At 44.1% G+C, this 56,672-nt stretch carries 60 protein-coding genes, 1 pseudogene and 3 riboswitches (2 of these 64 cut by a window edge); of the genes and pseudogenes, 41 read left to right on the plus strand and 20 right to left on the minus strand.

All coding sequences use genetic code 11. The features are described from left to right. The 4 genes from PO771_RS03020 to PO771_RS03035 all read left to right on the plus strand — a co-directional run. Nucleotides 1-338: the final stretch of a DUF2935 domain-containing protein gene (locus PO771_RS03020; RefSeq protein ID WP_272561805.1), read on the plus strand. Its footprint begins 469 nt before the window's first position; 338 of the gene's 807 nt are visible here — the last part of the coding sequence; its start codon lies beyond the left edge, outside the window; its stop codon occupies nt 336-338. A 161-nt stretch (nt 339-499) separates the two neighbouring features. Continuing rightward, nucleotides 500-1,087, plus strand: a complete 588-nt coding sequence (locus tag PO771_RS03025; RefSeq protein WP_272561806.1) for a TetR/AcrR family transcriptional regulator — start codon at nt 500-502, stop codon at nt 1,085-1,087. 23 nt (nt 1,088-1,110) lie between these two features. Further along, nucleotides 1,111-1,437 carry an EthD family reductase gene (locus PO771_RS03030; protein ID WP_272561807.1) on the plus strand — a complete coding sequence of 109 codons (327 nt, stop codon included), beginning with the start codon at nt 1,111-1,113 and terminating at the stop codon, nt 1,435-1,437. Nucleotides 1,438-1,578: 141 nt separating this feature from the next. Beyond that, entirely contained in the window at nt 1,579-2,034 is a 456-nt protein-coding gene (locus PO771_RS03035; protein WP_272561808.1) for a GNAT family N-acetyltransferase, read from the plus strand. A gap of 168 nt (nt 2,035-2,202) precedes the next feature. Here PO771_RS03035 and PO771_RS03040 read toward each other — a convergent pair whose 3' ends face one another. The 3 genes from PO771_RS03040 to PO771_RS03050 form a co-directional block, all read right to left on the minus strand. Then, nucleotides 2,203-2,940 (minus strand): hypothetical protein, encoded by a 738-nt coding sequence (locus tag PO771_RS03040; RefSeq protein WP_272561809.1) that lies wholly within the window; start codon nt 2,938-2,940, stop codon nt 2,203-2,205. 145 nt (nt 2,941-3,085) lie between these two features. Next, nucleotides 3,086-3,595 (minus strand): DUF3993 domain-containing protein, encoded by a 510-nt coding sequence (locus PO771_RS03045; protein ID WP_272561810.1) that lies wholly within the window; start codon nt 3,593-3,595, stop codon nt 3,086-3,088. Between the two features lie 658 nt (nt 3,596-4,253). Then, complete coding sequence (locus PO771_RS03050) at nt 4,254-4,910, minus strand: hypothetical protein (protein ID WP_272561811.1); 657 nt, start codon at nt 4,908-4,910, stop codon at nt 4,254-4,256. Between the two features lie 250 nt (nt 4,911-5,160). Between PO771_RS03050 and PO771_RS03055 the strand changes: the two genes are divergently transcribed. Further along, the gene (locus tag PO771_RS03055) at nt 5,161-5,874 is read left to right on the plus strand and encodes an HAD family hydrolase (protein ID WP_272561812.1); all 714 of its coding nucleotides are present in this window, start codon (nt 5,161-5,163) and stop codon (nt 5,872-5,874) included. Between the two features lie 41 nt (nt 5,875-5,915). Here the strand turns inward: PO771_RS03055 and PO771_RS03060 are convergent, their stop codons facing one another. Together PO771_RS03060 and PO771_RS03065 are read right to left on the minus strand one after the other, a co-directional pair. After that, nucleotides 5,916-6,389: a L,D-transpeptidase gene (locus PO771_RS03060; protein WP_272561813.1), complete on the minus strand. Its 474-nt coding sequence runs from the start codon at nt 6,387-6,389 to the stop codon at nt 5,916-5,918. Between the two features lie 4 nt (nt 6,390-6,393). Then, nucleotides 6,394-7,419, minus strand: a complete 1,026-nt coding sequence (locus PO771_RS03065; protein ID WP_272561814.1) for a M23 family metallopeptidase — start codon at nt 7,417-7,419, stop codon at nt 6,394-6,396. Between the two features lie 123 nt (nt 7,420-7,542). Here PO771_RS03065 and lipA point away from each other — a divergent pair, with 123 nt between their 5' ends. After that, nucleotides 7,543-8,424, plus strand: coding sequence for a lipoyl synthase (gene lipA, locus PO771_RS03070; protein ID WP_272561815.1), 882 nt, complete (start codon nt 7,543-7,545; stop codon nt 8,422-8,424). Between the two features lie 58 nt (nt 8,425-8,482). Here the strand turns inward: lipA and PO771_RS03075 are convergent, their stop codons facing one another. Next, nucleotides 8,483-9,364, minus strand: a complete 882-nt coding sequence (locus PO771_RS03075; RefSeq protein WP_272561816.1) for a YhcN/YlaJ family sporulation lipoprotein — start codon at nt 9,362-9,364, stop codon at nt 8,483-8,485. Between the two features lie 146 nt (nt 9,365-9,510). Here PO771_RS03075 and PO771_RS03080 point away from each other — a divergent pair, with 146 nt between their 5' ends. Then, on the plus strand, nt 9,511-9,975 hold the full coding sequence (locus PO771_RS03080) for a YutD family protein (protein ID WP_272561817.1): 465 nt from the start codon (nt 9,511-9,513) through the stop codon (nt 9,973-9,975). 44 nt (nt 9,976-10,019) lie between these two features. On the opposite strand, the gene PO771_RS03085 is transcribed toward PO771_RS03080, so the two are convergent. Both PO771_RS03085 and PO771_RS03090 read right to left on the minus strand, forming a co-directional pair. Continuing rightward, nucleotides 10,020-10,298 carry a cytosolic protein gene (locus PO771_RS03085; protein ID WP_272561818.1) on the minus strand — a complete coding sequence of 93 codons (279 nt, stop codon included), beginning with the start codon at nt 10,296-10,298 and terminating at the stop codon, nt 10,020-10,022. Between the two features lie 78 nt (nt 10,299-10,376). Next, nucleotides 10,377-10,652 carry a DUF3055 domain-containing protein gene (locus tag PO771_RS03090; RefSeq protein ID WP_272561819.1) on the minus strand — a complete coding sequence of 92 codons (276 nt, stop codon included), beginning with the start codon at nt 10,650-10,652 and terminating at the stop codon, nt 10,377-10,379. A 163-nt stretch (nt 10,653-10,815) separates the two neighbouring features. Between PO771_RS03090 and PO771_RS03095 the strand changes: the two genes are divergently transcribed. From PO771_RS03095 to PO771_RS03120, 6 genes are all read left to right on the plus strand, one after another. Further along, the gene (locus PO771_RS03095) at nt 10,816-11,241 is read left to right on the plus strand and encodes a DUF86 domain-containing protein (RefSeq protein WP_272561820.1); all 426 of its coding nucleotides are present in this window, start codon (nt 10,816-10,818) and stop codon (nt 11,239-11,241) included. Between the two features lie 104 nt (nt 11,242-11,345). Beyond that, nucleotides 11,346-12,008 (plus strand): helix-turn-helix transcriptional regulator, encoded by a 663-nt coding sequence (locus PO771_RS03100; RefSeq protein WP_272561821.1) that lies wholly within the window; start codon nt 11,346-11,348, stop codon nt 12,006-12,008. A 103-nt stretch (nt 12,009-12,111) separates the two neighbouring features. Continuing rightward, complete coding sequence (locus PO771_RS03105; protein WP_272561822.1) at nt 12,112-13,218, plus strand: stalk domain-containing protein; 1,107 nt, start codon at nt 12,112-12,114, stop codon at nt 13,216-13,218. 5 nt (nt 13,219-13,223) lie between these two features. Further along, nucleotides 13,224-13,700: a YbaK/EbsC family protein gene (locus PO771_RS03110; RefSeq protein WP_272561823.1), complete on the plus strand. Its 477-nt coding sequence runs from the start codon at nt 13,224-13,226 to the stop codon at nt 13,698-13,700. A 201-nt stretch (nt 13,701-13,901) separates the two neighbouring features. Continuing rightward, nucleotides 13,902-14,306, plus strand: coding sequence for a MerR family transcriptional regulator (locus PO771_RS03115; RefSeq protein ID WP_272561824.1), 405 nt, complete (start codon nt 13,902-13,904; stop codon nt 14,304-14,306). Then, nucleotides 14,303-15,235: a DMT family transporter gene (locus PO771_RS03120; protein WP_272561825.1), complete on the plus strand. Its 933-nt coding sequence runs from the start codon at nt 14,303-14,305 to the stop codon at nt 15,233-15,235. The genes PO771_RS03115 and PO771_RS03120 overlap by 4 nt, the downstream gene beginning before the upstream one ends. 18 nt (nt 15,236-15,253) lie before the next feature. On the opposite strand, the gene mtnK is transcribed toward PO771_RS03120, so the two are convergent. Further along, the gene (mtnK, locus tag PO771_RS03125; RefSeq protein WP_272561826.1) at nt 15,254-16,471 is read right to left on the minus strand and encodes an S-methyl-5-thioribose kinase; all 1,218 of its coding nucleotides are present in this window, start codon (nt 16,469-16,471) and stop codon (nt 15,254-15,256) included. Between the two features lie 71 nt (nt 16,472-16,542). After that, nucleotides 16,543-16,649, minus strand: a riboswitch (SAM riboswitch). A 507-nt stretch (nt 16,650-17,156) separates the two neighbouring features. Next, a riboswitch (SAM riboswitch) is annotated at nt 17,157-17,265 on the plus strand. Nucleotides 17,266-17,354: 89 nt separating this feature from the next. Here mtnK and PO771_RS03130 point away from each other — a divergent pair. From PO771_RS03130 to PO771_RS03140, 3 genes are all read left to right on the plus strand, one after another. Next, on the plus strand, nt 17,355-18,416 hold the full coding sequence (locus tag PO771_RS03130) for a sugar ABC transporter substrate-binding protein (RefSeq protein WP_272561827.1): 1,062 nt from the start codon (nt 17,355-17,357) through the stop codon (nt 18,414-18,416). Nucleotides 18,417-18,494: 78 nt separating this feature from the next. Next, entirely contained in the window at nt 18,495-20,003 is a 1,509-nt protein-coding gene (locus tag PO771_RS03135; protein ID WP_272561828.1) for a sugar ABC transporter ATP-binding protein, read from the plus strand. After that, a complete protein-coding gene (locus PO771_RS03140; protein WP_272563089.1) occupies nt 20,000-20,986 on the plus strand; it encodes an ABC transporter permease in 987 nt (328 codons plus the stop codon). The genes PO771_RS03135 and PO771_RS03140 overlap by 4 nt, the downstream gene beginning before the upstream one ends. Nucleotides 20,987-21,056: 70 nt before the next feature. On the opposite strand, the gene PO771_RS03145 is transcribed toward PO771_RS03140, so the two are convergent. Then, complete coding sequence (locus PO771_RS03145; RefSeq protein WP_272561829.1) at nt 21,057-22,778, minus strand: methyl-accepting chemotaxis protein; 1,722 nt, start codon at nt 22,776-22,778, stop codon at nt 21,057-21,059. A gap of 227 nt (nt 22,779-23,005) precedes the next feature. Here PO771_RS03145 and PO771_RS03150 point away from each other — a divergent pair, with 227 nt between their 5' ends. Both PO771_RS03150 and PO771_RS03155 read left to right on the plus strand, forming a co-directional pair. Then, entirely contained in the window at nt 23,006-23,797 is a 792-nt protein-coding gene (locus tag PO771_RS03150) for a TIGR01457 family HAD-type hydrolase (RefSeq protein ID WP_272561830.1), read from the plus strand. A 616-nt stretch (nt 23,798-24,413) separates the two neighbouring features. Beyond that, nucleotides 24,414-25,061 (plus strand): S-layer homology domain-containing protein, encoded by a 648-nt coding sequence (locus PO771_RS03155; protein ID WP_272561831.1) that lies wholly within the window; start codon nt 24,414-24,416, stop codon nt 25,059-25,061. 7 nt (nt 25,062-25,068) lie between these two features. Here the strand turns inward: PO771_RS03155 and PO771_RS03160 are convergent, their stop codons facing one another. Next, nucleotides 25,069-25,578: a phosphatidylglycerophosphatase A family protein gene (locus tag PO771_RS03160; protein ID WP_422664976.1), complete on the minus strand. Its 510-nt coding sequence runs from the start codon at nt 25,576-25,578 to the stop codon at nt 25,069-25,071. Nucleotides 25,579-25,628: 50 nt separating this feature from the next. Further along, nucleotides 25,629-26,414 (minus strand): SDR family oxidoreductase, encoded by a 786-nt coding sequence (locus tag PO771_RS03165; RefSeq protein WP_272561832.1) that lies wholly within the window; start codon nt 26,412-26,414, stop codon nt 25,629-25,631. 102 nt (nt 26,415-26,516) lie between these two features. Here PO771_RS03165 and PO771_RS03170 point away from each other — a divergent pair, with 102 nt between their 5' ends. After that, nucleotides 26,517-26,993 (plus strand): NUDIX domain-containing protein, encoded by a 477-nt coding sequence (locus PO771_RS03170; RefSeq protein WP_272561833.1) that lies wholly within the window; start codon nt 26,517-26,519, stop codon nt 26,991-26,993. Nucleotides 26,994-27,130: 137 nt separating this feature from the next. Here PO771_RS03170 and PO771_RS03175 read toward each other — a convergent pair whose 3' ends face one another. Then, nucleotides 27,131-27,958 carry a methyl-accepting chemotaxis protein gene (locus PO771_RS03175; protein WP_272561834.1) on the minus strand — a complete coding sequence of 276 codons (828 nt, stop codon included), beginning with the start codon at nt 27,956-27,958 and terminating at the stop codon, nt 27,131-27,133. A 336-nt stretch (nt 27,959-28,294) separates the two neighbouring features. On the opposite strand from PO771_RS03175, the gene PO771_RS03180 reads away from it, so the two are divergent. The 16 genes from PO771_RS03180 to PO771_RS03255 all read left to right on the plus strand — a co-directional run bounded on the left by PO771_RS03180 (nt 28,295) and on the right by PO771_RS03255 (nt 43,219). Then, a complete protein-coding gene (locus PO771_RS03180; protein ID WP_272561835.1) occupies nt 28,295-28,750 on the plus strand; it encodes a PaaI family thioesterase in 456 nt (151 codons plus the stop codon). 23 nt (nt 28,751-28,773) lie between these two features. Beyond that, nucleotides 28,774-30,099 (plus strand): phenylacetate--CoA ligase family protein, encoded by a 1,326-nt coding sequence (locus tag PO771_RS03185; RefSeq protein ID WP_272561836.1) that lies wholly within the window; start codon nt 28,774-28,776, stop codon nt 30,097-30,099. A gap of 12 nt (nt 30,100-30,111) precedes the next feature. Beyond that, entirely contained in the window at nt 30,112-30,969 is an 858-nt protein-coding gene (locus tag PO771_RS03190; RefSeq protein WP_272561837.1) for a 3-hydroxyacyl-CoA dehydrogenase family protein, read from the plus strand. Beyond that, nucleotides 30,953-31,708, plus strand: a complete 756-nt coding sequence (locus PO771_RS03195; RefSeq protein ID WP_272561838.1) for a 3-hydroxyacyl-CoA dehydrogenase family protein — start codon at nt 30,953-30,955, stop codon at nt 31,706-31,708. The genes PO771_RS03190 and PO771_RS03195 overlap by 17 nt, the downstream gene beginning before the upstream one ends. Beyond that, nucleotides 31,705-32,904, plus strand: coding sequence for a thiolase family protein (locus PO771_RS03200; RefSeq protein ID WP_272561839.1), 1,200 nt, complete (start codon nt 31,705-31,707; stop codon nt 32,902-32,904). Before PO771_RS03195 ends, PO771_RS03200 begins: the two co-directional genes overlap by 4 nt. 18 nt (nt 32,905-32,922) lie before the next feature. Further along, on the plus strand, nt 32,923-34,122 hold the full coding sequence (locus PO771_RS03205; RefSeq protein WP_272561840.1) for a thiolase family protein: 1,200 nt from the start codon (nt 32,923-32,925) through the stop codon (nt 34,120-34,122). 109 nt (nt 34,123-34,231) lie between these two features. Then, a complete protein-coding gene (locus PO771_RS03210; protein ID WP_272561841.1) occupies nt 34,232-35,110 on the plus strand; it encodes a branched-chain amino acid ABC transporter permease in 879 nt (292 codons plus the stop codon). Continuing rightward, nucleotides 35,110-36,117, plus strand: a complete 1,008-nt coding sequence (locus PO771_RS03215) for a branched-chain amino acid ABC transporter permease (protein ID WP_272561842.1) — start codon at nt 35,110-35,112, stop codon at nt 36,115-36,117. The genes PO771_RS03210 and PO771_RS03215 overlap by 1 nt, the downstream gene beginning before the upstream one ends. Further along, nucleotides 36,114-36,917 (plus strand): ABC transporter ATP-binding protein, encoded by an 804-nt coding sequence (locus PO771_RS03220; RefSeq protein WP_272561843.1) that lies wholly within the window; start codon nt 36,114-36,116, stop codon nt 36,915-36,917. The genes PO771_RS03215 and PO771_RS03220 overlap by 4 nt, the downstream gene beginning before the upstream one ends. Then, nucleotides 36,918-37,655, plus strand: coding sequence for an ABC transporter ATP-binding protein (locus PO771_RS03225; protein ID WP_272561844.1), 738 nt, complete (start codon nt 36,918-36,920; stop codon nt 37,653-37,655). Between the two features lie 49 nt (nt 37,656-37,704). Then, nucleotides 37,705-38,895: an ABC transporter substrate-binding protein gene (locus tag PO771_RS03230; RefSeq protein WP_272561845.1), complete on the plus strand. Its 1,191-nt coding sequence runs from the start codon at nt 37,705-37,707 to the stop codon at nt 38,893-38,895. A 175-nt stretch (nt 38,896-39,070) separates the two neighbouring features. Further along, a complete protein-coding gene (gene paaA, locus PO771_RS03235; RefSeq protein WP_272561846.1) occupies nt 39,071-40,069 on the plus strand; it encodes a 1,2-phenylacetyl-CoA epoxidase subunit PaaA in 999 nt (332 codons plus the stop codon). Between the two features lie 3 nt (nt 40,070-40,072). Then, nucleotides 40,073-40,405, plus strand: a complete 333-nt coding sequence (locus tag PO771_RS03240) for a 1,2-phenylacetyl-CoA epoxidase subunit B (protein ID WP_272561847.1) — start codon at nt 40,073-40,075, stop codon at nt 40,403-40,405. Between the two features lie 19 nt (nt 40,406-40,424). After that, complete coding sequence (gene paaC, locus PO771_RS03245) at nt 40,425-41,252, plus strand: 1,2-phenylacetyl-CoA epoxidase subunit PaaC (protein WP_272561848.1); 828 nt, start codon at nt 40,425-40,427, stop codon at nt 41,250-41,252. A 16-nt stretch (nt 41,253-41,268) separates the two neighbouring features. Further along, nucleotides 41,269-41,757, plus strand: coding sequence for a 1,2-phenylacetyl-CoA epoxidase subunit PaaD (gene paaD, locus PO771_RS03250; protein WP_272561849.1), 489 nt, complete (start codon nt 41,269-41,271; stop codon nt 41,755-41,757). Nucleotides 41,758-41,776: 19 nt separating this feature from the next. Next, nucleotides 41,777-43,219: an NAD-dependent succinate-semialdehyde dehydrogenase gene (locus PO771_RS03255; RefSeq protein WP_272561850.1), complete on the plus strand. Its 1,443-nt coding sequence runs from the start codon at nt 41,777-41,779 to the stop codon at nt 43,217-43,219. A 56-nt stretch (nt 43,220-43,275) separates the two neighbouring features. Here PO771_RS03255 and PO771_RS03260 read toward each other — a convergent pair whose 3' ends face one another. Further along, on the minus strand, nt 43,276-44,994 hold the full coding sequence (locus PO771_RS03260; RefSeq protein ID WP_272561851.1) for a YcdB/YcdC domain-containing protein: 1,719 nt from the start codon (nt 44,992-44,994) through the stop codon (nt 43,276-43,278). A gap of 85 nt (nt 44,995-45,079) precedes the next feature. Further along, nucleotides 45,080-46,297, minus strand: coding sequence for an MFS transporter (locus tag PO771_RS03265; protein ID WP_272561852.1), 1,218 nt, complete (start codon nt 46,295-46,297; stop codon nt 45,080-45,082). Nucleotides 46,298-46,420: 123 nt separating this feature from the next. Between PO771_RS03265 and PO771_RS03270 the strand changes: the two genes are divergently transcribed. Next, nucleotides 46,421-47,299: a LysR family transcriptional regulator gene (locus tag PO771_RS03270; RefSeq protein ID WP_272561853.1), complete on the plus strand. Its 879-nt coding sequence runs from the start codon at nt 46,421-46,423 to the stop codon at nt 47,297-47,299. Between the two features lie 44 nt (nt 47,300-47,343). Here PO771_RS03270 and PO771_RS03275 read toward each other — a convergent pair. Further along, a pseudogene (locus PO771_RS03275) lies at nt 47,344-47,559 on the minus strand (NifU family protein); the annotation flags it as partial. A gap of 217 nt (nt 47,560-47,776) precedes the next feature. Here PO771_RS03275 and cysK point away from each other — a divergent pair. Genes cysK through PO771_RS03290 form a run of 3 tightly spaced genes read left to right on the plus strand, consistent with a single transcriptional unit; the run spans nt 47,777 to nt 50,149 of the window. Then, nucleotides 47,777-48,700, plus strand: a complete 924-nt coding sequence (cysK, locus tag PO771_RS03280; protein WP_272561855.1) for a cysteine synthase A — start codon at nt 47,777-47,779, stop codon at nt 48,698-48,700. Nucleotides 48,701-48,703: 3 nt separating this feature from the next. Continuing rightward, nucleotides 48,704-49,837 (plus strand): bifunctional cystathionine gamma-lyase/homocysteine desulfhydrase, encoded by a 1,134-nt coding sequence (locus PO771_RS03285; protein ID WP_272561856.1) that lies wholly within the window; start codon nt 48,704-48,706, stop codon nt 49,835-49,837. Nucleotides 49,838-49,885: 48 nt separating this feature from the next. Continuing rightward, nucleotides 49,886-50,149 carry a YuzB family protein gene (locus PO771_RS03290; RefSeq protein WP_272561857.1) on the plus strand — a complete coding sequence of 88 codons (264 nt, stop codon included), beginning with the start codon at nt 49,886-49,888 and terminating at the stop codon, nt 50,147-50,149. A 75-nt stretch (nt 50,150-50,224) separates the two neighbouring features. On the opposite strand, the gene PO771_RS03295 is transcribed toward PO771_RS03290, so the two are convergent. Beyond that, nucleotides 50,225-50,545 carry a hypothetical protein gene (locus tag PO771_RS03295; RefSeq protein ID WP_272561858.1) on the minus strand — a complete coding sequence of 107 codons (321 nt, stop codon included), beginning with the start codon at nt 50,543-50,545 and terminating at the stop codon, nt 50,225-50,227. Between the two features lie 95 nt (nt 50,546-50,640). Further along, the gene (gene mqnE / locus PO771_RS03300; protein WP_272561859.1) at nt 50,641-51,747 is read right to left on the minus strand and encodes an aminofutalosine synthase MqnE; all 1,107 of its coding nucleotides are present in this window, start codon (nt 51,745-51,747) and stop codon (nt 50,641-50,643) included. A gap of 239 nt (nt 51,748-51,986) precedes the next feature. On the opposite strand from mqnE, the gene erpA reads away from it, so the two are divergent. Continuing rightward, nucleotides 51,987-52,340: an iron-sulfur cluster insertion protein ErpA gene (gene erpA, locus PO771_RS03305; protein WP_272561860.1), complete on the plus strand. Its 354-nt coding sequence runs from the start codon at nt 51,987-51,989 to the stop codon at nt 52,338-52,340. A 541-nt stretch (nt 52,341-52,881) separates the two neighbouring features. Here erpA and PO771_RS03310 read toward each other — a convergent pair. Both PO771_RS03310 and PO771_RS03315 read right to left on the minus strand, forming a co-directional pair. Beyond that, a complete protein-coding gene (locus PO771_RS03310) occupies nt 52,882-53,049 on the minus strand; it encodes a XapX domain-containing protein (RefSeq protein WP_272561861.1) in 168 nt (55 codons plus the stop codon). A gap of 302 nt (nt 53,050-53,351) precedes the next feature. Beyond that, nucleotides 53,352-55,793 carry a sensor domain-containing diguanylate cyclase gene (locus PO771_RS03315; RefSeq protein ID WP_272561862.1) on the minus strand — a complete coding sequence of 814 codons (2,442 nt, stop codon included), beginning with the start codon at nt 55,791-55,793 and terminating at the stop codon, nt 53,352-53,354. Nucleotides 55,794-55,831: 38 nt separating this feature from the next. Next, a riboswitch (cyclic di-GMP riboswitch) is annotated at nt 55,832-55,915 on the minus strand. Between the two features lie 268 nt (nt 55,916-56,183). Between PO771_RS03315 and PO771_RS03320 the strand changes: the two genes are divergently transcribed. Then, on the plus strand, nt 56,184-56,672 hold the 5' portion of the coding sequence (locus tag PO771_RS03320) for a sensor domain-containing diguanylate cyclase (protein ID WP_272561863.1). Its footprint extends 1,095 nt past the window's final position; only the first 489 of its 1,584 coding nucleotides appear in the window; its start codon is at nt 56,184-56,186; its stop codon lies off the right edge, out of view.

The following is a 56,672-nucleotide window of genomic DNA, read 5'->3' on the forward strand; positions in this document are numbered from 1 at the left end:
AAAGGGATGTTCAAGCCAAGAGTAAAAAGTTCAATAAAAATTTTGAGAATCTCTATATGAAGGCTGTAGAATTTGCAGGATATTTACGAACTCATCTAGAGAAGTTCCCTGCTCTTGACCGATTTAATCATCAAATTGAGCTAGAAATGTTTGTGTTTTTGCAATTTCTTAAAGAAATAGAGGAAATGTCTCTTGATGATCAGTTGTTAGGTACACTTTCTCCCCTGATACCTGATCATATGTCTAGAGAAGAATGTTATTATTTAACAAAGTTAGCTAGTGTTACAGAAATAAAAAAACCTGAGTGTAGTGCTGATAAACCAAGAATAGAATTTTAACCTGTAAAAGATGAAAGCCTGACATAGGGTGGTATGTCAGGCTTTTCTAGTTGGACATTCTATATTTCGAAATTGTGCGAATTCATCTTTACATATTAAAGTGAATCAATTACAATACGAATCGTATCGTATTATAACTAATTTCGTTAAAGGAGTCTCTTATGATGTCGGAAAAAATTGATAGTAAAAAAGGAGGGGCTGGTCGTCCACGCAGCATACAGGTTACGGAAACGATTCTTTCTACCACCCTGTTTTTATTAGAAAGAGAAGGCTATAAAAAACTGTCCATGGAATTGATTGCGAAAACTGCAGGGGCAGGGAAACAAACGCTCTATCGTTGGTGGCCAAATAAAGCATCGATTGTACTGGAGGCTGTGAGGGAACGGTGTCAATTAGAAATTCCAGTTCCTGAACTTGGTTCCGTTAAGCAGGATTTGTCGGAGTACATCGGAAATACTTGTAGGCTGCTCAACGGATCAACAGGGAAAATTATTGCGGCCCTTATAGCTGAGGCACAATTTGATGACGAGTTCTCCTTATTGCTTGATAAAGAATTCATCTCTACACGTAGAGAGGCACTCATCTCGATACTTAAAAGAGGAATAGAGCAAGGGGAGATAAACGACTGCAAAAACCTAAATGTTCTATCTGATTTTTGTTATGGTGCTATTTGGTATCGACTTTTAAACCGTCACGCACCATTGGATGATGAGTTTGTTCAGCATATCGTAGAAACTTTGATTTCATAATAAATGAAGGGGAGATGTGTAAAATGATCGTATTATCGTTTTATTACAAACAGAATGTTTCGTTTAACGAAGAGTATTATTATAAGCAGCATATTCCTCTGGTTAAAAATGAAGTTTTTAAGATGGGTGCATGTAAGTATGAAGTGAAGAAGTTTGTAACAGCCGCAGATGGATCAGCTCCACCCTATCAGTTTTCATTCAGCTTACACTTCCCTTCGCAGAAGCAATTGGATGAATTCTTTTCTAATCCAAAGCTTAAAGATTTACAAAATGATGTTGCAAACTACTATGATGGTAATCCAGACGTCTTTATTGAGGAAATAACGATCCAGGAAGATAGCTCTATGTAAAACGAATAAAAGTAACGTAATAAAAAACCTGGCATATTTCCTTATGGAAGGAGTATGTCAGGTTTTTTGTATAGGTCTTGGTATAGATATTGCTGTTGTTTTTATGGTGATGGAAAATTATTGATAGGGGGGAGCAATACCATGAAAACTGTAAATATTAGACGTGCTACAAAAGAAGACATCCCACAACTTATGGATTTGATGTACCAATATATTGTTGATTTTTACAAATGTCCTCGTCCAAGTGAAGATGATCTTAAAGGATTGATTATTCATTTACTTGACCATCCATATGAGGGGATTCAATTTGTAGCGGAGGAGGATCCGAATAAATTAGTGGGGTTTGCCACATTATATTTCACCTTTAACACACTAGAAGTAAAACGAATGGCTTTTCTTTACGATTTATTTGTACGACCAGATACGAGAGGACAAAAAGTTGGCGAAACCCTTTTTCAAACGTGCCTCTCTTATATCAGAGATCATAATTATTCGCATATGCTTTGGGAAACGGCTCATGATAACGTAACGGCCCAGGCCTTATATGATAAAATGGGTGCTCAAAAAGCGGCTTGGTTAAATTATGAGATTAAGTAAGGTTATGAATTATTGAATGTGGTATTCATAATTAACTAATGCTGGGTAGCGTTCAGAATACAACCGCGAGGAAAAGTCTGACATATTCCCTTATAGGGTAGCATGTCAGGCTTCTTTATGGTTATGGACTGTATATACTCCCTAGTATGTACTAGGGAGTATATACAACTATTCAGGATTAATACGCAAGGCAACCCCATCCATACTAGTAAGTGATACTCTTTCAATTACTAGTCCTTTGTAAACTACAGAATCTGTTTCTTTTTCTGCGTTAGAGTTTACAAGCGGGGCAATAATATTGTCTGATTCGTTTTCCGTAAAACCAAGAGATTGAAAAGCAGCTACAAAAGCGCCGATAGCATTAATCATACTTTGTTTATCAGTATCAAGTTGAGCTAGAACATAAAGGGATTTTGTATTTTCGCCATCAGTTGTGATTTCGTAGAAGATAGGTCTGGATAAATCCGTGTTATAAGTAGTTAAACCGTTCTTTAATTTCCAGTGGTCCCAAGTTCCTGCGGCTATAACAGGGAATTTATCAAAGACTGGATCGATCGTACCCGGATTAGATAAAGCATTCATAATGTATTCTGGAGACTTCGGAAGATTATGTGATGATTTTTCGACCTCAGATGCTGCTTGGAGTTCAGCTTTTTTGGTAGCTTCCATGTCTTTTTCAGGCTCTTTTGTTACTTCTGTTTGAACAGGAGCACTGGTGGAGGCCCGTTCAAACATACCTTTTAAATCGGCTCCATTTTCTACTACAGTACCGATCAGAACAAGTGTACAAACAAATGCAAAACCTATGTATTTACCAGGTCCTTTATTTTTTACCGTGGCGTAGACAGCTAATCCTAAAAAGATAAGCGCCCACAGAAAACTGGCTAACCCAATGATGAACCACATGATGAGTCCTCCTTGTTTAGTAAAAATACTTATTTAATTGTAATTTATATAGTCCTACGGAACTAGACACTGATGTTAGACATATTTCGACATAGAAAAGAACCTGACATATCCCTTATAGGGTAGTATGTCTGGCTCTTTTGTTTTACATAAAATATCTGGCATCATCATCATATTGATCGATTCTCCAGCCGGCTTTTGTTTTTATTAAGATTAATTTCTGTGTTACATATCCACCTTCTCCTTCCTCGTAATTCTTTTCGGATACATAAGACTTACTTTTATCTTTTGAGTATGTAACTTTAAAATTTGAATTATAGTAGAATGCGTATACATAGACGGCTCCTCCTCTTGTTGACTTCCATTTATCACCTACTGGTTCTAAGTCACATTTTATAAAGTTCTCGATGTACTTTGGCGTAAAATACGGCTGCATGATGTCGTAGATTTGTTTTTGTGTAAGTGGAGTAGTATAACTTTTTTCGAAAACATTATCCATGGCTTTTCGCCCGTTTTTTAATAACGAGATCGTTTGGCTCTTTGATAATGTTTTAGTTGATGTTGCAGCGTGAACATACGTCTCTGATGTGTTAGTTAAGCTGGCTGTGAGTATCAGTACTCCCAGGTACAGCATAGTCTTTCGTAGTAAGGTCATATAGTTCCCTCCTATATTTTATTCCTACATATTCCATTTTAGGATACATGCTATTACAGGACCAGACATTACTATTAGACATTTTTCGACACAACAAAAAGCCTGGATAGTATGTCTGGCTGTTTTAGTTCCGTTAATAGGCATGTAGTATGGCTCTAATTATGAGTATTAACCAATTTTGCGAGCGTAAAAATAGATAAAAAGAGAGAAAACAGATGATAAACAGATTAATAAGATGATATGCGGAGATATAAGGAGATAAACAATCTATTCCGTTGTTTTAATTATTTAGAATATTTGTTATATTTATTTTACAACAACAACAGTTGGACAACCTTCTACTCAACCCACTACACCTGAATGGATGTGATGACGATGATTGCAGAGGGTAAAATTCAATGGATGCTTGCTCCAGGTAAATAGGGAAAGGCGATGTACACAGTAGTCGAATAACGAAAGAAGGAAGGTGTGACACTTCCCGAGATCGTTAGGGGTGTACAGGTGTATAAACTAAAGCAGGAAAGGAGAACGAAAAATTGAATAGTGAGGAAATACAAACGTAGCCCTGTGCTCTCAATGACCGAGAACACAGGGCTACGTTATTTTTATTACTCCCTAGTATGTACTAAGGAGTGAAATATTATAGTAATTTGTTTTGTTATTTTTCTGTTTTATCCATATCGACATTATATTTCTTTGCTATATCCTGTCTCTCGTAAACGGATTGTCTCTCTAATTCTCGTGCTTCTGAAAGTAATTTATTAGCAGAAGTAAACTTTGATGCATCTTTTGTACCAAGGGCTGAAATAATCTCGGTTATAGCCTGCATGTGCTTATCTGACATTTTGATCATTTTTTCGTGCGCATCACGGAATTCTTTTTCGGGCATGATGGCTGCGAGTTTTTCTTGCATTTCTCTTGCTATCGGTAAAATTTCATTCGTTATTTTGTCAGCAAATTGCGCATCTGTTAATCGAGAGTCATTTTTAAGAGCTTCGAACCGGCTTGCTAGTTTCTTTTTTTCGTCAATGATAGGCTGTAACTCCCCGAGATACTTAATGAACGCTTTTTTTCCTATATCCTTTGCGGCTTCTTCGGCTTTCTTCTTAGACTCTTCAAGCTTTGTAGCAGCCTCTTGCTCTTTAGGCTCCTCTTTTACAGCAGCCGAAAACGCTGTTACAGCTTGATCGTATTTACCTTCTTGTAAGGCTTTGTTTCCAGACTCCATGTTCTTTTTGTATTCAGGTGAAGGTCCACACCCGGATAAAGATAAAGAAGCAACGAGTAAACTGGAAAATAACAATCTTTTCTTCATGATGATTTCTCCCCTTATTATGTATTTACCTTAATCTTTTTATTGTAATTTACATAGTTATACAAAACTAGATATGAATGTTAGGCAATTTTCGACATTAAACTACAAAAGCCTGACATATTCCCTTATAGGGCAGTATGTCAGGCTTTTCCTTATGGTTGTATATACTCCCTAGTATGCACTACTAGAGAGTATGAGGTTGCTTATGATATTCTATAAAACTAGGAAATGATGTAGATGGAGGACAAATATGAACAAGTACAAAGTTTTACTTTTTGATTTAGACGGAACAATATCAGACTCCAAAGAAGGAATTACAAAATCTGTACAATATGCATTAAAAAAATTAGGTATTGAAGAAGACGATCTCAATAATCTCGAACCTTTTATTGGTCCTCCATTACAAGAATCTTTTCGAGCTTTTTATTCGTTTACCGAGGAAAGAGTCAACCTAGCAATTGAATATTATCGGGAGCGTTTTAAAATAAAAGGAATGTTTGAAAACAAATTATATCCCGATATTGTTGAACTTTTACATAAACTACGAACAGAAGGGTATATCCTGGTAGTTGCCACATCTAAACCTACTGAGTTTGCGGAAAAGATTTTGCTACACTTTAACATCTCTCAGTATTTTAATGTAATAGTCGGTAGTAATCTTGATGGCACAAGGATAAATAAAACCGAAATTATCGAACATATACTAAACCAATTTAATGAATTTGATAAAAGTTGTTTTCTTATGATTGGCGATCGCAAACATGATATTATTGGTGCTCGTAATACGGGCATTGATTCGCTTGGGGTTACATATGGTTATGGTTCACATATGGAACTTCAGCAAGAGAATGCAACCTATATCGTTCATAGTGTTGAGGAGATTAAAGAAATCTTAAATCGCATAGGTGAAAACGACGGATTTTTTTGTTTAAGTGATAAGCATTCGGAAGAAAAAACAAGATAGTAAAAAACCGCACGCCAATATCTGTTCGGGTGCGGGAAGATTTATGAGACGATAAGAACCGTTGTGCCGAGTGGAATGTTGCGGAACAGCCATTCCACGTCTTTGTTCTGCATGCGGATGCAGCCCTGGCTTACATGATAACCGATGCTATATGGATTATTCGTGCCGTGGATGCCGTATTTATAGCCGCCAGTGTTTGAGACATTTAATCCAAGCCAGCGCGTTCCCAGTGGATTCTGTTCGCTGCCTCCGGGAATGTTTTTCGGCACGTACCAAGGGTTTTTGACTTTAGTAATGATACGGAATTCACCCTCTGGTGTTAATGTTCTATTCTTGCCGGTAGCGACCGGGAAATAATAAATCGGATGATCATTTAGAAAAACGGTAAGTCGATTTGTCGTTTTGTTGATCTCGATGTGTACATCATCTTCTACCGCAAATGCTGTACCAGATCCGGGGAAGAGGAGAGAGAGGCACAGAAGAAAGACAGAAAAATGTCTGAGCAATCGTGCCATATCTTCACCGCTTTTTCTTCTTCGCCATTTTTTTTTGTTCCTCATTTTCCCAGCGTTTTAAGGACGGATAGGGGTCAAAGGAATATTCGCCGTTTCCTCTATCTTTATAGATGCCATAATGCAGGTGCGGTGGGAATTTGCCGGATGTTCCCGGCTTTCCATAGCCAGAGCTGCCCACATAGCCAATAACATCACCTGGTGCTACGATATCCCCTACTTTGAACTTTTTATTAAAGCCGTTCAAGTGTGCGTAGTAGTGATAAATCGTATCGATATCCCGTACGCCGATGCGCCAGCCGCCGTACGGATTCCAGCCCATGGATTCAATCACTCCGTGCCTTGTAGCACGGACAGGTGTACCGTATCCAGCAAAAATATCTGTTCCTTCATGAATCCGTCGTCCGCCCCAGCCACGAGGATCACCCCATGTACTTCTGTAGCTGTAGTCGTAGTGGAGCGGCACAGGAAAAGCACTACCGACCAGATGAAGAGTGTTATGATGGCGGTACAGCTTTACAAGACCGGAGATGGTTCGCACGCTGCGATCATACGTGTAATACTGCCATAGACCGATGCGTAAATCATTATCCGTAAATCCGAACTGTCCGAGGTAACAAGCTATCGTGTAGACCACATCAAGGTCATTGTGTGGATCGGCTTTGCCATCGCCATCCCCATCTTTTCCAATCCCGCCAAAGAATGCAATCGAGCGTGGATTTACATCCGTATCAAGTGGATTCAGGACTCCACTCCATGTCGCGGGTGGCACACTAATCCCGGTCAATCTAGTCTGTGAGGGAGAAGGGCTCTCAGCTTTTTTACTCGGCTTGCGAACCGAACGTTCGTATTGATCGACAGCGGCGAGATATTGCCAGGGTACGCCGGTAATGGTCTGCATATGTTCAAATAAAACTTTACGTTCGCGAGACATCTGCTCACTATTGGTATCTGCCCGAGCAATAGATACCGGAAGAGAGACAGCGCATAGAAAGACGATGAGACTGGAAGCTAGAAATCGCTTGTACCACATGTTGTCCTCCCGTAATCATAAATATGTCCGACTTAGTGTGTGCAATCTGAATTGCTTTCATAAGAGGAAATTGATTAGAATGAAGAGATACCAGTACCAACAAGATAGGGGTTGATCCGCTGCATGGCAGGACGTAAACCGGAATGGCTAAAAATTAAACTGGATACAGGAAAGAACTTCAAAGAACTTAAAAATATGATGCGGGGCCAGACACTGCATACCGTATGTGAGGAAGCACGTTGTCCGAACTTATATGAATGCTGGGCGAACCGTACAGCGACGTTTATGATATTAGGAGATACGTGTACGCGGGCATGCCGCTTCTGTGCGGTTAAAACTGGGCTGCCAACGGAACTTGATCTCGCTGAGCCAGAACGTGTGGCAGAAGCGACTGAGCAAATGGGGTTGCGCCATGTGGTAGTCACATCGGTAGCGCGTGACGATTTACGTGATGGTGGCGCAAGTGTTTTTGCGGAAACGATTCGGGCGATCCGCAGACGGACTCCGTTGTGCAGTGTAGAAGTACTCATTCCAGATTTTCTTGGAGACTGGGAAGCGTTACGTGTCGTGATGGATGCTAAGCCAGATATTCTTAATCATAATGTGGAGACGGTTGAACGGCTGTCTGACCGGGTGCGTTCGAAGGCAAAGTACGATCGGACGATGGCACTTCTGGCAGAATCGAAGCGTTTGGCACCCTCGATCCCGACGAAGTCAAGCATCATGATTGGTGTGGGAGAGACTGTGGATGAAATTATCGCGACGATGGACGATCTGCGCCGTGTAGATGTGGATATTTTGACAATTGGACAGTATTTGCAGCCGACGACGAAGCATTTAAAAGTTGAGAAGTATTACCATCCGGATGAGTTTGCAGAGCTAAAAGAAGCAGGACTTGCGCGTGGATTTAAGCATGTAGAATCAGGGCCGCTTGTGCGCAGTTCATATCATGCCCATGAACAGGTTGAATCAGCGGCGGAATCGCAGATGAAGGCACAGAGTTAGAAAATGGTGGAAAGGGTCTTTCTTGTATAGACAAGAAAGACCCTTTTAGGTAAGGCGACTATTTTCCGCTTATACTGGAGAGGTGGAACGGTGATCCAGTACGATGACCGCATGCTTGTTCGAACTGTTTGTCTGTTTTATTTTCCATTTGATTCGGGTTGGCAAATACTTTATTGATTGTGTTTTGATCGTTTGTCGTATACACCTTGCAGTAGCGAGGTGATACATTTTCACAGCTCTTCTGCACTTTTTTCAGTGTCATTGCTGCTTGAGCAGGTGTCTGACCGGACGTATCACAACCGACAAAAATATGGTTGTCTGTGGTCAAAACATTTGCTTGTCTAATGCCCGGAATTTGGTTGGCTGCGTTCGCACAGGAAGAAGCAAGCATTTGACGATCAACATATACATTTGGTGTTGCTGCGGTACCATAACTTTTTACACCCATACCAGTGTGTGTGCTTCCAGTTCCAGTCTTATGCCCAGCATGTGCAATACCGATTTTTGGCGGGGTTGTGTGCCCTGTTGTTGACTTTGCTTGGTAGACTGAATTTTGGTGCGTAGTTCCATAAGTAGTTCCGTATGTGGTTCCAGGTGTTGTCCCATACGTTGTCCCTTTGTTTATGCCATCAGGACTTAAACCATACATTTGCTGGCCACTGTTTGTTACGCCGTAGCGTGTCATACCTTGATTGCCGAACATATACTGACGCGTATCCACCGTGCCTTTTGTACGGTAGTTCGATTGATCAGTAATGACGCCATTATGGTATGTGGTGTAGCGGCCATCCCCTTTTGGTTGTACTGCATAGCCAGTTGTTGATCCTTGATTTCCTTGCAGCGGACGATATTCCGTTGTTTTGGTGGTATTGCCTGGAGTACAGGCGGCCAGCGAGAGCGCAAGACCAACAGTGGAGAGAACAGAAACGATTTTTTTCATTTTCACACCTCCGTGAGTTTAGAGTGCCCGTACAAAGCCGGAGCTTTCGTGGCAATTTTGTGTGTATTGGTTGAATTTGTGGTAAAATAGGAGGCGTACGCCACACGTAAAAGAAGTGCGGTGTATGTGTATGAGGGGGTGCAGGTGTGATACGTGTCCAGGATCACGTATATGAGCTGGTAGAAGAGCATAAAGATGGATTCAAGCCAGACATATTCAAAGAACGATACAGCGACATTTTAAGTAAATTTGATTACATTTTGGGAGACTGGGGATACGGTCAGTTGCGGCTAAAAGGCTTTTTTGAGGATACAAATCGGAAAGCGCCGTATGATGCCCGCCTCAGTTTTCTTGATGAGTATATTTTGGAGTACTGTAACTTCGGTTGTTCGTATTTTCTATTAAAAAAGGTTAAGTCAGGCAGCGCACAGCCGATCGAGGGTGAGGTTGTGGAAGTAGAGGGTGAGACAGTGGATGGTCAGGAAGAGCGGTCGCCACGCAGCGGACGCGAAGGGGGCAGACGCCGTGATTCCCGTCGTCGCTCCCGCCCTCGCCGCAAGCCAAAAGATGGACAGGCTCGAGAGTCAAGATCAGACGTGTCGAATGAGTAGCATACCGAGAAAAACAGGCGAGGAAATTTTTTCCTCGCCTGTTTTTACTGTAGTGGTGGCTCGTAGTTTTCATTTGGGTTATCGTGGGTCGGATGTGATGCTGGGTCTCGGCGTACAATGCCTTCGTGGAAGTTCCGGTATTCGTAGGCGAACGCAGACTGGGGTACCTCACCTGTATCCCACGACTCTTTTCCAAGGAATGGATGGGAGGTAGCGATAGTGCCGTACGGTCCTTCTGGAAATTCCTCCGGATAGCGAGTATGAATCGCGCTATACTCGGTTGAGATTGGCATATATACTGGATCGGTTTTCTTCTTAGCCATAAATAAAACCCCTTTCCTTACTGTATAAGGATAGGGGTAGTATAGGCGGTTGTCCGTTTGTTTATACGAAATGACCGACTAGATGCTTAGATAGAGAAATTCACGTAATTCGTTCGCATCTGCTTCTGACATATTGAATGCTTCTTCGAGGTAACCAGGCTCATCCAAATCCTTTTGGCCAAGAATCGCCATACGGTGTGTCAAAATATTAAGCACGATGCTTTTGCCGTAGAAGTTTTTCGTGCGAATGATCGCCAGGTCGTAGCGGTTCTCTACCCCGATAAAGCTTACATAGCGTGTTTTTGTTTCTTCAGTATGATCGTACAGAAATGTCCAATCTCCGTGCTGACTCATAGTCGTTGTCCTCCTATCACGTATATGTACCAAATTATATGCCAACGACTCGTCTGGAGCAATGCTTGTGCATGCTCGGAGGCAATGGTTGGGCATATCATATGGTTTCACTTCCAATCATGCTATACTGAAAAAAGAAAAAACAGCAACAGGGGTGGTTTAGATGTACCAAGTAAATACCGAAAAGATTGAACAGCATTTAGTATATATGGAGCGAGTGCTTGCGAGTGTATCCTCCATTCTACGAAATGGTAACGCTAACGATGATATGCTTACATCTCTTTCTTTGCAGCGTGCTTTGCACATTGCGCTTGAGACAGTAGCCGACGTGGGCAATTATTTGATCGATGGGTTCATCATGCGTGATCCGGGGAGTTATGAAGACATTGTCGAGATTATGCTTGATGAAACGGTGGTTACTGTGGAAGTTGCGACTGCATTGAAGGACGTTGTAAACATGCGCAAGCCGCTGATTACGGACTACCTAGATGTACATGATGATGCGGTCAGCAAACTTTTGAACACGCATTATGAGAAACTTATCACTTTTCCGAATCAAGTACGGGAATACTTGAAAAAAGAATTGTAATTAACAAGAAAACATCGCTCACATAGTTTTTATATTATATTGTATAAAAATTTACTTATCTCACGAAATCAAGTACAATGAGGAGGAGGAAGGTGAAGGAAACGATGAATAAAGATAAATCCTCTTCGACGCGCAATCAGATTTTGCATATGTTAAAAATTAAAGGTTCCATGACAGTAGGGGAAATGGCTCAGGAGCTTGAGATTACAGAGATGGCCGTGCGCCGTCATTTAAATACGCTTGAGAGAGACAAATACATTCAGACACGTTTGCTTCGCCAGGCCATGGGCCGCCCGACTAATGTGTACTCGCTTTCGCAGGAAGCAGATAATATGTTCCCGAAGAACTATCAGGATTTGACTCTTGAAATTCTTGGTGATATTGAAGAGCTGCAAGGAGCGGAGATGGTGGAAGCGTTATTCCGCCTGCGTCAGCAGCGTCAGGAGAGCTTGTATCGGGATGTGGTACCCGAGGGTAGTGATTTTGAGAAGAAGCTTGAGATGCTGGCCAGAATGCAGAATGAGAAAGGCTACATGGTTGAGGTGAAAAAGGATGAAGAGACCGGACGCTATATCCTGGTCGAATCAAATTGTCCGATTTTCGATGTAGCACGGGAGTATACATTTGCTTGTAACTGTGAGAAGACGCTGTTTGAGAACATTTTGGAAACGCGAGTGGAGCAGGAGCAGTGTATGGCAACTGGCGGCGATAACTGTGTATATGTAATTGATCATAAAAATGATACTGCGGAAAATCGCAAGTCATAAAGTGAAATATAGCTCTGTGGATCAAAGGATCTGCAGGGCTTTATTTTTTGGCTTATTATGGTATTATTTTCATAAAAAAGAGAGTAAGAGGAGAACGAATAAAATGAAAAAAGTATGGACGATCGGAAGTATACTGACATCTATCCTGGTAGGAACAGCGGCACCTGTAGCGCTTGCAGCACCTGCAGTGGCAGTAGCAACTATCCCTGTACAGGTAGAAGTAGACGGAAAGAAGGTAGCGACTCCGGCGGGAATGGATGTGATAGATGGACAGGTCATGGTTCCGCTGCGCTGGGCGGCAGAACTGGCAGGTGCTCGCTCGGTACAGTGGGATGCGAGTAAGCGTGATGTTAGGATTGAGGCACCTGAATCATATGAGAGATTTTCTCAGCTACGCTCGTACATAAGACTGGGAGCGGCTCCTGCGGAATGGGGAACGTACTTATGTCAGTTGCCAGATAGAATGAATGCAATCCCACGTCCAAAACTTTCGGATCGAGCACTTGTGCTGGATCTGGAGATAGATAAGATCCAGCAAATGGAACAGGAGAATAAGAGCCTGCCTCTACGTCGGGAAGTAATCAGTATTACGATGCAATATGCTGGACAGGATCATCCGTATGCTGTATATAGTGCGAAATTTGTGCAAGGCCGGGTATACGTTCCAATGGATTGGCTGAACCAATTATTTGGAGCAGACGTAACATACGACAAGGAGCGGGGAGTGCTGGCGATCCAGTTCCCGAATCTACAAGAAACTAAGCGACAAATCGCTGAGATTGAAGCGGGGCTTGTCCCGGCTTCTCCTGATGAGACGATTGCGTTATGGGGACGCGGTTTGCAGACGCGAACCGGCACACTTCTGTATGCTGCGCTGTCGAATGAGCTTCGTGATCGGGCGAGAGTTGACTTGCAGGCACGTAATTGGGTAACCGGGGGATCGAGTCCACATGCAGGCAAGATTACGGTGCAGGATAAGAAGCAGTTGGATGCTGATACATGGGAGTATACGCTGATTTATCCGGAAGTAACGTCTGGATACATGGCAAACTATCCAAACGTAACACCTGCTGACATCGTGGGGACGTGTACAGATAAGTTGGTGGTGAAAAAGCAACGTACAGGAGAAACGGAAGGCTGGTTTATTGCAGAAGTGAAGCAATCAAACGAGTACTATGGGCCTGTTTTTGCGGAAAAAAGAAAGGAATGACATGTATGGGGAGTTTAAAGGAAAGTGCCCAAAAAGTACAAAATAAACTTATTGAGTTAGGCTATACAAATACGGTTGTAGAATTACCAGATAGCACTCGAACGGCTCAGGAAGCGGCAGAAGCGATAGGCTGTGAAGTTGCTCAAATCGCGAAATCGATCATTTTTCGTCTTAAAGGGTCCGATAAGCCACTGCTCGTAGTCGCTAGTGGGATCAATCGAATTAATGAAAAACAACTGGCGAAACAGCTTGATGACAAATTAGGAAAAGCTGATGCAGATTTTGTACGAGAACGTACAGGATTTGTAATTGGCGGGGTAGCACCGGTAGGGTATTCAGAATCGATTATGACACTGATTGACGAGGATCTTTTTCAATATAATGTGTTATGGGCTGCTGCTGGACATCCTAAAGCGGTATTTCAATTAACACCGGAAGAATTAGTACAAATGACAAAGGGGCAAGTTGTTTCTGTGAAATAAGAAATAGACATGTAGTGGCTATATGGTACAAGAAGCCGATTTCCATAACTGACAGGAAATTGGCTTTTTTATGTATACAATTGCGCAGCGTATAAAATTCTTGAATGGTTCTTTTACGGCTTATGTGACAATTTTATGCTTGACTTAGAGCTAACTCCAGGTTGTAGAGTAGACCCATAAAACATACCTAGGAGGAAGAACATGTATACAATCGGTCAGGTAGCAGAGCAAACAGGGTGGAGCGTGCACACACTTCGTTATTATGAAAGGATTGGTCTTATCGATTCTCCGGTACGGAAAAGCGGGGTGCGGATGTATACAGAGTCTGATATACAGTTCCTTCAGTTTTTGCGGTCACTAAAAAATACAGGCATGTCATTGGAAGATATGATGGAGTTTACGGAAGATGGGTGCATTCGAAATTTACTTGCGGAACCAGACGAGAGTCTACTTCCGCGCATCACTCGAAGAAAGGATATTCTATCCCGTCACATAGCAAAAATGAAAGCGCAGGTAGAAGAGATCCAGACGGTGATTCAGTTTACGGAGGAGAAGTTAAGCGTGTATGAAACGATGCTTCTGACAAAAAGGGAGGCGGCGAAATGAAAGGTAGCATTTATTTAAAACTGTTCGGCTTCTCGCTTATGACAGGAGCTACTTTTCATCTAGCCCCCTATGTGATGCAGTATTTCTCAGCTGCTGGCGCGGCAGGCTGGCGCTTCGGTCTAGCAGCAGGTAGTATGCTGCTTTTGTTGATCGACAAAGAAAAACTATCAGGGTATACCATTCGGAAAAATGCTGGAGCATATCTTTTCATGGGAATAACAGGGGTTTTCGGCTTTAACACACTGTTTTTTCTCGGCATGGAACAGACCTCACCTATCAATGGAGCACTTATCATGGCAACCAATCCACTCGTGACCATGCTTCTGGCTCGTATACTGTTGAAGGAACCTGCTTCTACACAACAAAAAGTAGGCGGGATTCTGGCGTTTATTGGCGTATTTCTTGTTATTACAGGCGGTTCCTGGGATGCGATTCGTCACTTGCATTTTTCTGCGGGAGATATGCTGATCATGGCGGGAAATATATGCTGGGCCTTATACGGTATTATCGGAAAGGGATTTGTCCGGGACAGCACGTCTCTACAAACTACCGCATATACGATGACAATTGGAGCCATAATGCTTATGTTTATAGCTAGTCGAACATCGGCCCCGGTACCGATTTCGTCTATCCCCCTGACAGCGTGGGCCGCGATTGTTTTTATGGCGCTAGGTATGAGTGTACTCGGATATATCTGGTGGAATGAAGGGGCGGCACGCATTGGCATTAGTCGAGCTGCCTTGTTCTTCAATCTTGTTCCGGTCGTTACCTTGTGCATTTCCCTGGTACTTGGGATGGCAGTAACAGGCGTACAAATAATCGGATCAGCACTTGTCATTGCTGGTGTGCTGTATGCATCTGGTATAACTCAGATCGCTTCGCAAAGAAAACCGATGCAAAATATCCCTAAATCAGATTGTACGGTCTAATCTAGGGATACGGATTTTTTACAAAGAAAACATAACCTGCGTATCAGTAACAAGATCTCTGATTTCCTCAATGGATGAAATCGATTCACGTCTTAAGATGAGCTCTCGTCCAATGGCGATGGCGAGCTTTTCCGAGTGAGCGCGTACAGTCGGATCTTCAATGCTTTCAATGTCCCATACATGGGCGAGGCCGACGATGCGGCGGATCGTTTTGCAGCCCGCATAACCAAGTGTATCTTGCAGAAGTCGACGCACATAATCATCCACATAGCTTGGGACAGCGGCACTTGATTCGATCGCTTTTTCGGCCCACAGTGTACGGAATTCTGCTTCAAATGTAGTCCATATGTCTGTAATCGTATCAAGCAGATACGCCTGGTATGATTCACGTTCCTGCACATTAGTGGCATGACCTTCCTGTGCCACATAGTTCAGCAGCAGGTTAGCAATGACTGCACCGATATCGAAGCCCATTGGACCGTAGTAGGCAAACTCCGGGTCGATAACTTTCGTGTCTTCTTCTGTTACCATGATGCTTCCTGTATGCAGATCACCATGCAGCAGTGCCTGCGTGCGCGTGAGAAAGCCTTCTTTCAGCTTTGCGACTTCCAGTTTCAATGCGTCATCATGCCAGAGTGCTTCTGCTTGTTCACGAATAAGCGGATTGAAGCTGTTCGTTGCTGCATCGTAATACGGATCGGTAAACACGAGGTCTTCCGTAATTTTGCATAATTCAGGATTAGAGAAGGAGACAACACGTTGTTTCTTCTCGTACGGATGCAATGCCAGATCAGACGTTAGGAACAAGGTGCGCGCCAGAAAAGTACCAATATGATTTGCAAAATTCCGATAATACTTGCGAGCAACAAGCCCTTTGCGCATAATTTCGTATGCAGACAAATCTTCCATTACGGTAAGGGCCATTTCGATGTCATAGTGGTACACTTTCGGCACGAAACCAGGACATAGCTCATCTTGGAGAATTAATGCTTCGCTTTCGATACGGGCACGGTCAAGTGTGAGCGGCCACGATTCTCCGACGACACGTGCATACGGAAGAGCCTGCTTGAAAATAATGCTTTTGTTTGAAACCTCATCCTGGATATGGAATACGAAGTTTAGGTTTCCATCCCCAATTTCACGGCTTGTAAGCTTTGCATCGGCTGGGAACAAGCCGGGGATGTTGCGCGCGTATTCTACTGCTTCTTGTTCAGTAAGCATACGGTATGTGGACATAAGTTCAATCTCCTCTCTAAACAAAAAACGCCCCTCTTGGTTAGAAAGAGGGACGTGTACATGTGTGTGCATCCTTATCTTTCAGAACCGTTGTTCTGCGGGAGTTGGCACCTTACTGTTCATGCAGCAGGTTGCCGGGTGTCATCGGGCCCGTCCCTCGACCATCTCGTGATAAGTCAATCCAAATGTAACAGTCGTACGAATTATTTGTCAAGAGTGAAAATACGCGAGAGTGAAAAAAGTGAGAGTAAAAAAGCTTGGTGGTGGCGGAGGGGATGGTAAAAACTCAGAGGGGATAAACGCTGGGGTTGCCATCCTGATTCGCTCTACTGGAGAAAAAGCTGGGTAGGGAAAACAAAAGGACGGGTTCGTTCTCTTTTGCCATCCCCTCTACCAACGAAACTTTTTCTCTCTGCGTTTTACTTTGTGAAAGAATAAAAAGCTAGAAGATCAAGAGATGTGCTTGGTTTTGAGTTATATAAAGCTATGCCGGTATGGGAGAAGGAATGAGCAATGAACGCTTTTACGCGTTGCTCATTCCTTCTCCCATACCCGCCGCCACACTTTATACAGGCTCAAGAATTCCAAGCACTGCTTTAAAAGTTTGTGAAAAAACTTGTTGACAGAATAATTTGGTAGGCGCTATGATTAGTTCCAACAAATCACATACGCAATTCGATTTTGACTCTCATCGAGAGAAGGCGGAGGGACTGGCCCGATGATGCCCGGCAACCTGCCTGTGTTCGCACAGGCAAGGTGCTAATTCCTGCAGGAGTAATCCTGGGAGATGAGAGGCTACCGATGCTTTATAAGTGGGGGCCTCTCTTTGTGTACCAAAGAGAGGCCTTTTATATTTATCACAAGTAAAAAGGGGAGTATGAGCATGGTAACAAAGACAAAACAACTCATTGCCGTTCTGCTGATTACGCTACTGGCAGCGTTCGCAGCAGGATGCGGCCAACAACCGGCTGGCGGAACAGGTGAAAAGAAAGAAGCCGCAACAGGGCCACTTGCAGGAAAGCGGATCGCGCTTGTTATGCAGCAAAATCTCGGTACCTTTTCTTCTCAGTACATTAGTGGGGTCAAAACAGAAGCTGAAAAATTCGGCGGACAGGTAACGGTGTTTGCAGCGGATAACGATCTTGGACGTATGTCTTCTAATCTGGATGCAGCCATTAACCAGAAGTTTGATGCGATTTTGATTGACCACGGTACACCTGCCGCTCTGCTAAATGGGGTACAAAATGCTGTTGCCAAACACATTCCGGTTGTCGTATTCGATGCCGACGTTAAAGCTCCGGGCGTAACGGTTCTGCAGCAAGACGATAAGCAACTGACAAAATTAACGCTGGATAAACTCGCAAAAGATGCAGGTGGCAAAGCTAACATCGTAAAAATCTGGGTAGCGGGCTACGCACCGATGGAACGTCGTCAGGCTGCTTACAAAGAATTTATGGCTAGCAACCCTGGTATCAAAGAAGTAGCCACATTCGGTGCGGCAACACAAAACACAGCACTGGATACACAGGCACAGATGGAAGCGATTCTGAAAAAATACCCGAACAAAGGTGAGATCACCGCAGTATGGGCAGCGTGGGATGAATTCGCAAAAGGTGCAACTCGTGCGATCGAGCAAGCTGGACGTACGGACATTAAAGTATACGGCATCGACATGAGCGACGAAGATCTACAGATGATCCAAAATCCGAATGGTCCATGGGTAACATCAGCAGCGGTAGACCCGAAAGACATCGGACGTGTACAAGTGCGATATGCGGCACAAAAAATTCATGGCGATAAAACACCGGATAATGTGGTGCTAAACCCGGTAGTAGTTAATCGTGAAGAACTTCCGAAAGAAAAAGTAACAACCGATCAACTGAGTCAGCATATCAAAGCGTGGGGCAACAGCACGCAAGGCATAGCAGACTGGATGAAAAAATAAGCTAGGGGAGGCCCTGCCTACTTTTATCAAGCAGGTGGGGCACATTCCTTATCCGAGAACCAGCAAGGGGGAGACAAGATGGCACAGCAGGCAGCACGTCTTATCATGACAGACATTACAAAATCGTTTTCCGGCGTGCCAGCACTTCAGGGCGTTAGCCTGACCGTACAGGCTGGTCACATTCATGCGCTGCTCGGCGCAAATGGAGCAGGAAAAAGTACACTGATGAAAATACTTTCCGGCGCGTATCAGACAGATGGCGGGATGATTGAACTCGATGGACAGACGCTATCAATTAGCAGCCCGGCAGATGCTAAGGCACAGGGCATCCACTGTGTGTATCAGGAAGTAGATACAGCGCTCGTTCCATCACTGACCGTGGCGGAAAATATTTTACTCGACCGAGGACCAGAACGTGGCAGACGTCGTTTTCTGAACTGGGGCTCCATGTATAAAGAGGCGGACGACATTTTACGTAGGATTGGCTACGAGATTCCGGTGCGTAAGAAGGTGGAGGAGTTAACGCTTTCGGAGAAACAGATTGTCCTTATTGCTCGAGCGGTGTCACAACAGGCGAAATGCGTGATTTTCGACGAGCCAACAGCCCCTTTAAGCATTGAGGAGGCAGAGCGTCTGTTCCGGATTATGAATCAATTGAAAGACGAGGATGTTGCTTGTATTTTCATCTCACACCGTCTTCCAGAAATTATGCAGATATGTGACACCGTTACCGTTATGCGCGATGGCTGCCATATTTGGACGAAGGCAAAAACGGATATTGACATTCCAGAAATTGTCGAAGCGATGCTCGGTGCATCCTTTACCGAAGAATACCCAAAAGTGAAGACGGTCATTGGTGAGACGTTACTTGATGTGCGAGAACTGCGTCGAGGTACCAGGGTACGCGGAGTAGATTTTACGGTGCGAAGCGGCGAAATTGTGGGGGTTGTCGGATTAGTGGGTGCCGGTAAAACAGAATTATCCCGTCTCTTATTCGGTGCAGATGCAGCGGATGGAGGAGAGATTTTGTTGCGCGGCAATGCCGTGCGCCTGCGCGAACCGGCGGATGCAGTAAAAGCCGGTATCGTGCTCGTACCAGAAGAGCGACGCAAAGAAGGCATTCTTGTAACGGAGAGTGTACGGACGAATCTCACGCTACCCGTGCTTAAAGCGTTTAGTCGAAGCGGATTCGTTCAGCGAAGTCGGGAAAAAGCACATGCCCAGGCGATGATTACTGACCTTGGAATTAAAACGCCGCATGAAGAAGAAACCGTGGGATTTTTAAGCGGTGGCAACCAGCAAAAAGTCGTGATTGGTAAATGGCTGGCGACAGATGCCGATGTGTTTTTGTTCGATGAGCCGACTAAAGGAGTCGATATTGGGGCCAAACGTGATATTTTCAACCTGATTGGCAAGCTCGCACAGGCGGGAAAAGGGATTGTGTACTTCTCCTGTGAAATCGCAGAGATTGTTGGCATCTCAGATCGCGTGCTCGTTATGTGTGATGGACGCATTGTCAAAGAGCTAGTGGGGCAAGACGTTACACCAGAGACGATTTTACTGTATGCAAGTGGAGGAACGGACTGATGAATAAAGTACTGGATTTTTCGTATAAGTATGGGGCTATTCTTGTTATTGTGGCGGTGCTTGTGTTTTTTAGCATCGTTAACCCGAATTTTCTTACGTATGACAACTTGACTGATATTTTACGCTCGATTTCCATTACAACACTGGTAGCGATTGGTGTCACGTTCTCGCTCATTGTGGATGGATTCGATCTATCAGTTGGTTCAACGGTGTCGCTCGTTACAATGGTTACGGCATCATTAATGGTATGGTATCAGCTACCGCTCATACTGGTTATTCTGATTCCGCTCGCATTAGGTGCACTCGTCGGACTGATCAATGCTTTCCTCATCGTGAAAATCCGTATTCCGGATCTGTTAGCGACATTGGGCATGCTGTATATCATTGCAGGCTTGCATAAAACATACAGCCAGGGCTTCTCGATCTATAACAATATGCCATTGCCGGATGGCTCGGTTGCACCAGGTGTGCTGAGTCAATCTTTTCTCTGGATTGGCCAGGGAAAAATTGTAGGTGTTCCCGTGCCAGTTGTGATCATGCTGATCGCGGTTTTCACTGTACACGTATTTCTGACGTATACACGTGCGGGTCGTGTGCTCTATATTACCGGGGGCAATCAGGAAGCGGCACGCCTGAGTGGGATTTCGGTTAATAAAGTGCGACTTGCAGCGTATGTGTTGTCCGGTGTGTTTGCTGCACTCGGAGGCATTTTGTTTACGGCACGAGTTGGTTCCGGTCAGATTGATGCCGGATCTCCACTTTTAATGGAATCGGTGGCAGCAGCATTCGTTGGATTTTCTGTATTGGGAGCGGGGAAGCCGAATGTGATCGGAACGTTTTTTGGAGCAGTGTTGATTGGGCTTCTATTGAACGGTCTGACGATGTTGAATCTGCCGTATTACGCATTTGATATTATCAAAGGGCTTGTACTCGTATTTGCGCTGTCGATTACGTATATTCATGTGTATCGCAAAAAAGTGTAGCGAGTAGACGAAAAAGACAGGACAGTCTCAGTAGCTTATGAGATTGCCCTGTTTTTTTTCATCTGTTTTTCTATACCGTAAATTTTTTTAAGTTTTGTTCCAGGCTTTCTGCAAGTGTAGATAGTTCTCTCGCACTCGCGGTCATTTCTTCTACACTAGCTGCCTGCTCTTCTGAACAGGTAGCTACTTGTTCGGAGGCAGTTACATTCATTGTAGTGATCCGGGCAATTTCATCGACCGCTCTGTACATGTTCTCGATATTCCCTTTAATATGTACCAGTACATTCTTAAGGGAGGTTGTCTCTGCTTCGGTTTGCTGCGCCATTCGTACAATGTTATCTAGAGACTGTCCTCCTTGTTCGATGATGTGAACTTGTTGTTTTACGGCTGTAAGACCGTTTTCCATAGCGTGGGTTGTTACGATTGTTTCGGTTTGAATATCCTGAATCAGATGTGTAATTTGTTCAGCTGATTTTTTCGATTCTTCTGCTAGACTGCGTACTTCATCTGCGACAACGGCAAATCCTTTTCCGTGTTCACCAGCTCGTGCCGCTTCAATCGCTGCATTTAAGGCCAGTAGATTTGTCTGATTCGAGATATCCGTAATAACAGTGACAATTTTATCGATTTCTGCAGAGCGTTTTCCTAAGTTTTGAATGGATTCGGTAGCAGAGGATACAGTTTTAGTAACGGTCTGTAAGTGCTTCATTGCCTCATGAATGGCTGTCTGTCCTTCATATGCTGCGGTAGTAGATAAAGTAGCATGCTGTAAAGTATTTTCCGCTTGCGTATAGCCTTCGCTTATTTGTTGTTTCATGTCATTCATCGATGTATGGACGAAAGTTGTCTTCTCCGCCTGTATGTTTGCTTCTTCTGCGACTTCCTGAATCGTAGCCGACACTTGATGAGATACTTCGCCTGTCTGTACAGCGGAGTTGGCCAAATGATTGGCTGAAGTTGCTACCTGCTTAGATGCTTTGCGGACGTCTATAATAATCGTGCGGACTTTTGCCATCATGTCATTAAAGGCTGCTGATAGTTTGCCAAGCTCATCCCGGCTCTTTATGGGCAGTTTTATTGTTAAATCTCCTTCGGCAGAAGCGAGCTGTTCGGTCATGTTTGTTAGGGTTGCAAGCGGACGAAAACTGCGGCGCAGGGCAATAAAAAACACGAGGAGACCAAGGATGAGGATCGATACATTGATGCAAGCGATAATGGGCATGTTTTCACGCATCACTTCGCTATTAATTTCGCTGACCGCACCGGCTTTTATATCTACGCCTAGCACACCGATTACTGTTCCGCTTTTATCTTTAATTGGTACAAAAGCAGAAAGATATGTTCCGTACTTTGGGTCGGTAATTAATGGGGTACTGCTGGCTTTTCCTTGAAGGACAGGAGAGATTTGTTCCGGGGCTGTTACGGTTACCTCTTCGTTAATGGGGGAGGCACTATCTGAATTTCTTGGCTGGCCGTCTACTAGAATTCGCACTTTATTTTGCTCATCTAGCTTTACGGTATAAACGTATAAGGCTCCGATTTTTTTCCGTACATCATTTAACCGATTCCGTAATCGCCAGTATCGTTCGTCTTCTGTCGGATGAGCTACAAACGCTTTATACTCATCTTCATCTACGAAAGAAGCGGCATTGATTGCTGTCTGGATCGTAAATTTCGCAATGGACTTTTCTACCGTTGTGCTCATATTCGTAAATAAAAACAGCGTATTAACTCCGATAAGCAGTGCCATGATAACGGCGGCTAACAACGAAATCTTCTTGATAAGTCCCATTCTCATCCCCCTGATAGGCTATCTCTATTATCTGTGGTAAATAATTACTTTTGATATCTATGTAATCATAAGACATGAACCAGAAATAAACAATAGGATTTACGGAAAGAAAACTACCCCCTTACGTATATTCAGATTTACTGGGAAAGATGTAGCAGCAAGGGTGATGGCTGTGATTTTTTTTGTGGTATTATGAAACGAAACAGGTAAGGATGGAGAGTGACGTTATGCAGCAACGTACATATAAGGGCTATTTATTAGACTTAGATGGCACAATTTATCGAGGGGGAGAGGTAATCCCTGAAGCGATCGATTTCATTGCGCGGCTGACCGTTCAGGGCATTCCGTATTTGTACGTGACGAATAATTCTTCGATGACGCCACAGCAGCTTGCAGATAAAGTACAAAAAATGGGCATTCCTACAAAACCGGAGCAGTTTTTCACATCAAGTATGGCGGTAGCAGAAACGATTCGTAAAATGGAAGATGAGCGACAAGAACAGCGCCAGGCAGCTGTTCTTGCGATTGGCGAAACAGGACTTTGCACCGCGCTTGCAGAGAAGGGGATTGCGGTTACAGATAAAGCTCCTGCTGATTATGTGGTTGTTGGCATTGATCGCAGTTTTTCGTATGAGAAGATGAAGCAGGCGACACTTGCGATCTATGGTGGTGCACGTTTCCTATCCACAAATTGTGATCGGGCAATTCCTACAGAAGAGGGGCTTGTGCCAGGCAATGGTGCGCTGACAGCATCGATCGCATATGCAACAAATCAGCAGCCACTCTATGTTGGCAAGCCAGAAGAAACGATCATCAAGCTGGCCCTTGAGCGTCTAGGTCTTGCGGCAGAAGATGTAATTATGGTAGGAGATAATCTTGAAACAGACATCGCTTGTGGAGAAAATGGTGGTGTAGATACGCTGCTTGTGTACACAGGATTTAGCCGGGCGGAGCATATCGAGACTTCGCGAGTGAAGCCGACGTACACGATACAATCTTTAACGGAATGGACTGTATAAATCAAATAAAAGCCTGACATGCCTGCTTATAGTGGAATATGTCAGGCTTTTTTTATCTACTACAATACCTAATGTTTAGAATTTGTTCAGTAATAACGTGTATAATGTAGTCAAAATATAATAGGTATATTATCATGGTATAAAGAAGGTGCTAAAAAATACAGAGAAAATCGGATTATCTATAAGAATTTTCATAGCTGCTAGTCATAAGGAAGGTGTACATACTTTGTTTATTTTAGTTTTGACGTTGTTCCGGGATATTCTATTTTTTTCAATTCTTATTACATTGTTTATTGCGATAAAAAAAGGCATTGTCTTGAGAAAAGAGATAAAAAAGAAACGCGAGCAGTTAAAAAGACAGGCGCAGCAATTAATCCAAACGAACTCGTCTATGGACAGTAAATAATAGAGGCTGAGGATATTGGACAAAAAATTTGAGTTCCAAAAAATTAACTAAAGCCTGGCAAATCCCTTATAGGGGAGTATGCCAGGCCTTTATTTATAATTCTTGTAATTCTCTAGTAGGGATTTAGCAACTTTCTTTGTTCATGTAACGTCGATAGGGTAACTCTAGAGGATTATGGAATAACTGTATAGTACAAGGAGAGGGATCACTGTGAAAAAAATAACCACTTTAGCTCTTACAACTATACTGCTAAGTAGTTTAACATTTAGCACTGCATTTGCTTTTACAGATGTAGATAAAGGGCAAGCAGAAGCGGTTTCGTTCTTAAAAGACCGTGGAGTTGTAAGCGGAATTGATCACGATCATTTTGTGCCGAAAGGGAAGATTAGCTATGCACAAAGCGTACAAATGATTGTAAAGGGCCTGGGTTTAAATCTGAATACGATACGTTTTAGTACGCCACCCGCAGCATCAAATATTTACACAAATATCCCGAATAATGCCTGGTATTCAGATGCTTTTGTTATTGCGTATTATAATGGTTTAGAGATTCCGAAAGACGTGAACCCGAATGCAACCATTACACGGGAACAGTTTGGCGATTTATTAATTCGTGCTTTAGAAAAGAACGGCGACTTTCCAACGGTGAAAATGTTTATAGAGATCAAGGATGAGGATCAAATTAATCCAGAATATCAAGGTAGATTACAGCGGATGCTTCTTTATAAAATAACTGAACTTGACAAGGCTGGTAAGTTACATCCAAAGAGTGACCTAACACGAGGAGAAGCCGCTGTTTGGATATATAATGCCATTCATGTTTTGGATGCACATACATCAAAAGTGGTAGCACAGTAAGCCGCTTTCATTTAGTTCCAAAGCGGCGGTGAGCAAGTCGACTGGCTGCTGCCGCTGCAATTGCACCGACAATATCGTCAAGGAAGGTATGACAGACACCTTCCTTTTTTTCATTTAATCTCTTGAGAATACCTGGTTTTACCTTATCAATATATCCGTAACTGGTAAATCCGATGCTTCCGTACACATTCACGATGGCGAGTGCGAGAACCTCATCAATACCATATAACCCTTCATCTGTTTCAATAATACATTGCAGCGGGTCAATCAGTGCTTTTTGTTCGGCTAACATATCTAACTGAATCCCGGTAATGATGGCATTTTGAATCTCACGCTTTTCTAGTACGCGCTCAATATTGTGTAGACACTGCTCACGTGTGAGATCGGGATAATATGGTCTTTGTAAATATTCTACGAGATCGACCAGATCATCCATTGACACCCCGCGTTTGGCAAGCAGCTGATAGGCGGCACTGCGGACTTTCTCATCTTGAACAGCCGTATCCATATTGCTCATCCGCATACATCCTCTCTGGAATAGTAAATGGTAATAAGAAAGATTTTCTCTTACCTTTCCCCTTCCAGCTTGTACTTATTCAACACGTCTTTACCACCAGTTACCTCTAGTACGGTTCCAGTAATAAAGTCAGATGCTTCTGCGCAGAAAAATGAAATGGCACGGGCAATATCTTCTCCAGTCCCGGAGCGTCCAACGGGTGTATCTCCCTGGTCTATCTGTCTGGCTTCGACAATTTGTCGCTGTTTATTGTCTCCGATAATGTCACCGGGACATACCATGTTCGCGGTAATACCGGATTCTGCTTCTTCCAGTGCAATCGTTCGGGTAAGAGAGACGAGCCCGGTTTTGGCAGCGGCGAAAGCAGAACGATACATCCACCCTGGAGCGGTTTGTGCTTTCTCAAATCCTACCGTCACAATGCGTCCAAAGCGCTGACGGCGCATATAGGGAATGGCTGCACGGCATAAATAAAACGCACTTGATAAATTTCCATTCACCATCGCGTCCCATTCTCCTGGCGTGTAGTCTGCCAATTTTTTACGTTCTTTAATATACGGTCCAGCATTTAAAATAAGCATGTCCAGGCATCCCCATGCGTTAATAACTTCAAGGACCATGCGTTCTGCATCAGTTGGATGGCTTACATCGCCCTGCAAAAGCAGCGTTTCGGAGCCGTAGGCCGCTTCAAGTTCATGCTTGAGGTTTGCTGCTTCCGCAACGCTTGTACGGTAGTTAATGGCAATCCGGATTCCATGAGAAGCAAGTTCGTGAGCGATGCGGACTCCAAGACCTCGCGCACTTCCGGTAATCAATGCCGTACGGTTACGTTTCACAAAACCATCCCTTCCTGTTTGAAATGCGTATGCTCTCTTGATTTCATTGTATATAAGGTTTTTACTTAAGAAAAGGAGTAAATATGCGAAAGAGGTGAAACGATGAAGACATATTATTTTTATGACAAAAGGCGACAATTTATTTCGCTTACATTTTCTCCGCAGCACTTTTGTAGTGACGCCAAACATGTGCTCATTTGGGCATATGCGGATGAAAGTCAGGAACAAATCGTGCTAACGAAGCATGAAAAACGCGGATGGGAGCTGCCTGGCGGTAAGGTGGAGCCAGGAGAGCGACCGGAGGAAGCGGCTGTGAGAGAGCTGTTTGAAGAGACCGGGGCACATTCAGGAGAGATGTATCAGATTGGACAATATGTAATTCAACCAGAGGGAGAAGCTGCGGCTATTGTTAAAAATATTTATACGACCACAGTCAAAGCGTGGAGTGACATTCCAGCTGGGTTTGAAACGATAGAGCGCCGTGTTGTTTCATCTGACATTACCACGTTTAAAGAGGGTTTTAGTTCGTTGATTCAAGATAATGTTTTTCCGTTATGTAGACAGGTGGCAAAGAAATGAGAAAAGGCTACCTTATAAGTTGCTGGGATCGCTTGATGTAGCATCGACAACGTGTGGTGGTAGGGAGTGGGAGAAGGAAGGAGCCACTCACCGACCACACGTTGGAGAAGTTGATACTACATAACGAGTCTATCTTATTATTCATTTTTAAAAGTGCTATGCTCATTCAATAGCGAAGCAGTAGCTGCGACTTTTTCAACCATCAAATGAAATTCTTCTGCACTTGTAGAATGCTGCCCGGTATGGGACGTAATATCTCGAATTGAGAGTGTGATTTCTTCAATTCCTTGCTGCATTCGGTTGAGTTGAGTTTGGATTTCCTCTGTAGCTTCTTTACTGCTAACCGCCATTTTTTTAATCTCATCAGCAACAATTGAAAACCCCCGCCCATATTCCCCGGAACGAGCGGCTTCAATCGCAGCGTTCAGACCAAGTATTTGTGTTCGTGAAGCCATGTTTTTCACATAGTTCAGGATCGACTCGACATTTTTTATGTCACTGTTCAATACTTCCGATTCTTCGGATAGCGCGTGTAAGCGCTGTGCTGTGCGATCCGAAGATTTTGTGATTTCTTCGGAAGAGGAGATCATTTCTTGAGCAACAGCATGTAATTCGTGTGCACCTTTACGCAAAACATCGAGCTGCTGATTCGAGGTAACGGCAGCTAGCACCCCTACCATTTCTCCCTGCTCGATGATCGGCTTTGCTGTTGAAATGTACGCAATACCTAAATGTTCAGCCCCGACCTCATTCCGAATTTTTTGCCCGGTCTGTAACACCTGATAGGTTACTGAATTTTTATATTTTGTCATACTTTCCCCAACAGTAAGTTTTAAATCAATATGTTTACCTGGTATATAAGAAATGATGGTTTCTTTATCTGTTAGGATCAGGCAAGTATCTTCTGGATATGTATCCTGAAATATTGATAAGCTTCCGGCTATTTCAAGTAATTTTTTTGACATTTTGTATTCATCCTTTGTATAAAGTTATATTTGTTGCGTATTTATAACGGATTATATTTATTTGTCATAACAAGGTCAATCATCATGATACGGAATTAAAGTAGAGAGAAAAAAGATACAAATACACAGTAAAGGCGGATCATTCAGAAAATTTATAAATATCTTGACGTATAACAGCTCGCATCATTATACTTTAAATATATTACACGTTAAAATAACGTTATATAATTAAAAAGATATAACTGATGATGTTAAAATTTTGTATATTCAGAATCAATAGTAACAGTTTATGTTGAAAACGTTATCATGTCCAGTATGATGAAAAAATGGGAGAGGATGAATGTGAAACAAATACCGGATGAAAAAGACCTGCATCTTCAGCATTACGAGCAAATTCGTGAGAAATTAGCAAATGAACCGTTTGCTCAGTTTCTTGGGATGCGTTTAGTAGATATGGGACCGGGAACGGCTACTGTTGAAATGGAAGTCGACGGCAGGCTTTTGAATGCGCATGGAACTACGCATGGAGCAGCTATTTTTGCGCTGGCAGATTTTGCATTCGCAGTTGCCAGCAATTCTCACGGGAAATCAGCTGTGGCACTGTCTATGAATATTGGCTTTCTTGCTGCAAGTGGCTTTGGGACTCGTCTTCGAGCAACGGCGATAGAAGAAAAAAAGGGAAATCGTACAGCCTGGTATCGAATTACAGTAGAGAGTGATACGGAAGTTGTCGCGCTGCTGGATGCTCTGGCTTATCGGAAAAACGATTATATCATTCCTATTGAGGAGTAGAGATATCTAAGGAGGGGCACAACGTGATCTTTAACAATGAAATGGAAACGATGTCAAGGGAAGAAATGGAAGATATTCAATTAGAAAGATTGAAAAAAACGATTGCACGTGCCTATGAGAACGTGCCATTCCATCAAGAAAACTTTGCGAAAGCAGGAATTAAACCGGAAGATATTCAGTCACTGAGCGATCTGGAAAAAGTACCGTTCATGAAGAAAACAGATTTGCGAGAGAATTATCCGTTTAACTTATTTGCGGTCGATATGAGTGAGGTCGTTCGGATTCATGGTTCTTCTGGTACGAAGGGAAAGCCGACTGTAGTGGGCTATACAAAGCAGGACATTGAAAATTGGTCTGAAATTGTTGCCCGTGCAATTTGCTGTGCAGGTGGTAACCCGGGAGATATATTCCATAACGCATATGGATATGGATTGTTTACGGGAGGGCTTGGTCTTCATTACGGAGTTGAACATTTAGGAGCAGCGGCTGTTCCGATTTCTGGTGGGAATACTCCGCGCCAAATTACGCTCATTGAGGATTTTAAACCGCGTGGAATTGCGGCGACGCCATCTTATGTATTAAACATCGTAGAAGAAATGAAGAGAATGGGCCATGATCCTCGCGAAACAAGCCTAGAATACGGTATTTTCGGTGCGGAGCCATGGTCTGAAGAGATGCGTGTCCAGCTAGAAGAAGAGCTTGGAATTAAAGCGGTTGATATTTACGGTTTAAGTGAAGTGATGGGACCGGGTGTTTCGATTGAGTGCCATGAAGCACAGGATGGGCTGCATATTGCCGAAGATCATTTCCTTGCTGAAATCATCGACCCGGAAACAGGAAAAGTACTTCCATATGGTATGGAGGGCGAGCTCGTTTTCACTTCTCTGACGAAAGAGGCGTTCCCGGTTATTCGCTATCGGACGGGAGACATTGCTTCATTAAATCCAGAGAAATGCAAATGTGGTCGCACAAGTATAAGAATGTCCCGAATTAAAGGTCGGGTGGATGATATGTTAATCATTCGTGGAGTTAACGTATTCCCAACAGAGATTGAATCGGTACTGTTTAGCTTTAAAGAGCTGGCTCCGCATTATCAGGTTGTCATTGAACGAGATGGCTCATTGGATCGCTTTGAAGTGCATTGCGAAGTGACGTCAGCATTTATGGATGAAGTAGGCCAACTTGAAAGCAGTACGGAAGTAGCGAAGTTAATGAAAGCGATCGGTCACGATATGAAGAATGCGCTAGGTGTAAGCGTTGTCCTGCGAATTAATCAGCCAAATTCGATTCCGCGCAGTGAAGGAAAAGCGATCCGTATTGTGGATAACCGCAATAAGGTTTTAGCGTAAGGGGGAGCAAGTATGCCAACGGAACAGGTAGGTGTCATAGGGGCAGGGACGATGGGAGCTGGGATTGCTCTTGTCTGTACCCGCAATGAATGCCCGGTTATTTTACTCGATGCAAACCAGGCGGTGTTAGATAAGGCGCGTTCCTATATAGAAGCGGCTCTCGAGAAGGATGTACAAAAAGGAAAGATAAGCGAACAGCAGAAAGAGGAAAGTTATCAGCGTGTTTGTTTCGCATCTGATATGCAGGAGTTGGCTTCCTGTACCATCGTGATTGAGGCAGTGCCGGAGCGGCTGGAGCTGAAAAAGTCTATTTTCTCTTCGCTTACAGAAATCTGTGCCTCAGATGCGTTGTTACTTACAAATACATCTTCCATTTCGATTACGGAGATTGCAGGTGGACTTTTGAACCCAGAACGCATTCTTGGTTTTCATTTCTTTAATCCGGCTCCGGTTATGCCGTTAATTGAAGTCATTCGCGGCAAAAAATCGAGCCAGGAAAACGTAGAGAAGGCGTATCAATTCGCCTGTGATCTTGGTAAAGTGCCGGTTCTTGTAGCTGATACGCCGGGATTTATCGTGAATCGAATTGCGCGTCCTTATTATAATGAAGCATTACGTATTCTGGGAGATAGAATCGCGCAACCGGAGCAAATTGATACGATTATGAAGCGAGCAGGCGGGTTTAAAATGGGACCTTTCGAGCTGCAGGACTTAATTGGGATTGATATTAACTTTGCGACGACAGAATCTGTCTATTCGAATTTCTTCCATGAAGGACGCTTCAAGCCGAGCCGTATCCAGCAGCGTATGGTACAGGCAGGTAATCTGGGGAGAAAGACGGGGGAAGGTTTCTATGACTACAACAAATAGAATCGTTTTAGTGACCGGAGCGAGTCCTCTACATCAGGAATTGAAGCATATAGCAGAAAGTAACGGTTATCACGTAATCGATATGGATCAGCTAGCTGAATATAAAGAGCAGATCGAACTGGCGATTGAAGTGAATAGTCTCGATCCGGAAGCAAAAAAGGCAACCATTCAGGAGCTTGATAGCACGCTAGCAGCGCATGTTCCGATTGTAGCGACATCACTTTCTGTTACCGCAACCGAAATTGCTTCCTGGGCAACTGTTCCAGACAGGGTGTGTGGATTTGGCACGTTCGTTCCGTTAGTAGAGAGAGAGTTGATTGAAGTGGCTCCAGCTCTGCAAACCAACTCTTATACGCTCGAACAGGTAAAAGCGTTTATGCAATCAATAGGCAAAGATACAGCGGTCGTAGATGATGAAGTAGGTCTCGTATTCCCGCGTATTTTATCGCTCATTATTAATGAGGCAGTATTTACGCTCCACGAAGGCACGGCTACGTGTGAGGATATTGATATCGCGATGAAGAAAGGAACGAACTATCCGTATGGTCCACTGGAGTGGGCGGACCGGATCGGTCTCGATGAAGTGTATGCGGTTATTCGCGGTCTTCATCACGACCTTGCAGAAGAGCGGTATCGTCCGGCTCCGCTGCTCCGCAAGTTAGTGCTTGCTGGACGGGTCGGACAGAGAAGTGGGCAAGGGTTTTATACGTATGAAGAACAAGAGGTTGGACAGCGATGAGTACACAGCGAAACGAAGCATATGTTGTTTCGGCGGTGCGAACGCCAGTGGGGCGTCTTGGCGGTGGGCTTGCGAGTGTGCCAATGGATGATCTGGCGGCGGCAGTGATTCAGGAGGTGCTTGTGCGCGGTTCTGTTTCTGGGGAACAAGTCGATGGCGTGATTATGGGCAATGTGATTTCGGCTAGTCCGTTTATTAACATTGCCCGAGTAGGTTTGCTAAAAGCTGGTTTACCGGAATCGGTTCCAGGATTGACGGTTAATCGTGTATGCGCATCTGGATTAGAAGCAATTAATCTAGCAGCACAGTCCATTCAAAGTGGGAACGGGGAGATTATGCTGGCAGGCGGCGTGGAAAATTTGACACGATCTCCTTACATTCTGGAGAAATTTCCGCAGCCATATCAGCGTGGTCCGCAAACTTTAATTGAATCGTTCGGGGGCCCTCGTTCGGCCCCGGTTTCTCTATATGGGGAATTGACGATGGGAGATACCGCTGAGAATGTGGCGGAGAAATTTGAAGTTAGTCGGGAAGATCAGGATGCATTTGCTGTGGAGAGTCAGCGGCGGGCTATTCAAGCGATTGATGAAGGGAAATTTGCCGAAGAAATCGTTCCGGTCGTCATTCCGAACAAGAAAGGCGATCCGATTGTTGTTGATACAGATGAGCATCCGCGTCGCGGCACTACTCTTGAATCATTAAGCAAGTTAAAGCCGGCGTTTCGAAAAGGTGGAACAGTAACTGCAGGGAATTCGTCCGGGATGAATGATGGAGCGGCGGCAGCTCTTATTATGAGCGAAGCAAAGGTACAAGAGACAGGTGTGAACCCACTTGGCCGCATTGTTCATTTTGCCTGCGGCGGGGTTGACCCTAAGATTATGGGAATCGGTCCCGTTGTCGCGATTCGCAAGCTGCTTGATGAAGTAAACTTGTCTATCGAAGATATTGATTTATTTGAACTAAATGAAGCATTCGCTTCTCAGTCGCTCGCATGTATTCGTGAGTTAGGCTTACCTCTCGACAAAACAAATGTAAATGGGGGAGCCATTGCGCTTGGGCATCCACTTGGCATGAGCGGAGCCCGTCTGCTTGGGACAATTCTTTATGAGTTGCGTCGTCGAAATAAGCGATATGGTGTTGTGTCATTATGCATAGGTGGCGGTCAGGGGCTCGCCACTCTCGTAGAAGCACTATAAAGAATGGGGAGAAATGAGATGAGAACACCTGTAATTATAGACGCAGTACGTACGGCAATCGGCAAGCATGGCGGTGCCCTAAAAGATGTTCGCCCGGATGATCTTGGTGCCGTTGTGATCGAGAAGCTGCTTGCACGCAATCCAATTGACCCGGCAATGATCGATGACGTTGTACTAGGGTGTGCCAATCAGGCGGGGGAAGACAATCGGAATGTAGCGCGAATGTCGTTACTTTTAGCTGGTTTGCCTGTGACGGTACCGGGTGTTACCGTTAATCGTCTGTGTGGTTCTGGACTAGAAGCGGTGAACCAGTCAGCCAATGCGATCATTGCAAATCGTGGTGATGTATATATTGCCGGCGGAACTGAAAGCATGACACGTGCCCCGCTTGTGATGATGAAGCCGGGGGCAGCGTATCAGCGCGGCAATGTGCAGCTGCATGACACAACATTAGGTTGGCGGTTGATTAATGATAAGATGGCGGCTGTATATCCGCCGATCTCATTGGGTGAAACGGCAGAAAATGTGGCGGAGCAGTATGGCATTACCCGCGAGATGCAGGATGAGTTTGCGCTGGCTAGCCAGCAGAACTATGCGCGTGCGGTAGCAGAAGGAAAGTTCGCCGCTGAAATCGTACCTGTAGAAATTCGTGGGCGCAAGGGAGACGTTACGATCTTTGAGCAAGATGAGCATCCGCGTCCAGGAGCTACGATTGAGCAACTAGTCGGGTTAAAACCTGCTTTTAGAAAAGACGGTACCGTAACAGCTGGAAACTCATCCGGGTTAAATGATGGGGCGGCAGCACTTCTTTTAATGGAAGAAACAGTCGCGCGTGAACAAGGCTTGAAGCCGCGTGCCCGTGTGATTGCATCCGCAGTTGCTGGGGTAGACCCATCGGTTATGGGGATTGGTCCTGTTCCTGCGGTACGCAAAGTGTTGGAGCGCTCAGGTCTAGCGATTTCTGATATCGGCTTGTTTGAATTTAATGAAGCATTTGCTGCGCAGGCAGTTGCCTGTGTACAAGAGTTGGCTGTTCCTGTGGAGAAAGTAAATGTGAATGGGGGAGCTATTGCACTTGGTCATCCACTCGGTGCGAGTGGTGCCCGTATTCTTACGACATTGCTATATGAAATGGAGCGGCAGAATGTTCGCTATGGATTAGCTGCGATGTGTATTGGTGTAGGTCAGGGAATTGCTACGATCATTGAACGCGTGTAACCCCCGCATGTAGAAAACATAATGAACATAAGAGAGGGCCCTGTTGCTTTACCTTTTTGCATGAACAGGGTCCTCTATCTAAAGAAAAGAGAGAAGGGGGAGATATACAGTGGCCGAGTTATTGCAATATGTTGCAAATGGTTTAGTTTCGGGTGGAATTTACGCTATTGTTGCCATTGGGTTTATTACGATTTACAACGTCAGCAAAGTTATTAATATGGCACAAGGTGAGTTTTTAATGCTGGGCGGGATGATAACGGTTACATTTATCAGCATGAATATCCCTTATGCAGGAGCCGTTATCTTAGCGATCTTACTTGTGACAGCCCTTGGTATTCTGATTCAAAAATATATTATCGCCAACGCCAAAAATGCGAATCCGATTAGCTTGATCATTCTTACGATTGGCGTATCGACTTTAATTCGCGGAGTAGCAAGCTTGCTCTGGGGTAAAGACCCGTTTGCGCTTCCACCGCTGACTAGCAATGATCCCGTATCGTTTGGAGGGATCACAGTCGCGCAGCAAAGTATCTGGGTAATTCTTTCTGTTCTGTTGATTCTGTTTGGACTCTGGTATCTGATGGATAAAACGATGCTTGGGAAAAAAATCAATGCTTGCTCGGTGAATACGCTGGCCGCAAGACTTATGGGAATTAGCCCTGTGAAAATGACAATGCTGTCATTTGCTATTAGTGCAGCTACAGGAGCTGTTGCGGGAATTGTCATTGCTCCCTTAAGTGTAACTTCTTATGACATAGGAGCTTTATTGGGAATCAAAGGATTTGCAGCGGTTATTCTTGGAGGATTAGGAAATCCAATAGGGGCAACAGTTGCCGGTTTTCTGCTCGGTCTTTTGGAATCATTAGGAGCCGGATATGTCAGTTCAGGCCTTAAAGATGCGATTGCGTTCCTCATTCTGATCGCTGCACTGTTGATCAAGCCAAGCGGTTTGTTTGGAGAGCGTAGTGTCGGAAAGGGAGGCTTATAATGGAGAGTAAATACAGAAATTTCAGTAAAAAATCAATTCCATATGCTCTTCTTGTACTACTTGCTCCGTTTATTCTTACTGATGATTATTACCATTCGGTCATGGTTGTTGCGGGCATGCATGCGATTGTAGTACTTGGGCTTTGTCTTGTAATGGGTCTCGCTGGACAAATTTCACTTGGACAAGCAGCGTTTTGGGGGATTGGGGCGTACACATCCGCTGTTCTTACCACGAAATATGGAATACCGCCTATCGCAGGTCTTGTTGCAGCGGCCATTATTCCAGGTTTATTCGCTTTTGTGCTGGCGCGTGCTATTGCAGGGTTACAGGGGTATTACCTCGCTATGGCAACATTAGCTTTCGGTTATATCGTACAAATCGGAATCGGCGAATGGGAGTCAGTCACAGGTGGAGCGAATGGAATCATTGGAATTCCGCCGATCGGTTTTTTTGGAGAGTCTGAACTTGGAATGTACTATCTTGTATGGGGAATCGTTACGGTTCTATTGATTTTCTCGTTAAATCTTGTTCATTCACGCGTAGGACGGGCTTATCGTGCGATTCATAAAAGTGAAATCGCAGCGACTTCAATGGGTGTCAACGTTCGCCAGTTTAAGTTAAGCGCTTTTGTAGTAGGCGGAATGTTTGCCGGTATTTCCGGTGGATTATATGCCCATTATATGGGGATTTTGGATCCACAGCCATTCGGTTTGCATGAGTCGATTTTATTTATCACGATGGTTGTCATTGGTGGGATGACGAATGTGTGGGGAGCGTTAATTGGTACGATCATTATTGAAGTTATTCGAGAAGTGTTGATTGCCCTTAGTCATGTGATTCCAGAGCTTAAGGGAGACATCGACACGATTGTATACGGTGCCATTTTAATTCTAATTATGATGTTTATGCCGGAAGGACTCGTTCCGCGTATTCGAGCCGTCTATGCGAAGTCAAAAGCTAGCAAGAGAGATGTACAACCAAAACCGGAGAGAGGGGAAGTAGCATGACACACGGAATCTTGCAGGTAGAAGAGATCACGATGGATTTTGGTGGTGTTCGTGCGGTCAACCATGTGTCCTTTCACGTAAAGGCTGGAGAAGTTGTTGCGTTAATCGGACCGAACGGAGCGGGGAAGAGTACGGTGCTAAACATGATATCAGGTGTGTTAACCCCGACATCCGGCGCGATTTCATTCGAAAATCAAGCGCTGGCACAAGTTCAAGGGTATGACTATGCACCGCTTGGAATCACCCGGACGTTTCAAAACTTACAGACGTTTGATGATATGACTGTATTGGAAAATGTCATGGTTGGATTTCACTCTAAAACACGGGCTGGACTCGTATCATGTGGACTAAAATTTGGTGCTGCTCGCAAAGAAGAGAAGTATATGCATGATCGGGCAAAGGAGCTCCTCGAATTTGTCGGCATTCACGCGTTGGAGAATCAATTAGCGGGTAGCCTGTCTTACGGGAAATTACGTTTAATGGAAATCGCTAGAGCGCTGGCAGCCGAGCCGAAGCTGCTGCTGCTTGATGAACCGGCCGCAGGTCTGAATCATTCGGAAACAGCCGAGATGACAAAAATGTTCGAGCATATTCGAGCGCAAGGTACAGCCATTCTTCTTGTGGAGCACGATATGGACATGGTGATGAATGTGGCAGAGCGGATTGTTGTATTGGATCAGGGAGAAAAAATCGCAGAAGGTACGCCGCATGAAATTCAGGAGAACCCGAAGGTAATTGCTGCCTATTTAGGACAAGAAGAGGAAACAGAAGAAGTGCAAGTGATGGCAGGGGGTGTGTAGATGGCTAGCAAGACCGTTTTACATGTTAAGAATGTAACGGCTCGTTATGGACCGATTGAAGCGTTACATGGGATTACGATGCATGTACAGGAGGGAGAAATCGTGTCCCTGCTTGGTTCGAATGGTGCCGGGAAAACGACCCTGTTGAATTGTATTTGTGGCCTTCATGGGGCAAAAAGTGGCAGCGTGGAGTTTGATGGACGAGACATCACCACGATTCCTGCTGAAAAAGTCGTTCCACTTGGAATGGCACACGTGCCGGAACGCAGGCAAATTTTTTCGACTCTTACCGTAGAGGATAATTTATGGCTTGGTGCCTCTCATCGTATGCCGGCGGTAAGCAAGAAAGAAATTATGCATGAGATTGAAGATATTTATAAGAGATTTCCGATTCTTGGCCAGCGGAGGCAGCAATTAGGTGGCACGCTGTCTGGTGGGCAGCAGCAGATGCTCGCAATGGGGCGTGCGCTCTTGGCAAGACCGAAGCTTCTACTGCTTGATGAACCGTCACTCGGGTTAGCTCCGTTGATTGCCAAGGAAATATTGGAGATTGTGCGGGAGATCCGTTCGGAATGGGGAACGACCGTGCTGTTAGTCGAGCAAAATGCGAGAGCAGCTCTTGCCATTTCCGATCGTGCCTACGTACTTGGCACTGGTTCAGTCATGATGGAAGGCAGCGCGAAGGAAATGATGCATGATCCACGCGTACAATCCGCTTATTTGGGCGCTCATGTTTAGGTGTTATGTAAAAATAACATAGATTAAAAAAAGTATAGGGGGTTTTAGGATGAAGATGAAGATGAAGAAATGGTTTGCACCTGTAATGGCAGCTTCGCTTGTTATGCTCAGTGCCTGTGGCGGTGGAGGGGGTCAGACGTCCACGAAAAGTCAGGAAACTTCAGGTAGTGCCTCGGATTCAATCAAAGTCGGGGCAGTATTTTCAATGACAGGTGCGAATAGCCCGCTTGGTGTGCCTGAGAAGCAGGCTGTAGAGATGTTGGTGAAAGAAATTAATAAAAACGGTGGGGTTAATAATAAGCCGTTGGAAGTTTTATTTGAGGATGACAAATCAGATAATACAGAAGCTGTGAAGGCGATGAAGAAGCTCGTGACATCTGAACATGTAGTAGCGGTTCTCGGGTCTTCAGGCAGTGGCCCTTCTTTAGGAATGGCTGAATATGCTGCTGCACAAAAGGTACCGATGATTTCTATGGCGGCAGCAAATAAAATTACGGATCCAGTTCGTGCTGGAATTTTTAAAACGCCGCATACAGATATTCATGGGACCAAACGTATCTATAAATACTTAAAAGAAAAAGGAATCAGCAAAGTAGCGGTGCTGTATGATAGCAATCCGTATGGAAGCGGTTGGGCTGTTCAATTGAAGAAATTTGCACCGGAGTATGGTATTACGCTTGTAGCAGAAGAAAAGTATGGAACGAAAGATCCGTCTATGAGCTCCCAGTTAACGAAAATTAAAGGGACAGATGCACAAGCACTCATTATTGCAGGTACGAACCCTGGCCCAGCCACAATTGTAAAAGAAGCGAAGCAGCTAGGCATAAGCATTCCAATTATCAGTTCACACGGAAGCGCGAACGGTAAATTCATTGAGCTTGCTGGAGATGCTGCGAATGGTGTACTCCTTGTAGCAGGTAAAATGCTTGTATCCGATCAGATTAGTGACAGTGACCCACAGGCGAAGATTGTGAAGAAATTCGTAGCAGATTATAAGACTGCGTATAATACAAACGCTGATGGATTTGCTGGCTATGGATATGATGGCTTAAATATTCTCGTTGAAGCATTAAAAGCTGCAGGTGGAGACGCTACGAAGTTACCAGAAGCGTTAGAGAAAGTAAATTATGTTGGGGTAACAGGGGAATTCAAGTTTAGCCCACAGGATCATAACGGCTTAAGTGAAGATAGTATGATTATGGTTCAAGTAAAAGATGGCAAGTTCCAGGTAGTGAAATAGTTTTTGAGAGGGGGCGCCTCATTAGCCCCTTCTTTTTTTGAATTAACAAAATTTATTGACAGATATATATAACGGTATGTTATTATAACGTTATAAAAACGTAATACAAAATAGTTCGTGATCACGTAGCTATTTATGTAACGAAACGTAAACATGCTAGAGAGGGGAATGTACGATGGGAAAAGCCGCTGAGCAAACAGGGTTGGTAACAGCGCAGGATGAAAATAAAAAGTATGAAGAGTTTCTAGCTAAGATTGAACGGGACGAGAAGATCGAGGCAGATGATTGGATGCCAGAAGATTACCGTACGCAGTTAATCAAACTCATTGCTATGCATGGCATCAGCGAAATTATGGGAGCGTTTCCAGAGAAGGAATGGGTTCCGAGAACACCAACATTAAAAAGAAAGCTTTCGCTTATGGCTAAAGTACAGGATGAGGTTGGACATGGACAGTTGCTGCTGCGCGTCGCGGAAGACCTGATGAAGCCGCTCGGCAAAACACGAGAAGATTTGCTAAATGATCTATACGCCGGTCGCCTGAAATTCCATAACGTATTCCATATGCAAACAGTAAGCTGGGCAGACGCTGCACTAATCGGCTGGCTTGTTGACGGAGCTGCGATTGTTACTCAAAAAATGCTCGCGCATTCCTCATACGCTCCGTACGTACGGGCGCTGAAACGAATCATCATGGAAGAACGCTTCCATGCGTATCACGGTGAAGATATGGTAATCGCACTCGGGGATGGCACACCGGTTCAACGTGAAATGATGCAGGATGCACTGAACCGCTGGTGGCCAGCACTGCTCATGTTCTTCGGTCCACCAGAAGACGGCCCGATCGAGAGCAATCAGAACCTTAACATTCGTTATAAAATCAGAAGCAAAACAAACGAAGAATTACGACAAGAATTCCTTGGTAAATACGTTCCGCAAATTCGTGCACTTGGACTTAGCGTTCCAGATGAGAGCATTTACTATGATGAAGCGAAGCAACAATGGGTATATACACATCCAGACTATAACTATCTGAAAAATGTAATCGCTAAAAATCAAGGTCCACGTTCTCAAAACCGTCTCAAGCTGCGGAAGATCGGATTTGATAATAACGCTTGGGTTAGAGAAGCGCTGCTCCATAAGCAACAAGCAGTAGCCAATGAAAGAGGGGTGTAATTCATGAGCACACTTGATGCCAAAGATTATGATGTATATGAAGTATTCAGTCAGAAAGAGTTAACAGCGAAATTTGAAAGCCAGTTTAGCTTGCTTGCTCCTACACCTGAAATCGCGTTGAGCATGGCACAAGACAACTTCATGCGTCGGGAAGAAGTTCCGGCTAACATTTTTGTCGTAAAAAGAGATCACATGCATTTCGTATCACCGGAAGAGCGCCAAGCTTTCGAGCGAATTGATAATAAAGACTATCGTCAGCCAGCCCATTATGGATACATTCCATCAAGATGGAGAGAATTGGCCGCGAAAAATAATACGAGTATATCGGTTGAGTAGATAAGGAGGGAATCGGATCGTGACGAAACAATACAACACACCAGAAGAAGCGAAGCAGGATCAACAATTCTGTGAGGCGCTCGTTGAACTGATGTACCAATTAGCTGATGACGATTTAATGATGAGCCACCGCGGCTCAGAATGGTTGGGCCTATGCCCGCATATTGAAGAAGACGTGGCATTTTCTTCGATTACACAAGATACGATGGGCCATGCGGCGATGTATTATCAAATGCTAGAAGAGCTTGGAATGGGCAAGGCAGACGATCTTGCCCACTTGCGACAGCCGCAAGAATACAAAAGTGCCATTCTTGTAGAACGTGTGAACGGTGAAGGGGACTATATGGAAAACCCGGACTACGATTGGGGATATGCCATTGCCCGTAATTACACATATGAAACGTTCAAAAAAATCAGACTTGATGTATTGGAAGCGTCTCCATATGCACCGCTTGCAGATGCAGCGAAGAAAATCAAACGAGAGCAGTTTTATCATCTGTACCACTGGGGAGTGTGGTTGAACCAGTTATCAGACAGCACGGACGTAGCGCAAACACGTTTGAATGCAGCATTTGCAAAAACATGGGAAGATGTAGACTCATTGTTTGATCTTGGACCGAAAGCAGATGCACTTGTGCAGGCGGGTCTCGTACCATCTGGCGATGAGCTGCGTACAACATTCTTGAACACAATGAAGGAAAAGCTGGCAGGCTATAATCTGGCTTGGCCAGGTGAACCAACTCCGGTTGGGGAGAGCGGACGGGATGGCTTACATTCGGAAGCGTTTGTGGACGCCCTTGCTCAATTAAGCGAAGTATACAAACTGGCTCCACAGGCTAACTGGTAAGAAGGAGGAGATCGCGATGCAAGAAACTTTTAACTCTCTTGAACAGAAAGTATGGGATAAGCTGCAACAAGTAACAGATCCGGAGATCACATCGGTCAGTCTAGTTGAGATGGGAATGATTGATGGGGTTCAGGTAGATGGAGAAATCGCAACGGTGCGGCTGATTCCGACATTTGTCGGATGTCCTGCGCTTACGATGATGGAGAGCGATATCACCAAAGCCGTATCGGAACTCGAAGAGATTGCAGAAGTAAACGTGATCTTTACAAAAAATCCTATCTGGACTTCTGATCGGATTACGGCGGAAGGAAGAGAGAAGTTAAAAGAAGTCGGCATCGCTCCTCCGCCGCTTGAAGCTAAACAGGAAGGTGTCTGGGAGATCGAATGTCCGTACTGCGGCTCTCCCCGCACTGTACTGGATAACATATTCGGACCGACAGCCTGTCGAAGCATTTTCTACTGCAGCACATGTAAAAATCCGTTTGAGGCGATTAAACCGGTATAGATGAGGAGAGGAACTTACGATGACAGACAGCAAAAAAATGTATATTAACGGCGAATGGATCGAAGCAGAAAGCGGAGAAACACTTGAAATCACGAATCCGGCTAACGGTGAAGTAGTTGGAACAATCAGCTATGGCGATGCTCGTGATGCGAACAAAGCGATTGCAGCCGCTCATGAAGCGTTTAAAAGCTGGTCACAGGCTGCGGCTCGCGAACGTTCTAAATACTTATACAATCTGTATGAATTAGTACGCAAAAATCGTGATGAGCTGGCAGGACTTATTTCAGCAGAAATGGGTAAGCCGCTTGGTGAAGCGAAATTTGAAGTGCTTGGCGCAGCCGATAATTTTATGTGGTACGCTGAAGAAGCGAAGCGCGTATACGGAGAAACGATTCCTTCATCTGCGCCTAACAAACGATTGATGGTGATGAAGCAGCCGGTAGGGGTTGTAGCAGCGATCACGCCGTGGAACTTCCCGGTTAACATGGTGGCCCGTAAAATCGCACCGGCACTTGCAGTTGGATGTACAGTTGTATTAAAGCCAGCTGAAAAAGCACCGTTAAGCACGATTCGGATGTTTGAATTGATCGAGGAAGCTGGTTTTCCGAAGGGCGTAGCGAACCTGGTAACAGGTGATGCAAGCTCAATTGGGAAAGAGATTGTCGACAATCCAAAAGTAGCGAAAATTACGTTTACAGGTTCTACAAGAGTGGGTAAGCTTCTGATGGAAGGTGCGGCTGCTCAAGTAAAACGTATCAGTATGGAATTGGGCGGACATGCACCGTTTATCGTGTTTGAAGATGCAGATCTTGATGCGGCTGTTAAAGGCCTGTTCGAGAGCAAGTATCGGAATGCTGGACAGATGTGCATTTGTACAAATCGTCTGTACGTTCATGAGTCGATTGTCGAAGCGTTCACAGCAAAACTGGTTGAGCGCCTACAGAATACAAAAGTGGGCGATGGACGTGTCAAAGGCGTAGAAATTGGTCCGCTGGTCGATGAAACAGCTCTTACAAGTGTACTCGGACAAATCGAGGACGCGAAAGGAAAAGGCGGCTGCATCGCATTTGGTGGAAATCGTCTGACAGAAGGCGAATACAGCAAAGGCTTCTTCATCGAACCGACAGTGATTACAGATGTAACGCCAGAGATGAACATTTATTCTCAGGAAACGTTCGGTCCAGTTGTGCCGATCATTCCATTCCAGGATGAAGCATCTGTTCTTGCGATGGCAAATGACTCAATCTACGGCCTGGCAGCGTATGTGTATACGCAAAACAACGCTCGCTGCTTCCGGATGGCAGAAGGCCTGGAGTATGGTATCGTTGGAGTAAATGATGGTTCACCGACCCAAACACAGGCTCCATTTGGGGGATACAAACAGAGCGGAATTGGTCGTGAAGGTGGACATTACGCACTGGATGGATTCCTCGAAACCAAATTCGTTTCTTTCGGTGTATAAGTAGTTGAGAATAACAAAAAGCCTGCGGCGTAAATAGCTGCAGGCTTTTGCTGTGTCTACTCTTCGTCATACGGCTCAATCGGAATCCTTACATAGTTACCCGTAAACGCATCGACATAATCGTCTGTATTTCCAGAACGTTCCCATGTGTATGTCAGAATAGGAGCGGGACCCGGTTGATCAAAGTAGGATGGCCAGAGATATTCCAGCTTTAGCTTGTTGTTTTGCAGGAAGGATTCAGCTGCTTTTTCTTTTGACACAATCCCTTCTGGGGCGGGAAGAGAGAGCTTCTCTTGATACGGAGCAAGCGAAAAGTTGGTGATTTTTCCGGTTGCTGCATCGACGGTTACACTGTATGAACGGCCCATGACCGGGATACCTTCATAGCGTTCCTGGAACCAAAAATAATGTTTTTGCTGTTCATTTTCCGAAAATGTAGGGGCTTTCTCCTTGTCCACCCAGGCTGGAGGTTGTTCCCTTTCAAATGTATGATATTGAACCTCTAGCTCCTTGGCGGTAGGACCTGCATATTTTTCGATGAATGTAAGTGCTGTTGCGAAAGCCTCTTCCTTGCTGACCGTTGCCGGGCGATTGTTTTCTTGATTTATATCTAGGCTTGCATCCGTAATCAAGCCGCTTGTTTGGTCGATATTTACGTTAATGCCAGAGCCTTTTTGATCGCTCCAGAAATAGTGAGAGTATGGAGATGATTCTCTGCTGGTAAAGGTGGACCCATCGTGCTTTTGCAGTTGCATCTGGCTAAAGTCGAAGTTGAACAGATTGCCCAATACTTCTGCCGCTTCTTGTTCTGAATGGGCGATTAGTTTATTTCCTTGCGGTTTGATTTGCACGACCTTCCACGGGACAGCAGAGCCAGAATTTTGTTTAAGTTCTTCTCCTGTCATGCCGTGAATTGGCTTACCGGTTTGAGCATTGAAAGGGCCGTATACATTCAAGTCATAGCGCAGCGCTGGCTTTGCTTCCTGGATTTCTTTCAGGTAATTGCCATATCTCTCCGGTTGTTTCTCCACATACTGGAGCATAAGGCTATCCGCAGTAATGAGCTGTTTTTTCATATCATCCGCAGCACGAACGGCAATAGCTGGAGTTGATATGTTTTTTAGATTGGGCACATTGAATTCTCCCCCTACAATACGCCCTGCACTATCTACCTTTATCTGAACAAAGTTAAAGCCAGAAACCGGGATATTGTTAAGTATAACCGGGAATTCAGCATAACGGTATGACCAGGTAATAGGTTTTTGGTCGCTGTCATATGTTATGGATCCGCTGCTACGTGACGTAGGTGTACCGAATTGTTTTCGTTCTTCAGCGCCCAGCCAGCTGATAAGGAACTGCTCCGCTTTTTCTTTTGCTAATCTAGTGGTCGGCAGTTTTTCCGAGGTCCATTCTTTCATTTGAATACTGAATGAAAGAAGCTCCCCTGTTTTCATATCGAATGTAAGATTTCCACTAGAAGAGATTGGATGTTCCTTCAACGACGTTTCATCAGTAGGTGTGTCTGTAAGAAAGACGGAAAATGTTTTGTTTGTCTCATCCGGCGCACCCGAATGAATGTGCAGTTGTTTAAAGGCCGGTTGCAATTCAAAAAGCTTAGTCATCGTTTTTTGAATCGCTGGAGGAATCGGCGCGACTTCTGGAATGACGGCTGCTTGTTCAACAGCAGCCGTCGCGTTTCCTTGTTCTGCGGCAAGAACTGTTCCTGTCGGGAGCAGCATAGCTGTCAGAAGCAGAGTGGTGAATGAGCGTTTCATTATATCTCCCCTTTATGATGTGAAAAATTACAATATATTACCATCATACAAGGGAATAACATGATTTCAATAGTATTTCGAAAATTTATACAGTTATATTAGACATCAGTCCAGCCCTGCTCGACTCAGCTCGTTCGATGCCGTACATTTTCCATGCACACCAGCCGGTTAATACGAGAATCATCAGCGAGCCAAGCACGACACCATTCCAACCGAAGAATTTATAGAACAGACCGAGATAGAAGCTGCCGATGCTGCCACCTAGATAGTAGGACAACAAATATAGACTTGATGCACTCGCTTTTGCAAACGTTGCATGTGTACTTACCCACGAGCTGGCTGCTGAGTGAGCGAAGAAAAAACCAAAGCTGATAAGCAGAAGCCCTACCCCGATGATCCACAGATTTTGCACAAGTGTCGCGGCAATACCTGCTCCCATCATGACGATGCCGATGGCAATACATACAGATTGCGGCATGATTTTCGCCACTTTGCCCGACAATGTAGAGCTGAATGTGCCTGCTAGATAGGTGAGAAACAGTAGACTCACAATCGAAGTAGGCAGATTGAATGGGGCGCTGTTCAACACATACGTGATGTAGTTATAGATCCCGATGAAAACAAAGAAATGAAAGCCACCAATCGCATAAGCGAAGCGTAAGGAGCGATTATCCAGGTGACGGCGAAAATCTCTAAAGGCTACTTTCCAGTCGAGCGGCTTGCTTTGGAAGTGCGTTGAGCGCGGCAGCAGCCAGGCGAAGGAGATCACACACAGGAAGCTGAGTGCACTCATTACAATAAACGCCCAGTGCCAGCCAGCAAAATCGGTAACGAAGCCAGAGACCATGCGACCAGAGAGCCCGCCGATTGTATTGCCGCTGATGTAAATCCCAACTGCGGTTGTTAACGCTTTGGAATCGAACTCTTCACTAATGTAGGCAATCGCAATCGCTGGCAGCCCGGCGAGGAAGAATCCTTCTATCATACGCAGAATGAGCAAGGTCGAGAAATTTGGAACAAATGCTGTTAGAAGTGCGATTACTGCTACGCCGAGCATCGTCCCGAACATAATATTTTTCCGTCCAATCGCATCTGATAGCGGGCCGTAAAATAAAAGGGACAGCGCGAGTGCGAGAATCGTAACGGAAACCGACAGGCTAGATAGTAACGGAGAAAGGTTAAATTCCTCCGTGAAAATTGGCAGTAGTGGTTGTGTGAAATAAATATTAGCAAATGTTACAAAAGAAGCAATGGTGAGAGCGGCGGTTGCACGCCAGAAAGGCCGAGTTCCTGCCTGGATCATGAAGAATCATCTTCTTTCCGAATAAGTTTTTGTAAGGCTATCGTAGCATGGTATTATGAATGAATAAAATATATTGTTTTCATTATAACGATAACTTTTTGGAATGATTATGAGGGAGGGGCAATGGAGTTTCGACAACTTGAATATTTTACAGAGGTGGCAAAGCAGCTTAACTTTACAAAGGCAGCTGAGCAATTGTGCATAGCCCAGTCTGCGATTAGTAAAAGCATCAAGAAGCTAGAGGAGGATCTCGGTGTACTGCTGTTTAATCGGATTGATAAAAAAGTCATGTTAACAGCAGAAGGAGAAGTCCTATTACGGCATGCACGGCGGATTCTGGAGCAAGTTCGGCATGCGCAGGAAGAAATCGAAGAAATGCGTGGATTGGAGAAAGGGGAAGTGCGAATTGGCTTGCCTTCGATGGTCGGTTCGTATTACTTTCCGGGCATTATTCTGGATTTTAAGAAACGGTATCCGCATCTGCAGTTTACGTTGTATGAACAAGGCACGATGAAAGTGCAGCGCATGATCAGCAATGGAGATATTGATATGGGTGTGATTGTGCAGGATACGATTGCGGATGATTTAGAAGCTGTGCCATTTCTGGAGGAAGAGATGTGTGTGTGTGTTCCGAAAGGTCATCCTTTTGCGGAACGGGAATCCGTCACGTATGAAGAAGTAGCACGGGAGCCGCTGGTTTTGTTTCAGGAAGGGTATTTTCAGCGCGAGCTTATTGCAGAGGCAGGACGCAGAATGGGCGTACCGCTGACCGTGCGATTTGAGACGAATCAGATTTCGCTTTTGAAGTCGCTTGTGGCGAGAGGGAGTGGAATTACGTTGTTTTTGCACATGGTTGTGGCGAATGACCCGGATCTTGTTGCGGTATCACTTCAACCACCTGTTTATTTAAAGTTGGCGATTGCCTGGAAAAAACATGCGTATTTGTCGCTGGCCAACCAGGAGTTTTTGTCCTTTCTTATGGAGCGGACAGCGGCACGGTAAATATAAAAAGCGGGATAGTCTGAGCTATCCCGCTTGATCGTTTATTAGAACACTTGACGAACTTCAACGATGCCTTCTACTTCTTCTACAAGTGCACGCTCAATGCCTGATTTCAGTGTAATGGTAGAGCTTGGGCAGCTGCCGCATGCACCGTGCAGACGAACTTCAACGATCCCTTCGTCTGTAACATTAACGAGTTCGCAGTCGCCTCCGTCACGCTGAAGGAACGGACGCAGTTTATTTAAAACCTCTTGTACTTCATCAAACTTTGTCATAAGGTTATTCACTCCTTTCACAATACTTATTATTATAGTATCCTTTTCGTAAGAAATCTATGGTTTTCCCCTTGCTTAAAGCATACGATGTGTTTTAAACTTATAAAACAGAGTGTCTTACACGGAAATGATTCGCAAAACGTTTAGGCTATAATAATATGGTAAAATAAAAAATGTTATCCACCACAAAAAGGAGATCGACATGAACATATACAGCAATGTTAAAGAATTGATTGGTAATACCCCAATCGTAGAGATTCATTCTTATCCACTACCAGAAGGAGTTCGCCTGTTTGCCAAACTGGAGTATTTCAATCCTGGCGGTAGTGTAAAAGATAGATTAGGTGTAGAATTAATTCGAGATGCAGAAGAGCGCGGTGTATTAAAGCCAGGCGGCACGATTATTGAACCGACAGCTGGGAACACAGGCATCGGACTGGCACTGGCGGCGGTTGGTACAGGATACCGCGTAATCTTTGTCGTACCGGAGAAATTCTCATTAGAGAAGCAGACTTTGATGCGTGCGCTTGGTGCGGAAGTCGTTAATACGCCGACTGCCCAGGGGATGAAAGGTGCGATCGAGAAAGCAAAGCAGCTCGAGCAAGAAATTGAAGGGGCATTTTGCCCGCAGCAATTCGGCAATCCGGCAAACCCGGCAGCGCACTATAAGACGACTGGACCGGAAATTTGGGAACAGATGGACGGGAATGTTGATGTATTTGTCGCAGGTGCAGGCTCGGGCGGCACGTTTATGGGTACAGCCCGCTATTTGAAAGAGAAAAATCCAGCGATCAAAACGGTCATTGTGGAACCGGAAGGCTCTATCCTGAACGGAGGAGAATCAGGTCCACATAAAACGGAAGGGATCGGGATGGAATTCCTGCCGCCGTTTATGGACACCGCTTATTTTGATGCCATTCATACGATATCGGATGCAGATGCATTTCGTCATGTGAAAGAGCTGGCTTCACAGGAAGGGATATTGGTAGGTAGTTCGGCGGGTGCCGCACTTCATGCTGCGCTTCTTGAAGCGAAACAGGCGAAGCCAGGCACGAATATTGTGATGATTTTTGCAGATAGTAGTGAGCGCTATTTAAGCCAAAAAATTTATGAGGAGGGCATCTAAATCATGCGAATGAAAACGAAATTAATACATGGTGGTGTAGATGGAGATCCGCATACTGGCGCGGTCAATGTGCCGATCTATCAGGTTAGCACATATAAACAGGAAGCAGTAGGCAAACATAAAGGATATGAATATTCCCGCACAGGCAACCCGACTCGCCACGCGGTTGAGGAATACATCGCGGATGTGGAAGGCGGCGTGCGCGGCTTTGCGTTTGCTTCCGGTATGGCGGCTCTGTCAACGATTGTGTCGATGTATAACGCAGGCGATCATTTTGTTGTCGGCGATGATGTATACGGCGGTACGTACCGTGTGCTGACGAAAGTGTTCAATCGTTTTGGGGTGGATGTGACATTTGTGGACACAAGCAGTGCGGAAGCTGTTCGCGGAGCGATCGGTCCGAACACAAAAGCAGTCATCTTGGAAAGCCCAAGTAACCCACTTTTGAAAGTGACAGACATTGCAGCGGTTGCGGAAGTAACGAAAGAAAAAGGTATCTTACTGATTGTGGACAATACGTTCATGACACCATATTGGCAGAATCCGCTTCAACTCGGTGCGGATATTGTGTTCCATAGTGCCACAAAATACTTGGGTGGACACAGTGATGTAGTAGCTGGCCTTGTAGTTGTAAAAGACGCAGAACTTGGTGAGCAGCTGCATTTCGTTCAGAATTCGATTGGCGCCGTACTTGGGCCGCAAGATTCGTATTACTTGCTGCGCGGCATGAAAACACTCGGTGTACGCATGGAAGAGCATGAAGCGAATGCTCGTCGTATTGCAAAATGGCTGAGTGAGCGCAGTGACATTGTGAGCGTCTACTATCCAGGTCTGGAAAATCATCCAGGACACGATATCGCGGCTAAACAAGCACGTGGTTTTGGCGGAATGATTTCATTTGATGTTGGCAGCCGTGAGCGTGCGGAACAAGTGCTGTCTCGGACGAAAATCTTTACACTGGCTGAGAGCCTTGGCGCGGTAGAGAGTCTGATTTCCGTTCCAGCACAGATGACGCATGCTTCCATTCCGGCAGAACGTCGAGCGGAACTTGGGATTACAGATGGTCTCGTTCGTATCTCAGTCGGCATTGAGGATGTCGAAGACTTGATTGAAGAATTAGAACAGGCACTTGCCTAGGTAGTACGTACACATGCAAGTGAATCTATGCAGATAGGGTGAGAAGCGATGCGCCCGATGGTGGAGTTTTGTGCCAGTAACTTAGGAATTGGTTCTGAGCTGGCAAAGAAGGTACTGGAAGAAGACCCGGACGTTGATGTGCTGGAATACGGGTGTCTGGGCAATTGTGGGCAATGTTTTGTCCAGCCGTATGCGCTTGTCAATGGTACACTGATTGCGGCGGATACCGGAGAAGAGCTGCTTGCAGCGATTCGTACGCACATTATAGCGCGTAAAAAAGAAGATGAAGAGTGGAAAAAGCTTGGATTTTAACCATTCCAGTGACTAATGTAGAAAGAGGCTGTCCCGAAGTTATCTGTGGGCCAGCCTCTTTTTTATTGGCACAAACTACCTTACTCTAGTAAAAAATATTGACCATGCAGCATAGAAAGAAACAGCTGCAACTACAAAAGAAAAAACGACCAGCCATTTTTGCTCTTTCTTACCTATTAGCATGATGCCCTGGATTGTCATTGATATCCCAAGAAAAAATGATATAAGTTCCACTGGTATGTAATTATGTTCTGGGCTAGATAGCAGATTTATGGTGGACATAACTAGGACAACAACACTTACTATCATTTGAGCAATGCGCAGTTTTTTCTCTAACGCCATTTTTCTTCCTCCTGATTCTGTAAATACAGAAGAAATATATTCGACTTTATTCACCTTCTTTCCTCTATACAGTTACGGTTTTATAAAACTATAAAGAAAGAGGCTGGCCCGAAGTTACCTTTGGGCTAGCCTCTTTCTTATAGCAGTTATTAATATTCTTTAATAATATTGTAGAACGTATCACGTTCAATCGGCTGTTTGCCAGCTCCTTTAATAAGCCAGACAAGCTCGTCGCGGGTAAGGCCGGACTGAGTCAGGGCACCTACTGCATGGCTGATGCGTTCTTCCACGAGTGTACCGTGAATGTCAGATGAACCGAAGTTAACTGCCATTTGGGTCAGTTGTGTCCCGATGTTAATCCAGTACGCTTTCACGTGAGGGAAGTTATCGAGCATCAGGCGGCTGATCGCCATTGTTTTCATATCGTCAAACGCGGATGTGCGGCGCTTGATGGAAGCTGTTACTGTCTTTGGTTGAATCGCAAGCGGGATAAAGACCATGAATCCGTTTGTATCATCCTGCAGCTCACGCAAACGCATCATATGAATGAGACGTTCTTCCAGCTTTTCGATGGAACCATACAGCATCGTTGCATGTGTTTTCATGCCGAGATTGTGTGCAAGACGGTGTACATTCAGCCATTCGTCTGTGCTTGCTTTTTCTGGGCTCATTTTCGCACGGTATTCTTCTGTTAGAATCTCCGCACCGCCGCCTGGAAGTGTATCGAGACCAGCTTTTACGAGTTCTTTGAGCACTTCTTCTTCTGTTAGTCCAGCGATTCGTGCGAAGAAAACGATTTCAGCGCCGGTGTACGCTTTGATCGTCACATCTGGATAATGTTTTTTAAGCGTGCGAATTGTATCGAGATAATAGTCAAACGGCACAGTATGGTTGTGTCCGCCTACGATATGGAATTCGCGTGTAGTTGGCGTGTAGCCTTTTGCTACATATTCAAGCAGATCATCGGTACTCATGGTGTATGCGCCTTCTTCGCCTGGCTCACGACGGAAGCCGCAGAATGCACAGTGCGCTTCACACACGTTTGTTGGATTGATGTACATGTTTTCGATAAAGTAAACGTTGTTGCCATTCTTGCGCATGTTAACCATATTGGCAAGCTGACCGATTGTTAACAGATCGTTCGAATTATATAGGGTCATGCCGTCTTCAAGCGACAGGCGTTCACCGGCTTCGACTTTTTCAATGATCGGAAATAGCGACTGATCCTGAATAAAAGGTTGGGTAAAGGTACTCATTATTTTCTTCCTCCTCGTATGATGCTTGGAGAGTGCTTCCGTACTCATGTATAAGTTTGCATTCTTTTCAATTATAGAAGTAATTCACGAATCCAACAAGACACGAAGCTGGAAAAGCAGGAAGTAAGAAAGTATGTATACATTTTTGTATAGAAACGTTGTAAACCTTGAGGGAGAAGAAAAGGTGGGGTATACTATAGAAAGAGGACGATATGTCCGATGAGGAGGGAAATGATTCCATGATTAACCTTACGGAAAGTGCAGCTCGCAAGATTCACGAAATGATTGAAAGCGAAAATAATGACCAGCTTTTCCTGCGTGTGGGTGTTCGTCCAGGTGGGTGTAGCGGGTTTTCATATGGAATGGGTTTTGATGATGAAGCGCATGATGACGATGTAAGCTTTGAATTGCATGACGTAAAAGTTGTGGTGGATAAGGATAGTATTCGCTATCTTGAAGGTGTGACGATTGATTTTAAAGAATCCATGATGGGCGGAGGGTTCACGATTGATAACCCGAACGCAAGCGCATCATGCGGCTGCGGTTCTTCGTTCCGTACGAAAGAAGAAGCGGGTACGCCGGGCGATTGCTAGATTTTTCGGCTCGTTAGTGAGTCGTACAATGTACGCCAGTTTAGAACGGAGGGTTACGTATTTGACCTGTTACGGGTTATATACGTCACTCTCGATAAAGTGAAAAAAGACACCATGTATAGCACCTCTTGACGTATTTCCAAATACGTTGGGAGGTGCTTTTTGTGTTATGGCAGGGTTACGAACTATTAAGAAGCGGAATAAGTCGCCTGTACAGCAGCGAATGTTGAAGCATTTGAGGCAAAGCTGCTGGAGTTGCAGGCCGCTTTTGATTATTTTATATCCGCGAAAATTGGAGAGGGTATACGAGAATGAATTCACGCTGACTACTCCAATACATGGCGCTATTTCAAGGCATTACTTATAGAAGAGAAAAATTCGTATCATGCTCGAATATGATCGATATAGCTAAAATATCGAATCTGAATCTTTTCCGGTTTGTTCTGATTTCAGAACATTATGGGGGATGAGTTCATTTGTTTGCATCTGCAAGAGCCTCCGACCGGACAAGGCTTTCGAAACTCAGGGGGTTACGTTTGTATTATTTGAACCAATCAATTAATCGTTGTACGATGATACCGCCTAGATAGATACCGACTATACCCAATATTCCTGGTAAAACAGGTGGGGCTGGAAGCGGTAATTTTAACAATTTAAAAACGGCTCCTACAACAAGCCCGGTTATCAGTGCCAATACCAATTCTTTCATTCTGATTCCACTCCATTATCAAGGTTTTGAAATTCTATACGATGGATATTTTACTATTATAATATGTTTGTTATTGGAATAACCTCAAACTTATTATTTCAAACAACAACGTATGAACAGACATTCGGATATTTTCTCCGTTCCAAAAACGATCGTTTTTGAACAATAGCGTAATAAGGATTGTTAATAACATCTCCTGTTTTTGGATACGAAATTATCCATTTATAGGAGGTGTTTTGTTTTGGCGTTAATAAAGAAAGAAGCGACCAGATAAAGGTCGCTTCTTAAAATTTGAAGAGTTCTCAGGATACGATTGCTTCATGGAAGTTTTGTACCTGGTTACGTCCTGATTCTTTCGCATAATATAAGGCTTTATCTGCTAAAGAAATAACTTCAGCAGGATTAGAGAATGGTGTTGGGTGCATGGTAGCTAGTCCCACACTTACCGTGACAATATCTGCTACTTTTGATGAAACATGAGGGATTTCCAAAGATGCGATCGCTTTCCTGAGTTTTTCCGCTATTTTTAGGGCGTCTGCATTATCGGTTTGAGGGAGAATAACAGCGAACTCCTCACCACCATAACGGGCCACAACATCTCCCGAGCGATTCGGAACCGAGGCTAGAGTCTCAGCCACCTTTTTTAAACAGTCGTCTCCACCCTGATGTCCATACGTATCGTTATACAATTTGAAATGATCAATATCAATCATAATCAACGAGAGAGGAGTGGAGCTTCGCGCAGCACGCTTCCATTCCGATTCTAATTTTTCATCAAAAAATCTTCGGTTAGCAATACCAGTAAGTCCATCGCGCCAGGAGAGCATTTCAAGACGATGATTAGCTTCCTGAAGCTGTTGTTCCAAAAGCTTTCGTTCTGTAATGTCACGAGATACGGCTACAATTTTTTCTAGCGTGCCTTCTATCGTTCGAATGGCTGCTAGATTTGTCTCAAACCACACATATTCCCCGATTTTTTGGCGAATACGATAGGTAGAAGAGGTGTAGTTCATATGTTGAAGGGTAAGAAAGGCATTGTGTACATATTCGAGATCGTCAGGGTGAATAAGCAGATATGCACTTTTTCCTAACAAGCTGTCCATTTCATACTGAAGTAATCGATGGCATGCTGGTGAAACATATAAATACTCACCTTCCACGTTATGAATCGTAATCATATCCCCGGATGTTTCCGCGAGCAAACGGAATTTCTCTTCACTATCCTGTAGTGCCTTTTCGATCTTTTTCCGTTCTGTAATATCCCGTACGATAACCAAGGTGCCTGGATTTCCGTTATACGTTATCGGATTTGCCACAGTTTCTGTATATATGATCGTTCCATCTAGTCGAAGCAATTTTTCCTCCAACAATTCTGCATGCTTCTTATTTTCATAAGAAGAAAAGACTCGTTCTTTAACTTGAAGGAAAGAATCTGGATGAACTAAACTCATAACATCTTTTCCTATCAATTCTTCAGGATGGGCTGCTCCAAACAAGAGAGATCCTTCCTGATTCATGAAAACAATCTTGCCTTCACTATGGACCAAAACGGTATGTGGGGATGTTTCGATAAGCGTTCGATACCGTTCTTCACTATCTTCTAGCCCATTAATGGTAGTCTCAACTGTTTCAGCCATTAAATTAAAGGCGCTGCAAACCTCTTGAAACTCAATAGCCCGTGGTGCCACCTCTTTGACATCAATTCGATGTTTATAGTTGCTTTTTTGGATAAGTTGTACTCCGTTCAAAATAAACTGTAGAGGACGTTCCATATGATGGGATACCTTTAGTACGATGTATAAAACAAAAGCAACTACACATAGGATACTCATGATGATAATGAACATCGAACTGTAAAGGGAGTTAAGCATCTCCGCTTGATCTACTTCAGCGATGACTAGCCACTTCCCATTCTGTGTCCAATGATAAGCCCCAAGTGACTCCACTCCTCTATAATTAGAATAGGGGCGAACTACCGGGAGGTTAGCTTGAGCTTTTTGTACAATCTCTGTATGGACTTTTAAATTCAATCTTGCTGTACTGGCTACCATCCCATACTTTATAAGATCGGCTATAAACCTTGATTCAGTTATCATAACTCCTTCCCGATTGACTAAATAGGTTTCTCCTGTTTTTCCGAAGCGCATTCTCTCCATAATTTTTTCAATTGTGTGAGGCTCTACAACCCCGACGATAACCCCTTGGAACTGTTGCTGAGAGTCAATAACAGGACAAGAAACGATAATAGAAGGTCTGCCGGTTGCACGGGTAATGATAACGTCACTGACAAATTCTTTTCCTTTTTTTCCTTCTTGAAAGTAATCGCGGTCCGATAAATTAATACTAGCTTGATTTTTTATTTTTGCTCCGCTTTTGCTTGAATCTATTTCTATAAAACCGTTTTTATTAATGTATGCCAACATATCAAATTCACTTTGCAGATTAACTGCGGAAGTTAAAATGTTTTTCATTCTTTCTCTGTCCAGGCTTCTTATTTCGTTAATATTCGAAATGGTCCTGATGTATGAAGAACGTTCATTGAACCAATTTTCGATAGCTGTGCTTTGTAGGGAAACGGTTTGTTCTAGGTAATTCATTTGGTCTGCTTTTATGCCGCGACTTATTATGAAAAAAGTTGGAATGAGACTTGAAATTCCAATAAGAAATACAAAGAAAATCCCCCAAAACTGTAGTCGACTTTTGATTGTCTTTAATTGAAAAAGTCTGTATATGTAGTCAAACAAAAGAACATCCCCTTCCTCCATAAAAATAATAAATCTACAAAGAAGATGGTTGGGTGCACTATTGACTCTTATTCATCCAAGTGCCCATATTACAGATGAATATTCATTGTCTCCACTTTTTTGTTATACTAATGATATAGTTCATTATTACTAGGTAATATTACCTTTTTAATGTTTGGGAATCAAGGGAGATTTAGTGAAAAGTTGAACAGTTACTTCATGATTTTACAAATAATAGAATTCATACTTGCTAATAGTATGTGATGTGATACAATACTTTAAAAATTGAATATATTTACCAGATTAGAATGGTTATTTAGAATTTTTTGTTAATTTTACGATATAATTTGATAGGACAATATTACTGAATCAAGAATAGGAGAAATTATAATGAAAAAAATGAAATTGTCTTTGCGACATTTAATTATATTTGTCGCCCTTTTGTCGTGTGTTTTGACTCTCGTTAGTAGTTTGTGGAGTGGCTATCATACTGATAAACAAACGCTAATTGCAAATAATTTAGAAACCAATCGTGTATATGCTCAAAAGCTTGCCGAAACAACAGATACATTTTTTAAAGCTACTCTTCAAACTTTACGATTCAGTGCTATGGATATTGCTCCTTCTATGCAAAACGATGAACAGAAGCTTCTTCATGAGGCGAACCGTTTAAAAGAGCAAACCAATACGTTTAATTCCATCGTCATCACAGACGCAAAAGGAAAAATTTTAGCTACCTCTCCACAATCTTTACAATTAAAAGATAAAATGCTAGCATCCCCTGGTGGGAAGCAAGCGTTAAAAGAGAAAAAAACATTAATCTCCAAGCCATACACTGCTATTACGGGCCGGCTCCTTATCTTTATTTCACATCCTATT

The sequence above is a fragment of the Aneurinibacillus uraniidurans genome, from assembly GCF_028471905.1.
GTDB classification, from domain to species: domain Bacteria; phylum Bacillota; class Bacilli; order Aneurinibacillales; family Aneurinibacillaceae; genus Aneurinibacillus; species Aneurinibacillus uraniidurans.

What these genes read in the sequence shown, in the direction of transcription:
- PO771_RS03025 (WP_272561806.1), top strand. Translation starts at nt 500, where the DNA reads ATGATGTCGGAAAAAATTGATAGTAAAAAAGGAGGGGCTGGTCGTCCA.
- PO771_RS03030 (WP_272561807.1), top strand. Translation starts at nt 1,111, where the DNA reads ATGATCGTATTATCGTTTTATTACAAACAGAATGTTTCGTTTAACGAA.
- PO771_RS03035 (WP_272561808.1), top strand. Translation starts at nt 1,579, where the DNA reads ATGAAAACTGTAAATATTAGACGTGCTACAAAAGAAGACATCCCACAA.
- PO771_RS03040 (WP_272561809.1), bottom strand. Translation starts at nt 2,940, where the DNA reads ATGTGGTTCATCATTGGGTTAGCCAGTTTTCTGTGGGCGCTTATCTTT.
- PO771_RS03045 (WP_272561810.1), bottom strand. Translation starts at nt 3,595, where the DNA reads ATGACCTTACTACGAAAGACTATGCTGTACCTGGGAGTACTGATACTC.
- PO771_RS03050 (WP_272561811.1), bottom strand. Translation starts at nt 4,910, where the DNA reads ATGAAGAAAAGATTGTTATTTTCCAGTTTACTCGTTGCTTCTTTATCT.
- PO771_RS03055 (WP_272561812.1), top strand. Translation starts at nt 5,161, where the DNA reads ATGAACAAGTACAAAGTTTTACTTTTTGATTTAGACGGAACAATATCA.
- PO771_RS03060 (WP_272561813.1), bottom strand. Translation starts at nt 6,389, where the DNA reads ATGGCACGATTGCTCAGACATTTTTCTGTCTTTCTTCTGTGCCTCTCT.
- PO771_RS03065 (WP_272561814.1), bottom strand. Translation starts at nt 7,419, where the DNA reads ATGTGGTACAAGCGATTTCTAGCTTCCAGTCTCATCGTCTTTCTATGC.
- lipA (WP_272561815.1), top strand. Translation starts at nt 7,543, where the DNA reads ATGGCAGGACGTAAACCGGAATGGCTAAAAATTAAACTGGATACAGGA.
- PO771_RS03075 (WP_272561816.1), bottom strand. Translation starts at nt 9,364, where the DNA reads ATGAAAAAAATCGTTTCTGTTCTCTCCACTGTTGGTCTTGCGCTCTCG.
- PO771_RS03085 (WP_272561818.1), bottom strand. Translation starts at nt 10,298, where the DNA reads ATGGCTAAGAAGAAAACCGATCCAGTATATATGCCAATCTCAACCGAG.
- PO771_RS03090 (WP_272561819.1), bottom strand. Translation starts at nt 10,652, where the DNA reads ATGAGTCAGCACGGAGATTGGACATTTCTGTACGATCATACTGAAGAA.
- PO771_RS03095 (WP_272561820.1), top strand. Translation starts at nt 10,816, where the DNA reads ATGTACCAAGTAAATACCGAAAAGATTGAACAGCATTTAGTATATATG.
- PO771_RS03100 (WP_272561821.1), top strand. Translation starts at nt 11,346, where the DNA reads ATGAATAAAGATAAATCCTCTTCGACGCGCAATCAGATTTTGCATATG.
- PO771_RS03105 (WP_272561822.1), top strand. Translation starts at nt 12,112, where the DNA reads ATGAAAAAAGTATGGACGATCGGAAGTATACTGACATCTATCCTGGTA.
- PO771_RS03110 (WP_272561823.1), top strand. Translation starts at nt 13,224, where the DNA reads ATGGGGAGTTTAAAGGAAAGTGCCCAAAAAGTACAAAATAAACTTATT.
- PO771_RS03115 (WP_272561824.1), top strand. Translation starts at nt 13,902, where the DNA reads ATGTATACAATCGGTCAGGTAGCAGAGCAAACAGGGTGGAGCGTGCAC.
- PO771_RS03120 (WP_272561825.1), top strand. Translation starts at nt 14,303, where the DNA reads ATGAAAGGTAGCATTTATTTAAAACTGTTCGGCTTCTCGCTTATGACA.
- mtnK (WP_272561826.1), bottom strand. Translation starts at nt 16,471, where the DNA reads ATGTCCACATACCGTATGCTTACTGAACAAGAAGCAGTAGAATACGCG.
- PO771_RS03130 (WP_272561827.1), top strand. Translation starts at nt 17,355, where the DNA reads ATGGTAACAAAGACAAAACAACTCATTGCCGTTCTGCTGATTACGCTA.
- PO771_RS03135 (WP_272561828.1), top strand. Translation starts at nt 18,495, where the DNA reads ATGGCACAGCAGGCAGCACGTCTTATCATGACAGACATTACAAAATCG.
- PO771_RS03145 (WP_272561829.1), bottom strand. Translation starts at nt 22,778, where the DNA reads ATGGGACTTATCAAGAAGATTTCGTTGTTAGCCGCCGTTATCATGGCA.
- PO771_RS03150 (WP_272561830.1), top strand. Translation starts at nt 23,006, where the DNA reads ATGCAGCAACGTACATATAAGGGCTATTTATTAGACTTAGATGGCACA.
- PO771_RS03160 (WP_422664976.1), bottom strand. Translation starts at nt 25,578, where the DNA reads ATGAGCAATATGGATACGGCTGTTCAAGATGAGAAAGTCCGCAGTGCC.
- PO771_RS03170 (WP_272561833.1), top strand. Translation starts at nt 26,517, where the DNA reads ATGAAGACATATTATTTTTATGACAAAAGGCGACAATTTATTTCGCTT.
- PO771_RS03175 (WP_272561834.1), bottom strand. Translation starts at nt 27,958, where the DNA reads ATGTCAAAAAAATTACTTGAAATAGCCGGAAGCTTATCAATATTTCAG.
- PO771_RS03180 (WP_272561835.1), top strand. Translation starts at nt 28,295, where the DNA reads ATGAATGTGAAACAAATACCGGATGAAAAAGACCTGCATCTTCAGCAT.
- PO771_RS03190 (WP_272561837.1), top strand. Translation starts at nt 30,112, where the DNA reads ATGCCAACGGAACAGGTAGGTGTCATAGGGGCAGGGACGATGGGAGCT.
- PO771_RS03195 (WP_272561838.1), top strand. Translation starts at nt 30,953, where the DNA reads ATGACTACAACAAATAGAATCGTTTTAGTGACCGGAGCGAGTCCTCTA.
- PO771_RS03200 (WP_272561839.1), top strand. Translation starts at nt 31,705, where the DNA reads ATGAGTACACAGCGAAACGAAGCATATGTTGTTTCGGCGGTGCGAACG.
- PO771_RS03205 (WP_272561840.1), top strand. Translation starts at nt 32,923, where the DNA reads ATGAGAACACCTGTAATTATAGACGCAGTACGTACGGCAATCGGCAAG.
- PO771_RS03215 (WP_272561842.1), top strand. Translation starts at nt 35,110, where the DNA reads ATGGAGAGTAAATACAGAAATTTCAGTAAAAAATCAATTCCATATGCT.
- PO771_RS03220 (WP_272561843.1), top strand. Translation starts at nt 36,114, where the DNA reads ATGACACACGGAATCTTGCAGGTAGAAGAGATCACGATGGATTTTGGT.
- PO771_RS03225 (WP_272561844.1), top strand. Translation starts at nt 36,918, where the DNA reads ATGGCTAGCAAGACCGTTTTACATGTTAAGAATGTAACGGCTCGTTAT.
- PO771_RS03230 (WP_272561845.1), top strand. Translation starts at nt 37,705, where the DNA reads ATGAAGATGAAGATGAAGAAATGGTTTGCACCTGTAATGGCAGCTTCG.
- paaA (WP_272561846.1), top strand. Translation starts at nt 39,071, where the DNA reads ATGGGAAAAGCCGCTGAGCAAACAGGGTTGGTAACAGCGCAGGATGAA.
- PO771_RS03240 (WP_272561847.1), top strand. Translation starts at nt 40,073, where the DNA reads ATGAGCACACTTGATGCCAAAGATTATGATGTATATGAAGTATTCAGT.
- paaD (WP_272561849.1), top strand. Translation starts at nt 41,269, where the DNA reads ATGCAAGAAACTTTTAACTCTCTTGAACAGAAAGTATGGGATAAGCTG.
- PO771_RS03255 (WP_272561850.1), top strand. Translation starts at nt 41,777, where the DNA reads ATGACAGACAGCAAAAAAATGTATATTAACGGCGAATGGATCGAAGCA.
- PO771_RS03260 (WP_272561851.1), bottom strand. Translation starts at nt 44,994, where the DNA reads ATGAAACGCTCATTCACCACTCTGCTTCTGACAGCTATGCTGCTCCCG.
- PO771_RS03265 (WP_272561852.1), bottom strand. Translation starts at nt 46,297, where the DNA reads ATGATCCAGGCAGGAACTCGGCCTTTCTGGCGTGCAACCGCCGCTCTC.
- PO771_RS03270 (WP_272561853.1), top strand. Translation starts at nt 46,421, where the DNA reads ATGGAGTTTCGACAACTTGAATATTTTACAGAGGTGGCAAAGCAGCTT.
- cysK (WP_272561855.1), top strand. Translation starts at nt 47,777, where the DNA reads ATGAACATATACAGCAATGTTAAAGAATTGATTGGTAATACCCCAATC.
- PO771_RS03285 (WP_272561856.1), top strand. Translation starts at nt 48,704, where the DNA reads ATGCGAATGAAAACGAAATTAATACATGGTGGTGTAGATGGAGATCCG.
- PO771_RS03290 (WP_272561857.1), top strand. Translation starts at nt 49,886, where the DNA reads ATGCGCCCGATGGTGGAGTTTTGTGCCAGTAACTTAGGAATTGGTTCT.
- mqnE (WP_272561859.1), bottom strand. Translation starts at nt 51,747, where the DNA reads ATGAGTACCTTTACCCAACCTTTTATTCAGGATCAGTCGCTATTTCCG.
- erpA (WP_272561860.1), top strand. Translation starts at nt 51,987, where the DNA reads ATGATTAACCTTACGGAAAGTGCAGCTCGCAAGATTCACGAAATGATT.
- PO771_RS03310 (WP_272561861.1), bottom strand. Translation starts at nt 53,049, where the DNA reads ATGAAAGAATTGGTATTGGCACTGATAACCGGGCTTGTTGTAGGAGCC.